General features: G+C 71.4%; 50 protein-coding genes and 2 tRNA genes (1 of these 52 cut by a window edge). 22 read left to right on the top strand and 30 right to left on the bottom strand.

Annotated features, from left to right (window positions below; all coding sequences use genetic code 11):
- On the bottom strand, positions 1-1,855 hold the 5' portion of the coding sequence (locus tag ITJ55_RS11570) for an Rne/Rng family ribonuclease (RefSeq protein ID WP_194595452.1). It extends 1,049 nt beyond the left edge of the window; the window shows 1,855 of its 2,904 coding nt (coding positions 1-1,855); its start codon is at positions 1,853-1,855; its stop codon lies beyond the left edge, outside the window.
- Between the two features lie 144 nt (positions 1,856-1,999).
- Between ITJ55_RS11570 and ITJ55_RS11565 the strand changes: the two genes are divergently transcribed.
- The 3 genes from ITJ55_RS11565 (at position 2,000) to ITJ55_RS11555 (ending at position 3,968) form a co-directional block, all read left to right on the top strand.
- A complete protein-coding gene (locus ITJ55_RS11565) occupies positions 2,000-2,182 on the top strand; it encodes a hypothetical protein (protein ID WP_194595451.1) in 183 nt (60 codons plus the stop codon).
- A 105-nt stretch (positions 2,183-2,287) separates the two neighbouring features.
- Positions 2,288-2,917 (top strand): vitamin K epoxide reductase family protein, encoded by a 630-nt coding sequence (locus ITJ55_RS11560; protein WP_370544136.1) that lies wholly within the window; start codon positions 2,288-2,290, stop codon positions 2,915-2,917.
- Between the two features lie 127 nt (positions 2,918-3,044).
- On the top strand, positions 3,045-3,968 hold the full coding sequence (locus tag ITJ55_RS11555; protein ID WP_194595450.1) for a thioredoxin domain-containing protein: 924 nt from the start codon (positions 3,045-3,047) through the stop codon (positions 3,966-3,968).
- Between the two features lie 79 nt (positions 3,969-4,047).
- Here ITJ55_RS11555 and ndk read toward each other — a convergent pair whose 3' ends face one another.
- The 4 genes from ndk to ileS form a co-directional block, all read right to left on the bottom strand.
- On the bottom strand, positions 4,048-4,464 hold the full coding sequence (gene ndk, locus ITJ55_RS11550; RefSeq protein WP_194595449.1) for a nucleoside-diphosphate kinase: 417 nt from the start codon (positions 4,462-4,464) through the stop codon (positions 4,048-4,050).
- 70 nt (positions 4,465-4,534) lie between these two features.
- Complete coding sequence (locus tag ITJ55_RS11545; protein ID WP_194595448.1) at positions 4,535-4,942, bottom strand: DUF4233 domain-containing protein; 408 nt, start codon at positions 4,940-4,942, stop codon at positions 4,535-4,537.
- Entirely contained in the window at positions 4,939-6,333 is a 1,395-nt protein-coding gene (locus tag ITJ55_RS11540; protein WP_194595447.1) for a folylpolyglutamate synthase/dihydrofolate synthase family protein, read from the bottom strand. Before ITJ55_RS11540 ends, ITJ55_RS11545 begins: the two co-directional genes overlap by 4 nt.
- Positions 6,330-9,623, bottom strand: coding sequence for an isoleucine--tRNA ligase (ileS, locus tag ITJ55_RS11535; RefSeq protein ID WP_194595446.1), 3,294 nt, complete (start codon positions 9,621-9,623; stop codon positions 6,330-6,332). The genes ITJ55_RS11540 and ileS overlap by 4 nt, the downstream gene beginning before the upstream one ends.
- A gap of 324 nt (positions 9,624-9,947) precedes the next feature.
- Between ileS and ITJ55_RS11530 the strand changes: the two genes are divergently transcribed.
- Positions 9,948-10,928 carry a cation diffusion facilitator family transporter gene (locus tag ITJ55_RS11530; protein ID WP_194595445.1) on the top strand — a complete coding sequence of 327 codons (981 nt, stop codon included), beginning with the start codon at positions 9,948-9,950 and terminating at the stop codon, positions 10,926-10,928.
- A gap of 15 nt (positions 10,929-10,943) precedes the next feature.
- Here the strand turns inward: ITJ55_RS11530 and ITJ55_RS11525 are convergent, their stop codons facing one another.
- Complete coding sequence (locus ITJ55_RS11525) at positions 10,944-12,614, bottom strand: LPXTG cell wall anchor domain-containing protein (protein ID WP_194595444.1); 1,671 nt, start codon at positions 12,612-12,614, stop codon at positions 10,944-10,946.
- 348 nt (positions 12,615-12,962) lie between these two features.
- Positions 12,963-14,633 carry a hypothetical protein gene (locus ITJ55_RS11520; protein ID WP_194595443.1) on the bottom strand — a complete coding sequence of 557 codons (1,671 nt, stop codon included), beginning with the start codon at positions 14,631-14,633 and terminating at the stop codon, positions 12,963-12,965.
- Between the two features lie 283 nt (positions 14,634-14,916).
- On the opposite strand from ITJ55_RS11520, the gene ITJ55_RS11515 reads away from it, so the two are divergent.
- Positions 14,917-15,426, top strand: a complete 510-nt coding sequence (locus ITJ55_RS11515; RefSeq protein WP_370544135.1) for a GtrA family protein — start codon at positions 14,917-14,919, stop codon at positions 15,424-15,426.
- Here the strand turns inward: ITJ55_RS11515 and ITJ55_RS11510 are convergent.
- Complete coding sequence (locus tag ITJ55_RS11510) at positions 15,423-16,046, bottom strand: TetR/AcrR family transcriptional regulator (protein ID WP_194595442.1); 624 nt, start codon at positions 16,044-16,046, stop codon at positions 15,423-15,425. The genes ITJ55_RS11515 and ITJ55_RS11510 overlap by 4 nt on opposite strands.
- A gap of 134 nt (positions 16,047-16,180) precedes the next feature.
- Here ITJ55_RS11510 and ITJ55_RS11505 point away from each other — a divergent pair, with 134 nt between their 5' ends.
- The 4 genes from ITJ55_RS11505 to ITJ55_RS11490 are packed head-to-tail and all read left to right on the top strand — an operon-like array spanning position 16,181 to position 21,390.
- On the top strand, positions 16,181-17,818 hold the full coding sequence (locus ITJ55_RS11505; RefSeq protein ID WP_194595441.1) for an ABC transporter substrate-binding protein: 1,638 nt from the start codon (positions 16,181-16,183) through the stop codon (positions 17,816-17,818).
- Positions 17,819-17,858: 40 nt separating this feature from the next.
- Positions 17,859-18,773: an ABC transporter permease gene (locus ITJ55_RS11500; protein ID WP_228498451.1), complete on the top strand. Its 915-nt coding sequence runs from the start codon at positions 17,859-17,861 to the stop codon at positions 18,771-18,773.
- Positions 18,770-19,663, top strand: a complete 894-nt coding sequence (locus ITJ55_RS11495; RefSeq protein WP_370544134.1) for an ABC transporter permease — start codon at positions 18,770-18,772, stop codon at positions 19,661-19,663. The genes ITJ55_RS11500 and ITJ55_RS11495 overlap by 4 nt, the downstream gene beginning before the upstream one ends.
- Positions 19,660-21,390, top strand: a complete 1,731-nt coding sequence (locus ITJ55_RS11490) for an ABC transporter ATP-binding protein (RefSeq protein WP_194595439.1) — start codon at positions 19,660-19,662, stop codon at positions 21,388-21,390. The genes ITJ55_RS11495 and ITJ55_RS11490 overlap by 4 nt, the downstream gene beginning before the upstream one ends.
- A 21-nt stretch (positions 21,391-21,411) precedes the next feature.
- Here ITJ55_RS11490 and proP read toward each other — a convergent pair whose 3' ends face one another.
- Entirely contained in the window at positions 21,412-22,947 is a 1,536-nt protein-coding gene (gene proP, locus ITJ55_RS11485; RefSeq protein ID WP_056262534.1) for a glycine betaine/L-proline transporter ProP, read from the bottom strand.
- A 256-nt stretch (positions 22,948-23,203) separates the two neighbouring features.
- Between proP and valS the strand changes: the two genes are divergently transcribed.
- Both valS and ITJ55_RS11475 read left to right on the top strand, forming a co-directional pair.
- On the top strand, positions 23,204-25,816 hold the full coding sequence (gene valS, locus ITJ55_RS11480; protein ID WP_194595438.1) for a valine--tRNA ligase: 2,613 nt from the start codon (positions 23,204-23,206) through the stop codon (positions 25,814-25,816).
- Positions 25,816-26,073 carry a hypothetical protein gene (locus ITJ55_RS11475; RefSeq protein WP_194595437.1) on the top strand — a complete coding sequence of 86 codons (258 nt, stop codon included), beginning with the start codon at positions 25,816-25,818 and terminating at the stop codon, positions 26,071-26,073. The genes valS and ITJ55_RS11475 overlap by 1 nt, the downstream gene beginning before the upstream one ends.
- A gap of 317 nt (positions 26,074-26,390) precedes the next feature.
- On the opposite strand, the gene ITJ55_RS11470 is transcribed toward ITJ55_RS11475, so the two are convergent.
- The gene (locus tag ITJ55_RS11470; RefSeq protein ID WP_194595436.1) at positions 26,391-26,798 is read right to left on the bottom strand and encodes a hypothetical protein; all 408 of its coding nucleotides are present in this window, start codon (positions 26,796-26,798) and stop codon (positions 26,391-26,393) included.
- Positions 26,799-27,021: 223 nt separating this feature from the next.
- Positions 27,022-27,840: a methyltransferase domain-containing protein gene (locus ITJ55_RS11465; RefSeq protein WP_194595435.1), complete on the bottom strand. Its 819-nt coding sequence runs from the start codon at positions 27,838-27,840 to the stop codon at positions 27,022-27,024.
- A 34-nt stretch (positions 27,841-27,874) separates the two neighbouring features.
- Here ITJ55_RS11465 and ITJ55_RS11460 point away from each other — a divergent pair, with 34 nt between their 5' ends.
- Positions 27,875-29,902 carry a M3 family metallopeptidase gene (locus tag ITJ55_RS11460; protein ID WP_194595434.1) on the top strand — a complete coding sequence of 676 codons (2,028 nt, stop codon included), beginning with the start codon at positions 27,875-27,877 and terminating at the stop codon, positions 29,900-29,902.
- 245 nt (positions 29,903-30,147) lie between these two features.
- Here the strand turns inward: ITJ55_RS11460 and clpX are convergent, their stop codons facing one another.
- The 5 genes from clpX to ITJ55_RS11435 all read right to left on the bottom strand — a co-directional run bounded on the left by clpX (position 30,148) and on the right by ITJ55_RS11435 (position 34,605).
- Entirely contained in the window at positions 30,148-31,428 is a 1,281-nt protein-coding gene (clpX, locus tag ITJ55_RS11455) for an ATP-dependent Clp protease ATP-binding subunit ClpX (RefSeq protein WP_194595433.1), read from the bottom strand.
- Between the two features lie 206 nt (positions 31,429-31,634).
- Positions 31,635-32,300 carry an ATP-dependent Clp protease proteolytic subunit gene (locus ITJ55_RS11450; protein ID WP_056262509.1) on the bottom strand — a complete coding sequence of 222 codons (666 nt, stop codon included), beginning with the start codon at positions 32,298-32,300 and terminating at the stop codon, positions 31,635-31,637.
- A gap of 40 nt (positions 32,301-32,340) precedes the next feature.
- Positions 32,341-32,928, bottom strand: coding sequence for an ATP-dependent Clp protease proteolytic subunit (locus ITJ55_RS11445; RefSeq protein ID WP_043597035.1), 588 nt, complete (start codon positions 32,926-32,928; stop codon positions 32,341-32,343).
- Positions 32,929-33,144: 216 nt separating this feature from the next.
- Positions 33,145-34,470 carry a trigger factor gene (gene tig, locus ITJ55_RS11440; RefSeq protein WP_194595432.1) on the bottom strand — a complete coding sequence of 442 codons (1,326 nt, stop codon included), beginning with the start codon at positions 34,468-34,470 and terminating at the stop codon, positions 33,145-33,147.
- Positions 34,471-34,532: 62 nt separating this feature from the next.
- Positions 34,533-34,605 (bottom strand) — tRNA-Pro (locus ITJ55_RS11435).
- A 152-nt stretch (positions 34,606-34,757) separates the two neighbouring features.
- Between ITJ55_RS11435 and ITJ55_RS11430 the strand changes: the two genes are divergently transcribed.
- Positions 34,758-34,828: transfer RNA gene (locus ITJ55_RS11430), tRNA-Gly, on the top strand.
- A gap of 181 nt (positions 34,829-35,009) precedes the next feature.
- Complete coding sequence (locus ITJ55_RS11425) at positions 35,010-35,795, top strand: SGNH/GDSL hydrolase family protein (protein ID WP_194595431.1); 786 nt, start codon at positions 35,010-35,012, stop codon at positions 35,793-35,795.
- Between the two features lie 90 nt (positions 35,796-35,885).
- Here the strand turns inward: ITJ55_RS11425 and ITJ55_RS11420 are convergent, their stop codons facing one another.
- The gene (locus tag ITJ55_RS11420) at positions 35,886-36,554 is read right to left on the bottom strand and encodes a response regulator transcription factor (protein WP_056262493.1); all 669 of its coding nucleotides are present in this window, start codon (positions 36,552-36,554) and stop codon (positions 35,886-35,888) included.
- A 28-nt stretch (positions 36,555-36,582) separates the two neighbouring features.
- Complete coding sequence (locus ITJ55_RS11415) at positions 36,583-38,109, bottom strand: sensor histidine kinase (protein ID WP_194595430.1); 1,527 nt, start codon at positions 38,107-38,109, stop codon at positions 36,583-36,585.
- A 195-nt stretch (positions 38,110-38,304) separates the two neighbouring features.
- Between ITJ55_RS11415 and ITJ55_RS11410 the strand changes: the two genes are divergently transcribed.
- Entirely contained in the window at positions 38,305-38,793 is a 489-nt protein-coding gene (locus tag ITJ55_RS11410; RefSeq protein ID WP_056262489.1) for a Dps family protein, read from the top strand.
- A 123-nt stretch (positions 38,794-38,916) separates the two neighbouring features.
- Here the strand turns inward: ITJ55_RS11410 and ITJ55_RS11405 are convergent, their stop codons facing one another.
- The 5 genes from ITJ55_RS11405 to ITJ55_RS11385 form a co-directional block, all read right to left on the bottom strand.
- Complete coding sequence (locus ITJ55_RS11405) at positions 38,917-40,425, bottom strand: amidohydrolase (RefSeq protein WP_194595429.1); 1,509 nt, start codon at positions 40,423-40,425, stop codon at positions 38,917-38,919.
- Entirely contained in the window at positions 40,422-41,045 is a 624-nt protein-coding gene (locus tag ITJ55_RS11400) for an FMN-binding negative transcriptional regulator (RefSeq protein ID WP_194595428.1), read from the bottom strand. The genes ITJ55_RS11405 and ITJ55_RS11400 overlap by 4 nt, the downstream gene beginning before the upstream one ends.
- A 4-nt stretch (positions 41,046-41,049) precedes the next feature.
- Complete coding sequence (locus tag ITJ55_RS11395; protein ID WP_194595427.1) at positions 41,050-42,024, bottom strand: DNA-formamidopyrimidine glycosylase family protein; 975 nt, start codon at positions 42,022-42,024, stop codon at positions 41,050-41,052.
- 131 nt (positions 42,025-42,155) lie between these two features.
- Complete coding sequence (locus tag ITJ55_RS11390; protein ID WP_043597130.1) at positions 42,156-42,641, bottom strand: ribose-5-phosphate isomerase; 486 nt, start codon at positions 42,639-42,641, stop codon at positions 42,156-42,158.
- Positions 42,642-42,678: 37 nt separating this feature from the next.
- Positions 42,679-43,317, bottom strand: coding sequence for a DsbA family protein (locus ITJ55_RS11385; RefSeq protein WP_194595426.1), 639 nt, complete (start codon positions 43,315-43,317; stop codon positions 42,679-42,681).
- 94 nt (positions 43,318-43,411) lie between these two features.
- Between ITJ55_RS11385 and pepN the strand changes: the two genes are divergently transcribed.
- The 3 genes from pepN (at position 43,412) to ITJ55_RS11370 (ending at position 47,606) form a co-directional block, all read left to right on the top strand.
- Positions 43,412-45,952, top strand: coding sequence for an aminopeptidase N (gene pepN, locus ITJ55_RS11380; RefSeq protein WP_194595425.1), 2,541 nt, complete (start codon positions 43,412-43,414; stop codon positions 45,950-45,952).
- Between the two features lie 128 nt (positions 45,953-46,080).
- Positions 46,081-47,082 (top strand): mechanosensitive ion channel family protein, encoded by a 1,002-nt coding sequence (locus ITJ55_RS11375; RefSeq protein WP_228498128.1) that lies wholly within the window; start codon positions 46,081-46,083, stop codon positions 47,080-47,082.
- The gene (locus ITJ55_RS11370; RefSeq protein WP_194595424.1) at positions 47,079-47,606 is read left to right on the top strand and encodes a globin; all 528 of its coding nucleotides are present in this window, start codon (positions 47,079-47,081) and stop codon (positions 47,604-47,606) included. The genes ITJ55_RS11375 and ITJ55_RS11370 overlap by 4 nt, the downstream gene beginning before the upstream one ends.
- An 86-nt stretch (positions 47,607-47,692) precedes the next feature.
- On the opposite strand, the gene ITJ55_RS11365 is transcribed toward ITJ55_RS11370, so the two are convergent.
- Complete coding sequence (locus tag ITJ55_RS11365) at positions 47,693-48,364, bottom strand: hypothetical protein (RefSeq protein WP_194595423.1); 672 nt, start codon at positions 48,362-48,364, stop codon at positions 47,693-47,695.
- A 21-nt stretch (positions 48,365-48,385) separates the two neighbouring features.
- Between ITJ55_RS11365 and ITJ55_RS11360 the strand changes: the two genes are divergently transcribed.
- Positions 48,386-49,255, top strand: coding sequence for an acyl-CoA thioesterase II (locus ITJ55_RS11360; RefSeq protein ID WP_194595422.1), 870 nt, complete (start codon positions 48,386-48,388; stop codon positions 49,253-49,255).
- Positions 49,256-49,279: 24 nt separating this feature from the next.
- Here ITJ55_RS11360 and ITJ55_RS11355 read toward each other — a convergent pair whose 3' ends face one another.
- The 6 genes from ITJ55_RS11355 to msrA all read right to left on the bottom strand — a co-directional run bounded on the left by ITJ55_RS11355 (position 49,280) and on the right by msrA (position 53,627).
- Positions 49,280-49,753, bottom strand: a complete 474-nt coding sequence (locus ITJ55_RS11355) for a thioesterase family protein (protein WP_194595421.1) — start codon at positions 49,751-49,753, stop codon at positions 49,280-49,282.
- 16 nt (positions 49,754-49,769) lie between these two features.
- Positions 49,770-51,455, bottom strand: a complete 1,686-nt coding sequence (gene ettA / locus ITJ55_RS11350) for an energy-dependent translational throttle protein EttA (protein ID WP_056262463.1) — start codon at positions 51,453-51,455, stop codon at positions 49,770-49,772.
- 37 nt (positions 51,456-51,492) lie between these two features.
- Complete coding sequence (locus tag ITJ55_RS11345) at positions 51,493-51,924, bottom strand: hypothetical protein (protein WP_370544133.1); 432 nt, start codon at positions 51,922-51,924, stop codon at positions 51,493-51,495.
- 154 nt (positions 51,925-52,078) lie between these two features.
- Positions 52,079-52,705 carry a single-stranded DNA-binding protein gene (gene ssb, locus ITJ55_RS11340; protein ID WP_194595419.1) on the bottom strand — a complete coding sequence of 209 codons (627 nt, stop codon included), beginning with the start codon at positions 52,703-52,705 and terminating at the stop codon, positions 52,079-52,081.
- A 123-nt stretch (positions 52,706-52,828) separates the two neighbouring features.
- Positions 52,829-53,044, bottom strand: a complete 216-nt coding sequence (locus ITJ55_RS11335) for a methyltransferase (RefSeq protein WP_194595418.1) — start codon at positions 53,042-53,044, stop codon at positions 52,829-52,831.
- Between the two features lie 55 nt (positions 53,045-53,099).
- The gene (msrA, locus tag ITJ55_RS11330) at positions 53,100-53,627 is read right to left on the bottom strand and encodes a peptide-methionine (S)-S-oxide reductase MsrA (RefSeq protein ID WP_194595417.1); all 528 of its coding nucleotides are present in this window, start codon (positions 53,625-53,627) and stop codon (positions 53,100-53,102) included.
- A 48-nt stretch (positions 53,628-53,675) separates the two neighbouring features.
- Here msrA and ITJ55_RS11325 point away from each other — a divergent pair, with 48 nt between their 5' ends.
- The 3 genes from ITJ55_RS11325 (at position 53,676) to ITJ55_RS11315 (ending at position 56,132) form a co-directional block, all read left to right on the top strand.
- Positions 53,676-54,695 carry an aldo/keto reductase gene (locus tag ITJ55_RS11325; protein ID WP_194595416.1) on the top strand — a complete coding sequence of 340 codons (1,020 nt, stop codon included), beginning with the start codon at positions 53,676-53,678 and terminating at the stop codon, positions 54,693-54,695.
- A gap of 154 nt (positions 54,696-54,849) precedes the next feature.
- Positions 54,850-55,161, top strand: a complete 312-nt coding sequence (locus ITJ55_RS11320; protein WP_228498126.1) for a hypothetical protein — start codon at positions 54,850-54,852, stop codon at positions 55,159-55,161.
- A gap of 77 nt (positions 55,162-55,238) precedes the next feature.
- A complete protein-coding gene (locus ITJ55_RS11315; RefSeq protein WP_194595415.1) occupies positions 55,239-56,132 on the top strand; it encodes a hypothetical protein in 894 nt (297 codons plus the stop codon).
- Positions 56,133-56,304 lie beyond the last annotated feature (172 nt).

Raw genomic sequence — 56,304 nt, 5'->3', positions numbered from 1 at the left:
GGCTGAGGCACTCGACCAGGCGGCGCAGGACGAGGTCGCGGTTCGACTCGAGCACCATGTCGATGAAGTCGACGACGATGATGCCGCCGATGTCGCGCAGGCGCAGCTGACGGACGATCTCTTCGGCCGCCTCGAGGTTGTTCTTGGTGACGGTCTCTTCGAGGTTGCCGCCCGAACCGACGAACTTGCCGGTGTTGACGTCGACGACCGTCATGGCCTCGGTGCGGTCGATGACGAGCGAGCCACCCGAGGGCAACCAGACCTTGCGGTCGAGCGCCTTCTCGATCTGCTCGTTCAGGCGGTACTCGTCGAACGCGTCCTTGTCGCCCTCGTAGCGCTTGACGCGGTCCATGAGGTCGGGGGCGACGGCCGACAGGTACGACTGCAGCGTCTCGAACGCCTCGTCGCCGTCGATGACCATCTCGTGGAAGTCCTCGTTGAAGACGTCGCGGACGATCTTGATCAACAGGTCGGGCTCGGAGTGCAGCTGGTTGGGGGCGTTGCCCGCGGCGACCTTCTTCTCGATGTCGGCCCACTGGTTGGTCAGGCGCTTGACGTCGAGGGTGAGCTGCTCTTCGGTCGCGCCCTCGGCCGCGGTGCGCACGATGACGCCGGTGTTCTCGGGCAGGGCCTCTTTGAGGATCTTCTTCAGGCGCGCACGCTCGGTGTCGGGCAGCTTGCGGCTGATGCCGTTCATCGACCCGTTGGGGACGTAGACGAGGTACCGGCCCGGCAGCGAGATCTGGCTGGTCAGGCGGGCGCCCTTGTGACCGACCGGGTCTTTCGTGACCTGGACGAGCACGCGGTCGCCGGGCTTCAGGGCCAGCTCGATGCGGCGCGGCTGGTTGCCGTTCGACAGGGAGTCCCAGTCGACCTCGCCCGAGTAGAGGACGGCGTTGCGGCCGCGTCCGATGTCGACGAAGGCGGCCTCCATGCTGGGCAGCACGTTCTGCACGCGACCGAGGTACACGTTGCCGATGAGCGAGACGTTCTGGGCCTTGGCGACGTAGTGCTCGGCGAGGGTGCCGTCTTCCATGACGCCGATCTCGATGCGGTCGCCCGACGAGCGGACGATCATCTTGCGGTCGACGCTCTCGCGGCGGGCGAGGAACTCGGCCTCGGTGATGACCGTGCGGCGGCGGCCGGCGTCACGGCCGTCGCGGCGGCGCTGCTTCTTGGCCTCGAGGCGCGTGGAGCCCTTGATGCGCTGCGGCTCGGTGATGAGCTCGGCCTGACGCGGCACACGGTCACGGTCGCGGCCCCGGGGCTCGGAGTCGCGCTCTTCGCGGTCCTGCGAGCGGCCGCGCTGACGACGTCGCGAGGCGGGCTGCTGCTCGCGGTCGTCGCGGTCGTCGCGCTCGTCGCGCTCGTCGTCGTCGCCCTCGCGGTCGTCGTCCCACGAGTCGTCGCGGTCGTACCGGTCGTCGCGGTCGTCCTGTCGGCGGCGACCGGGTCGAGCCGGGAGGACGGCGATCTCGGGGGCGTGGAAGATCAACGACGTCGTCGTCAGGTTCGCCGGGATCGGCGACGACGACTCGTCGGTGGCCGACCCGTCGGTCGGGGCCGGTGCGGCCGCCGCGGCGACGAACGCCTCGGCGACGGCGTCGGTGGCGCCCTGGTCGGTGGTCGGGGCCTGGGCCGCGACCTGCTCGTCGGTGGTCACGGTCTCGTGGGTCACGGGTGATGCCTCCTGGGCGTCGTCTGTCGTCCGGACGGGTGAAGGGAGTTCTCGTCGCTGCGCGTCGGGGGTCGTCGCCGGGGCGGCGTCGACCGCCGCCTGGCGAGCCCTGAGGCCTGCGAACAATCCCCTTCTCTTCTTCGGACGTCCGTCGTTGTCTGTGTTGTCGTTCACCACTTGCGGTGCGCTCCTCGCCCCGCCGAGGCCATGCCGTCGGCAGGAATTCTCGTGTCGTGGCCTGGCGGTGACGTCGCACCTGCCCCTGACCACCGCGCCCTCTCACGGCGCGCCTTGTCGGACACGTCACGTTCGGTCACCCGGGTGTCGACCGACCTGCGGTCGTCGCCCTCGATGTCGTTCGTCGACGTGCTGTTCTTCGTGTCGCCTTGCTGGTTCGGAACTGGCCATCCGACGATGAGCGCCTGCGCTCTGGCCCGGTTTCCGCTCGACCTGGTCGACACCACGATCTCTCGTGTGACGACGGCGGCCGGCACTGCCCGGTAAGCCTGGATCTCGGGGCCTGGGCCCCACGACTGGGTCGATTATCGCACGCCCGGGGCCACGCGGGGTCAAGCCGAGGTCGAGACGGCCCGTGCGATACTGCTGACCGTGACCCTCGAGACGCCTCGGGCCCTGACCCTGCCCACCGGCCGCACCCCGTTCGTCGCGGCCGTGCTGCTGATCGTCGCCGGTCTCGGCGGCCTGCTCGGGGCCTTCGCCCTGACGGTCGACAAGTTCCGGCTGCTCGAGAACCCGGGCGCGGCGCTCGGCTGCGACGTCAACCCGTTCGTGGGCTGCTCGCCGGTGATCAACAGCTGGCAGGCGTCGCTCTTCGGGTTCCCGAACCCCATCCTCGGCCTGGTCGGCTTCGCCGCCCCCGTCGCCGTGGGCCTGGGGCTGCTCGCCGGCGCCCGCTTCGCGCGCTGGTTCTGGTGGGCGTTCAACGCCGGACTGCTGCTCGCCTGGGTCTTCGTCACGTGGCTGTTCACCCAGACGGTGTTCGTCATCGGCGCCCTCTGCCCGTGGTGCATGCTCGTCTGGCTTTTCACCATCCCGCTCTTCTGGGTCTTCACGGTGTGGGCGGCCGCCCGGGGCGTGACCGTCGGCGAGGGCGGGCTGCAGCGGGCGGCGGCGAAGTTCCTGCCCTACTCGTGGGTGCTGCCGGTGCTCAACTACATCGTCGTCGCCACGACCATCGTGGTGGTGTTCCCGCTGCTGCTGCCGACGCTGTTCGGCTGAGCCGCGCCTCCCCTCGTCCCCGGCCGCACCCGACGTCGGACGCACGTCGCACCCAGGCCGTTCTCAGCAGAATCAAGGACGACCTCGACACCCTGGTCGGACGACCCCCGGACTACGACGAGGACTGATGACTCCACCCAGCGACTCCCCCGCCACCAAGAGAGAACGCCGCGAGGCGGCCCGAGAGAAGGCCCGCATCACCCGCGAGGCCGAGGCGCGGCGTCGGCGGCGAAACAAGTGGCTCGTCCAGGGCGGCCTCGTCGTCGGCGTCGTGGCGGTGCTCGCGATCGTGGGGCTCGTCATCTCGCAGTCGATCAAGCCGGCCGGCCCCGGGCCCGCCAACATGGCGAGCGACGGCCTGGTGCTCGAGGGGTCGAACGGGGCGGTCACGGCCGTGCCGAGCGGCGCCCTCGCGGCTGACGCGACCCCGACGCCCGCCCCCAGCGCCTCGGGCGACGTCCCGTCGATCGTGGTGTACCTCGACTACATGTGCCCGTACTGCGGCCAGTTCGACACGACGAACGCCGCCCAGCTCGAAGAGGCCGTCTCGAGCGGTGCCGCCACGCTGGCGATCCACCCCATCGGGTTCCTCGACAACGCCTCGCAGGGCAGCCGCTACTCGACCCGCGCCGCCAACGCCTTCGCCTGCGTCGCCGACTACGAGCCCGACAAGGCCCTCGACGTCAACACCGCCCTGTTCGCCCAGCAGCCCGAAGAGAACACGCGCGGCCTGACGAACGACGAACTCGTCACCCTGGTGCAGGGCGCCGGGGCGACCGACGACCAGATCGCCTCGTGCATCACGGGCGGCGACTTCGAGGACTGGGTCGCCTCGGCCACCCAGCGGGCCCTCAACGACCCCATCCCGAACTCGTCGCTGGCCAAGCTGTCGAGCACGCCGCTCGTCCTCGTGAACGGTCAGCAGTACCAGGGTTCGCTCACCGACGCGAGCGCCTTCGCCCAGTTCGTCGCCGAGGTCCAGGGCGGCCAGTCGACCGGTGACACCAGCACCGGCGAGACCGAGGGGTCGACGGCGACGCCGACCCCGTGACCGCGCGACCGGCGCGGACGACCGAGCCCGCGCCTCCTGATCGACTCAGGAGGCGCGGGCTCGGTCGGTCACGGCCGGTTCAGAACCAGAGGGCCAGCTCGCGCGTGGCGCTCTCGGGGCTGTCGCTGCCGTGGACGAGGTTCTGCTGCACCTTGAGGCCCCAGTCGCGGCCGAGGTCGCCACGGATCGTGCCGGGGGCGGCGGTCGTCGGGTCGGTCGTGCCGGCCAGCGAGCGGAAGCCCGCGATCACGGAGTCGCCGGCGATGCGCAGCGCGACGGTCGGGCCGCTCTGCATGAACTCGACGAGCGGCTCGTAGAAGGGCTTGCCGACGTGTTCTTCGTAGTGCTTCGCGAGCAGGTCGCGGTCGGCCTGCACGAGGCGGACGTCGACGAGCGAGTACCCCTTGGCCTCGATGCGGCGCAGGATCTCGCCGGTCAGGCCGCGGGCGACGCCGTCGGGCTTGACGAGGACGAGGGTTTCTTCGAGATCGGACATTGCTCCTCTTTCGGTGGGTGGCTGATGGCTCGCGGGCGGGTGCCCGGCGGGCTGGTGGTGCGGGGCGCGGTCAGGCCGCGTCGCCGGGCGTCTCGCGCAGCCGGGCCGCGTTCATGCGGTCGAGCTGCGTGCCCTTGACGAGGCAGTAGGTCCAGATGGCGACGAACAGGGCGGCCACGACGAACATGACCGGGTCGAGGAACCCGCACGCGACGAGACCGAGCTGCACGAGCCAGCCCAGGGCGACGCCCCAGCGCCAGCGCAGGGTCTGCGAGATCAGCAGCGTCAGCACGATGGCGCCGAGGCCGCAGCCCCAGGCCACGCCGGCGGGCAGCAGCTGCCGCCCGAACACGACGAGCGTGACGAAGAACAGGGTCATCGCCTCGAGCACCAGCACGATCGACAGCAGGCTCTCGACCGCACCCCGGCGGCGGCGCGGGGGCCGACCGGCCGCACCGGCGGGCGGCGCGGTGGTCACGACAGCCCCTCGGGCTGCTGCGACAACGCGATGACGTCGCCGACCAGCGTGATGGACCCCGTCACGACGATGCCGCCGGGCTCGTCTCCCTCGACCTCGTCGGCCAGGTCACGGGCGGTGCGGAGGGCGGCCACGAGGTCCGTCTCGACCACGACGCGGTCGGCCCCGACGACGCCCACCGCGATGGCGGCGAGCTCGTCGGCGTCGATCGACCGGTCGGACTGCGAACTGGTCACGACGAACTGGGTGACGGTCGGCGCCAGGGCACGGACGATGCCCGCGGCGTCCTTGTCGGCGAGCACGCCGAGCACCGCGATGACGCCCCCGAACTGGAAGTAGTCGTCGAGCGCCTTGGCGAGGGCACGGGCGCCGTGCGGGTTGTGCGCGGCGTCGACGAGGACGGTCGGCTCGTTCGCCACGATCTGCAGGCGTCCGGGCGAGGTCGCGCTCGCGAGGCCCTCGGCGAGCACCTCGTGGTCGAGCGGCTGCGAACCGCCGCCGAGGAAGGACTCGACCGCGGCGACGGCGACGGCCGCGTTCTGGGCCTGGTGGTCACCGAACTGCGGCAGCAGCAGGTCGTCGTAACGGCCCGCGAGCCCGCGGATCGTCACGACCTGTCCGCCGACGGCGACGGTCGTCGACTCGACGCCGAAGGCCGTGCCCTCGACGCTCAGCGACCCCTCGCTCAGCTCGACGGCGCGCTCGATCTCGGCCAGCGCCTCCGGCGTCTGCGAGGCCGAGACCACGGCCGCCGTCGGCTTGACGATGCCGGCCTTGGTCCGGGCGATCTCGGCCACGGTGGACCCGAGCCGGTTCTGGTGGTCGAGCGCGATCGGGGTGAAGACCGCGACCTGGCCGTCTGCGACGTTGGTGCTGTCCCACTCGCCGCCCATGCCGACCTCGAGCACGACGACGTCGGCGGGGGCGTCGGCGAAGCACGCGAACGCCAGCACCGTCAGGGCCTCGAAGAAGGTCAGCGCCGGTTCGCCCGACGCCTCGAGGTCGGTGTCGACCATCGTCAGGTAGGGCTGGATGTCGTCCCAGTTGGCGACCAGGCGCTCGTCGCTGATCGGTTCGCCGTCGACGACGATCCGCTCGTTCAGGCGCACCAGGTGCGGGCTCGTCATGAGCCCCGTTCGCAGACCGTGCGCCCGCAGGATGCTCTCGATCATGCGGCTCGTCGAGGTCTTGCCGTTCGTGCCCGTGAGGTGGATCACGGGGTACGCCCGCTGGGGGTCGCCGAGCAGCTCGACGGCCCGTCGGGTGGGCTCCAGTCGTGGCTGCGGCGCCTGCTCGCCGATGCGGGCGAGCAGCTCGTCGTAGACGCGACGGGCACCGTCGGCGAACTCGCCGCCGCCGTCGGCGGCCTGGTCGTCTCTCTTCGGGGTCATGCGCGTCGCACCTCCACGACGACGGCCGAGCCGGGGCCCGATCCGACGACGGTCTTCTCGGGCCGCTCGCCCACGCCCTCGCGGACGTCGACGGTCAGTTCGGTGGTCAGGGTCTCGCGAGAGATCAGCTCGCGGTGGGCCTCGACGGCCTCGGCCGCCGCGGCGTCGGTCGTCAGCGTCGTCGCGATGCGGTCGGACACGTCAAGGTCGGCGACCTTGCGGGCCTGCTGGACGGCCCGGACGACGTCTCGCGCCAGCCCCTCGGCCTCGAGCTCGGGCGTCGTCGACGTGTCGAGCAGCACGAAGCCTCCGTCACCCACGAACGACAGGGCACTCGACGAGTCGGCGACGGCGAGTTCGAGGCTGAACTCGCCCGGCAGCAGCTCGACGCCGCCGACGACGACGTTCTCGCCCGCGGGCTGCCAGTCGCCCTTCTTGGCCGCGGGGATGACCTGCTGCACCTGCTTGCCGATGCGCGGGCCGGCGGCGCGCGCGTTGACGGTGAGCTTGCGGGTGACCCCGTACTCGCCGAGGCTCTCTTCGGTGAGGCGGGTCACGACGACCTGCTTGACGTTGAGCTCGTCGCGCACGATGTCGGCGAACGCCTCGAGCCCGGCCGGGTCGGGCGTGACCACCGTGAGCTTCGCCAGGGGCAGACGCACGCGCAGGCCCTGGGCCTTGCGCAACGCGAGCCCGCTCGACGCGACGGCCCGCACGGCGTCCATCGCGTCGACGAGGGCGTCGTCGGCGGGGAACGCCGAGGCGTCGGGCCAGTCGGTGAGGTGGACCGAGCGCCCCCCGGTGAGACCCTTGTAGACCTCGTCCGCGACGAGCGGGGCGAGCGGAGCGGCGACCCGGGTGAGGGTCTCGAGCACCGTGAACAACGTGTCGAAGGCGTCGGGGTCGTCCCCCGACCAGAAGCGGTCACGCGACCGACGGACGTACCAGTTGGTCAGCACGTCGGCGAAGTCGCGCAGCGTCGCCGTCGCGAGGGGCGTGTCGAGGGCGTCCAGCGCCGCCTGCACGTCGGTGACCAGGAGGCGCGTCTTCGCGAGCAGGTAGCGGTCGAGGACGTCGCTCGAGTCGGTGCGCCACTGCGCGTCGTACCCCGCGGCGGCGTGGCGACCCGCGCCTCCTGAGGCGGCGTTGGCGTAGAGCGAGAAGAAGTACCAGGTGCTCCAGAGGGGCAACAGGAACTGCCGGACGCCCTCGCGGATGCCCTCTTCGGTGACGACGAGGTTGCCCCCGCGGATCACCGAGCTCGACATGAGGAACCAGCGCATGGCGTCGGCGCCGTCGCGGTCGAAGACCTCGCTGACGTCGGGGTAGTTGCGCAGGCTCTTCGACATCTTCTGGCCGTCGGAGCCGAGCACGATGCCGTGGCTGACGACGTTCGAGAAGGCCGGACGGTCGAACAGCGCGGTCGACAGGGTGTGCAGCGTGTAGAACCAGCCGCGGGTCTGACCGATGTACTCGACGATGAAGTCGGCGGGGCTGTGCTCGTCGAACCACTGCTGGTTCTCGAACGGGTAGTGCACCTGCGCGAACGGCATCGACCCGCTGTCGAACCAGACGTCGAGGACGTCCTCGATGCGGCGCATGGTGCTCCGCCCCGTCGGGTCGTCGGGGTTCGGCCGCGTCAGCTCGTCGATGAAGGGGCGGTGCAGGTCGGGCTGGCCCTCGGCGTTCGTCGGCAGGCGGCCGAAGTCGGCCTCCATCTCGGCGAGCGACCCGTAGACGTCGACGCGCGGGTAGGTGGGGTCGTCGCTCTTCCACACCGGGATCGGCGAACCCCAGAAGCGGTTGCGCGAGATCGACCAGTCGCGGGCGCCGGCCAGCCACTTGCCGAACTGGCCGTCTTTCACGTTGTCGGGCACCCAGTTGACCTGCTGGTTGAGGTCGACCATGCGGTCGCGGAACTCGGTGACGCGCACGAACCAGCTCGACACCGCCTTGTAGATCAACGGGTTGCGGCAGCGCCAGCAGTGCGGGTAGCTGTGCTCGTAGCTGGCGAGGCGCACCAGGCGGCCGTCGGCTCGCAGGCGCTGCACGAGGGTCTTGTTGGCGTCGAACACCTGCACACCGGCGACGCCCAGCTCGTCGAACATCGGCAGGAAGCGCCCGCCGTCGTCGACCGAGACGATCACGGGGATGCCGGCGGCCGCGCAGACCAGCTGGTCGTCCTCACCGTAGGCCGGGGCCTGGTGGACGATGCCGGTGCCCTCGCCCGTGGCCACGTAGTCGGCGACGAGCACGCGCCAGGCGTTCTCGGTGCCCCAGGCCTCGGTGTCGGCGTAGACGTCCCAGATGCGGTCGTACTCGACGCCCTCGAGCTCGGCCCCGGTGAACGTCGCGGTCACCGCGGCCTCGGCGGCCTCGGGCGAGTCGTAGCCGAGGTCGCGGGCGTAGGCGGCGAGCGTGTCGGCCGCGAGCAGGAACACGCTGCCGGTCAGCAGCTCTTGGTCGCCGGTGCGCTCGCCGGGCAGCAGGGCGTGCGGCACGGCGACGTACTCGATGCCCGGGCCCACGGCGAGCGCCAGGTTGGTGGGCAGGGTCCAGGGGGTGGTGGTCCAGGCGAGTGCCTCGACGCCCGTCAGGCCGAGGGCCTCGGCCTTCGCGCCGACCAGCGGGAACGCCACGGTGACGGTCTGGTCCTGACGCGTCTTGTAGACGTCGTCGTCCATGCGCAGCTCGTGGGTCGACAGGGGGGTCTGGTCGTGCCAGCAGTAGGGCAGCACCCGGAAGCCCTCGTAGGCGAGGCCCTTGTCGTGCAGCTGCTTGAAGGCCCAGACGACGCTCTCCATGTAGTCGACGTCGAGGGTCTTGTAGTCGTTCTCGAAGTCGACCCAGCGGGCCTGGCGGGTGACGTACCGCTGCCACTCGTCGGTGTACTGCAGCACCGACCGACGCGCGGCGGCGTTGAACACGTCGATGCCCATGTCGACGATCTCGTGCTTCTCGGTCAGGCCGAGCTGGCGCATGGCCTCGAGTTCGGCGGGCAGCCCGTGGGTGTCCCAGCCGAAGCGTCGGTGCACCTGCTTGCCGCGCATCGTCTGGTACCGGGGGAAGACGTCCTTCGCGTAGCCGGTCAGCAGGTGGCCGTAGTGCGGCAGTCCGTTGGCGAACGGCGGGCCGTCGTAGAAGACCCACTCGGGGCACCCCTCGCGGGCACGGATCGACTCGGCGAAGGTGTCGTCGTGCTTCCAGAAGGCGAGCACGCCGGTCTCGATGTCGGGGAATCGCGGCGAGGCGGGGACGCCGGTGGCGTCGGAACCCTTGGGGTAGGTCATCGGTTCTCCAGGTCGTGCGGTGGGTCGCCCCCGCTGCACTCGCCGAGGGACCTTCTGACCACGAGGACGCCGTCCGGGTGCGTGACCCGGGGGCGCGGTACCACCCCGCTTGCCACCGCCCCGCCCTCTCGGACGGTGACCGTGACCGCTCTGCTCCGGCTGTGACGGGCCTGCCCCGCCCGGTTCTACCGACGACCACCGGGCCGTGGCCCGCCGGTCGCTTTCTTCCGGGTGCTCCCCGGTGATGGCCGGATCGATGCGTGGTCGATCCTACCGTCAGAGCCGAGGAGGCGCGAGGCCGTCCCGAGGAGCAGGATCGAGGCCATGTCCTCCACCCCGTCCGCATCGCCGGCCAAGCCCGAGAGCACGGTCACCGTGATCGTGGCGTTCCTCGCCAACCTGCTGATCGCCGTCGCGAAGACGGTCGCCGCCTTCCTGACGGGGTCGGCCTCGATGGTCGCCGAGTCGGCGCACTCGTGGGCCGACACGGGCAACGAGATCTTCCTCTTCATCGCCGACAAGCGCGGGGTCAAGCGCCGCGACGACGCCCACCCGCTGGGCTACGGCAAAGAGACCTACGTCTGGTCGATGTTCGCGGCCTTCGGCCTCTTCACCGTGGGCGCCGTCGTCTCGATCCAGCACGGCATCTCGCAGCTCACCGCGGAGGAAGAGGCCGAGAACTACCTGATCAACTACGTCGTGCTCGCGATCGCGTTCGTCCTCGAGGGCACGTCCTTCCTGCAGGCCTTCCGTCAGGCCAGGGGCTCGGCCCGCGAGCGGCGCACACCGACCCTGCGCTTCGTCCTGCGCAGCTCGAACTCGACCCTGCGAGCCGTCTTCGCCGAGGACGCGGCCGCCCTGGTCGGACTGCTCATCGCGTTCCTCGGCATCTTCCTGCACCAGATCACCGGGTCGGCGGTGTTCGACGCGATCGGGTCGATCGCCGTCGGCGTGCTGCTCGGCGTCGTGGCCCTCGTGCTGGTCGACCGCAACCGCAGGTTCCTCGTCGGCGAGAGCCCGTCGGACGAACTCGAGTCGACGGTCCTCGCGCGCCTCCTCGCCCGCCCCGAGATCGCTCGCGTGACGTACCTGCACACCGAGTTCGTGGGTCCCGGCCGGCTCTACCTGGTCGCCGCGGTCGACATGACCGGCAACGATCGCGAGGAGCACGTCGCCGTGGCGCTCCGTCGGGTCGAGCGAGAGCTCGAGGACCACGACGCCGTCGAAGAAGCCGTGCTCACCCTCGCCACGCCGGACGAGCCGAGCCTGACGCCCGCGAAGGCGTCCGACCCGGCTCGTCGCTGACGGCCGCGCTGCGGATCAGCCCCGGGAGGCGCGGCGCCGCGTGACGAGGACGGTCGCCGCCCCTAGTCCCACGAGCACCAGCCCGGCGAGACCCGCCCAGGGCGTGGTCTCGGACGTCCCGGTGTAGGCCAGGGCCGTGGCGTTCGTCGCGGCTCGGACCGGCAGCCCCGAACCCGGCACCGTCACGACGGGCGTCGCGCCGGGGCCGCCCGCGCCGGCAGGCACCGCGGTCGGCGCACCGACCGAGTAGCCCACCGTGTCCGCGCCGGCCGAGAACACCGGCACGGTGAAGGCCGGGTCGTACTGGACCGCGGTGAAGACGTAGTCCCCCGGCAGCTGGGAGCCGAAGATCGCCCACGTCCCGTCCTGACCGACCACGATCGGGAAGTCGTACGGCGGGAGGGGGGTGTCCCCGACCGTCGCGAGGAACTGGTCCACCTCGGCCCGCGTGCCGGAGAAGGGCACCAGGACGGCCCCGGGCTCCCCGGTGCCCTCGAAGACCGTGTCGACGTACCCGGGCGTCACGTCGGACGCCTGCTCGAACCGGTGGCCCTCACGGGGCGACAGGACGACGGGCGCAGCGAGGCGGTCGCGGACCTCGACGACGAACGTCCCGCTCACGACGTTCGGCGACGTAAGCACCGTGACCGCGTCGACCACGAGGTCCTGGATCGCACCGAGCTCCCAGGTCCCGACGGGCACCCGGACGGTGGCGGACCACCGGCCGGCACCGTCGACCGGGACCGATCCGTCGTAGTCGAGGTCGGTCCCGTCCGCGGCGACGGCCGCCAGTCGCACGCTGGCGCCCGGCTCGCCGCCCCCGGTCACGGTGACGGCGGCCCCTGCTCCCCCGACGGACGCGAACCGGTCACCGGTCACCGGTCCGTCGAGCGTGGGTGCCGGGAGCGTCACGGCGACGGCCCAGAACTCGACCGGCGTCGACGCGGGCGATTCCTCGCTCGCGCGCTCACCGGCGGGGTCGACGAGGTGCTGCGTCGTCACGACGGACCAGTCGCCGCTCGCCAACCGCGTGGTCGACGTCCAGCGACCCGTCGCATCGGTTGCCACCGTGATCGGCCCGGCCGAGGCACCGTCCACCTCGAGGCGTTCGAAGGTGATCGTGACGACGGCGCTCGGGGCGGCGGTCCCCGCGACCGTCACGGGGAGCGTGGACCCCTGGGCTCCCTCGGCCGTCGAGACCGAGACGAAGGCGTCGGGTGCCGGAGACTCCACGACGGGGGCGGCCGGTGCGACGACCGCTGCCGGGTCGTCGGCCTCCGCGTCGTCCTCCTCGCCCGGTGCGGGTGCCTCGACCGCCGGTGCCGGCGCGTCCTCCGACGGTGCGGGCACCTCCTCGGCGGGTGTGGCCTCGACGGGCGCCGCGTCCTCCGACCCGGTCGCGGAGGGTTCCGGCTCGGCCCCAGCCGCGTCGCCGTCGGCGTCGGAGGTCGGCGGAGCGAGGTCGGGTCCTCCTCCGTCGACCTCGACGACGTCGGTCCCCGCGCCGAGCGCCGGGGATGCGTCCCCGGCGGTCCCCGACGGAGAGACGCCCTGCGGAGCAGAGCCGTCCCCGTCGGACGCGGGGGCCGGTCCGGCGAACGCGGACTGCCCGGTCAGGGCGATGCCCCCCAGGGCGATGACGATGGCCGTCGACAGCGCGGTGGCGGTCGACACGGTCTTCTTCATGAGTGTTGTCCTCTTCAGTGAGTCAGGGTGGGCCGGTCACCCTGACCCACCCCGGGGCGACCGGCCGTCGTCCCGGCGACCGGTCCGACGCCTCCGACGCTAGCGACTGATGGCGACGAATCCTCACGCCGTGACCGGTCCGTGACCGAAGGTCATCCGGAGGGGTGACACCCCCTCGTCCTCCGGGCGGCGCGACCCTGCCGGCGCTCCTCCTCGAGGCACGTCATGACGCGCCCTCCGGCGTTATCCCGGGCCGTGGCACCGACGCCGCCACCGACGACGAACCGGGCCCGTCACCCCTCGAGGTGTCGGGCCCGGCTCGTGTCGGACGCGGGTCGGTGCCCGGGGTCAGCCCCGGGAGGCGCGGCGCCGCGAGACGACGACTGCCGCCGCCCCGAGACCCACCAGCAGCATGCCGGCCAGCCCCGCGAGCGGTGCCGACTCCGACGACCCCGTGTAGGCCAGCGACGTCGGGGCCGTGCCCTGCACGGTCGTCGACGCGGCGGTCACCACCGGAGCACCCAGCGTGAAGGTCACCGGGACGCTGGCGTCCGAGATCAGCTCGACACCCAGCCGGTCGTCGAGCTGGAAGGCGGCGAACGACCAGGTGCCGGGCCGCAATGAGGCGGTCGTGCTCCAACCGCCGTCCGGTCGGACGACGACCGGGTCCACGCCGGCCGAGGGGCGCTCCACCTCGGTGACCGGGATGTCTCCGCGGAGGGCCGCGGCGTACCGTTCTATGGCGCTCGTCCCGTCGTCGAAGAAGCCGTAGAGCGCGATGGACGCCCCCGGCGTGCCGGTGCCCGTGATGTCGAACTCGAAGTAGCCCTCGGCACCGGGCCGCTGGTCCGGTCGTCCCGTGATCGTCGCCCCGGCGCCCGGCGAGGTGACCACCGGTGCGTCCACGATGCCCGCCTCACTCGGCAGGACGGTGATGAGGGGCGAGAGGTTGGCTGCCGAGGACGCCGACGTGATGCCGGGGTGCGTGGGATACGCCTCGAGGTCGACCTGCTTCGCCGCGATGCGCCAGACGCCCACGGGAACCGACAGCTCGGTCGCGAAGCCACCGTCGCGGAACTCGTCCGCGACGACGGGTGCGAGGGCCCTCGTGCCGTCCTCGCTGACGAGGGTCAGCTCGGCCCGGTACAGCGTGCCGGTCGAACCGGTCGTGAACACGGTCGCCCGCTCTTCTCCATCGACCTCCGTGTCGGCGAAGTAGACCTCGTCGCCGGCCTGGTCGACCACGGCCCACTGCGGCAACACCTGTGCGATCGCCTCGAAGCGCGTCACGGACGACTCGGCCGAGGGGTCGCTGTCGGCGACTCCGTTGGCGTCGAGTGAGCGCTGCGTGGCCGTGGCCGCCCACCGACCGCCCTCGAAGCCGACGGTGACCGTCCAGGTGCCGTCCGACCCGACCACGGTGGTCACGTCCGCCTCGGTGGAGACGTCGGCCGCGGCGTCGTCGCGGACGAACGACAGGGTCACTTCGGCACCCGGCTGCCCGGTGCCCGCGAGGGCGACGGGCACGTCGCCCTCGGTCGCTCCGTCCGCGGCCGTCACCTCGAGCGACTGCCCGTCGGTCGGCGACGAGATGGCCGGGGCGGCCGGCGCCGCCACGCGCGCTGCCGCCGGCACGGCCTCGGCCGTCGGGCCGGTGGTGGCCGTCGCGGGCACCTCGGGCGACGGGTCCGCCTCGACCTCGACCGCGCCACCGGTCACGTCTCCGGCGTCGTCCGCCGTTCCGGCGTCGTCCGCCGTTCCCTCGTCAGCGTCGGCGTCGGCCGACGGAGTCGTCCCGGCCGCAGGCGCCTCATCGGCGCTCGACGCGTCACCGGTCGTCGCGTCGGATTCCGTCGCCTCACCGCCCGTCGGCTCGTCGAGCCCGGCCGGAGACGCTCCGGACTCCTGTCCGAGCGGCGCCGGGGCCGCGAGCGCGGTCTGTCCGCTCAGGGCGACGCCCCCCAGGGCGATGGCGATGGCCGTCGACAACGCGGCGGCGCTCGACACGGTCTTCTTCATGAGTGGCTTCCTCTTCGTGAGTCAGAGAGGACCGGCCGCCCCGACCCACCCCGGACGCCCGATCGTCGACCCGGTGATCCGAACCGACGAGTTCGACGCTATCGACTCGTGCCGAGCTTTTCTCACGCCGTGTCCACTTCGTTGCGCGAGGTCATCCGCTGTGATGAGCGCGCCTCCTCCGACCGGCGACCCGGTCGCGCCCGCTGCTCGTCCTGCGGGTGAACCATGACGCGCTCCTCGTCGTTCGCAGGCGTTTCATGGCCCCCTCGGATACCGTGAGGAGGTGCATGCAGTCATCAAGCTCGTGAGAGAGCATCCCTCCGCGGCGAGGTTCCTCGTCGTCGGGGGAATCGGCTTCGTGATCACCATGGTGATCAACTACGGGCTCAAGCTGTTCGTCATCCCCCAGCACCCGGTCACCGCCCTCGCCCTGGGCATCGTCGTCGCGACGATCGTCTCGTACTGGATGAACAAGAAGTGGTCCTTCGACGACCGCGGCGAGCGGCACACCGCCCACGAGATGCTGCTCTTCGTCGCCGTCAGCGTCATCGGCGTCGCGATCAACTCGGCACCCCTGTACCTGTCGCGCTACGGCTTCGGTCTCGAGGTGCCGAACGTCACGCGGACCACGCAAGAGATCGCCGACTTCGTCAGCGGTCCGATCATCGGCACCCTGCTCGCCATGGTGTTCCGGTACTGGGCCATGAACAAGTGGGTCTTCCCGAAGCGGGCCGAGATCGTCGACGTCCTCTCGCCGACGTCGCCGTCCACGTCACCCACCCCGACCGTCTAGGCCGGGCGCGCCTCCAGCCCGTCGGCGACGGGCCCGACGGCCGCGGCCACGACGGGACCCAGGTCGCCCCGCGTCACCCCGGCCCTGGCCCACGTCGCGACGGCTGCCGACGCCGCGGCGACGAGGGTCGAGCCGACGACCTGGGCAGAGAGGTCCGACCGGTCACGTCCCGTGCGCTCGGCGACGTACGACGCGACGACGGCCTGCTGCCGGACGAAGCGGACCGCCGCGGACGCGACGAGGTCGTCCCCGAGGGCCATGGCCTCGGACTGGGTCAGCGCCCAGGGCACCCGCTCGGGGTCGTGCGCCTCGGCGAGCGCCACGAGCGCCGCCTCGACGGCGCGCACCGGCGAGAGCGACGAGGAGGCGCGCAGCAGCTCGTCGAGGCCGGCCAGGCTCTGGTCGAGGTCCAGCCAGAAGAGGTCGGACTTCGCCTCGAAGTAGTTGAAGAAGGTCCCGCGGCTGACGCCGGCCCGCCGCGCGATGTCGTCGACGGTCGTGCGGCCGTAGCCGTTCTCGAGGAAGAGCTCGGCGGCCGCGTCGGCCAGCATCTCGGCGGACGACCGTCGCGGTCGTCCGACGGGACGCCTGGGGCGGGTCGGACCTGGGCCATCGGACATGGAGACCATCATGCCGCTAGACTCGACGGCGCACTTGTTGCACCCGGTCCAGCAATGCCGACTTCCCGGTCGGCCCGGCCGACCGCTCCCGACCTCCCCCTCCCCACGCACCGCCCCCTCACGCCCGGAGCCCCATGCGCAGTCGCCTGCCCGCCTTGATCGCCGCCACCGCCGTCGCGAGCCTCGTGCTCGCCGGGTGCACCAGCGGCGGCGATCCCGTCGCCTCGTCCACCCCGGTCTCGGGCGGCACGCTCACCTACGCGTCGGGCGACGCCGAGCCCACCTGCCTCGACCCGCACGTCGGCGGCAACTACCCCCAGGCGCTCGTGTCGACCCAGTACCTCGAATCACTCGTCTCGAAGGACGCGAACGGCGACGTCGTGCCGTGGCTCGCCGACTCGTGGCAAGAGGGCGACGACGGCCTCAGCTGGACCTTCACGCTGAAGCAGGGCGTCACCTTCACCGACGGCACCCCGTTCGACGCCGCCGCGGTGGCCGCCAACGTGGCCCACCTGCAAGACCCCACGACCCTGTCGTCGACGGGGTACCTCGCCCTCGGCAAGGTCACGGGCGTCGAGGCGGTCGACGACCGGACGGCCCGTTTCGACTTGAGCGCGCCCGACAGCGCCCTGCTCGAGTCGCTGTCGCAGCCGTGGCTCGCCATGGAATCCCCCGAAGCCCTGACCCGGACGCAAGAGGTCAACTGCGAGTCGCCGGTCGGCACGGGGCCGTTCATGGTCGACTCGTGGACGAAGCAGCAGCAGGTCGTGCTCACCCGCAACGACGACTACACCTCCCCCCCGGCCGACGCAGGGCACCAGGGCCCGGCCTACCTCGACGAGATCGTCTGGCGCTTCATCCCCGACTCGGCCTCGCGCTACGCCGCCCTCCAGGCCGGCCAAGTCGACGCGATTGACAACGCGCAGCCCGACACCCTCGTCGCCGCGGCGAAGGACGACTCCCTCGACGAGATCGACGCCCCGCGTCCCGGCGCCTCCAACCGCATCGAGCTGAACGCCGGCAAGGCACCGTTCGACGACCCGGCCGTCCGCGAGGCGTTCATCCGCGGCGTCGACGTCGACTCCGGCATCGACTCGCTCTTCTTCGGCACGGCCGACCGGTCGTACAGCCCGCTGTCGAGCGTCGAGCCCCTGGCGTTCTCGGACGAGTCGCTCTTCGACGTCGACGCCGGCGCCGCGAACGACCTGCTCGACCAGGCCGGGTGGACGACGCGCGACTCGGACGGCTACCGCACCAAGGACGGCGTGCGCCTCGCCGCGACGTTCCCGGTGAGCACGAACCAGTCGATCCCCGCCGAGCAGTCCCTGTTCGAGCAGGTGCAGGCCGGGGCGAAGGACCTCGGCTTCGACGTCACCCTCGAACCCCTCGACCTGTCGAGCTGGTACGGGGCCCTCGCCGCGAACGAGTACGACCTGGTCAGCGCGCCGTACACGAAGGTCGGGCCCGACGTCCTCCGCATCCTCTACGACAGCGCCGGCATCACCCCGGCTCCGAGCGGCTACTTCGCCAACCTGTCGCAGACCGACGACCCGACCCTCGACGACCTGCTGACCCGCGCCTCCGAGACGAGCGACGCCGACGAACGGGCCGACCTCTACCAGCAGGCACAGCAGACGATCCTCGAGGGGTGGCACGTGCTGCCGCTCTACGACCAGCAGAACCACTACCTCGTGCGCTCGGCCGTCCAGGGGGTCCGCGCCCTGCCGACGGTCCAGGCCCCGACGATGTACGACGCCTACCGGGCGAGCTGACCGGGTGCGTCCGGGGCGCTGGCGACGGGCCGGGCGGTGGCTGGTGGGCCGCCTGCTGGGTGCCGTCTTCGTGCTCTGGGCGGTCGCGACGCTGATCTTCTTCGCCATCCGCCTCGTGCCGGGCGACCCCGCCGAGGCGATCCTCGGCGGGCCCGGGTCGCAGGCGTCGGCCGAGGCGCTCGACACGGTGCGCCGTCAGTACGGCCTCGACCAGCCGCTGCTCGTGCAGTACCTCGCCCAGCTCGGCAGGCTCGCGACGGGCGACCTCGGCACCTCGTACTCGCTGCGCACCGACGTCGGCCGGCTGCTGCTCGAGCAGCTGCCCGGCACGATCGGCCTCGCGCTGCTGTCGCTCGTCGTGGCCTGGCTGCTGGCGATCGGCACGGCCTGGTGGGCGACCCTCGGCGGCCGGGTCGCCGCGACGGTGTCGTCCGGGCTCGAGGTCGTCGCCTCGGCGGTGCCGCACTTCTGGCTGGCCAGCCTGTTGATCCTCGTCTTCAGCACCGAGCTCGGCCTGCTGCCCCCGGTGAGCACGGGCACGCCCGCCGGGCTCGTGCTGCCGGTCGTCACGCTGGCGATCCCCGTCGCCGGGTTCCTCGGGCAGGTCACCCGCGACTCGCTGCTGGACGCGGCCGCGACGCCGTTCACGGTCTCGGCGCGGGCGCGGGGCGAGAGCCCGTCGGGGCTGTTCGCCCGACATCTGCTGCGCCACGCGGCCCTGCCCGGGCTCGCCCTGTCGGGCTGGGCGTTCGGCTCGCTGCTGAGCGGCGCCGTCGTCGTCGAGTCGGTGTTCGCCCGCCCGGGGCTCGGCCGCACCCTGCTCGGGGCCGTCACGCTGCGCGACATCCCCCTCGTCACCGGCGTCGCCCTGGTCTCGGCCCTGGCCTACGTCGTGGTCGTCGCGCTCGGCGACCTGGCCGAGCGGGCCGTCGACCCGAGGGGGCGTGCGACGTGACCGCGCTGCCCGACCTGCCCCGGGGTGGCGAGGCGACCCGCGCCTCCTCGTCCCGCGCCCGGCGACGCCCGCCGCTCGGCGCGGCCGAGACGGTCGCCGCGGCCGTCCTGCTGCTCGTCGTGGCGATGGCCGTCGCGCCCGGCCTGCTGGCCCCCGGCGACCCGCTGGCCGTGTCGCCGGTCGACGCCTTCGCCGCCCCGTCGCTCGCGCACCCCTTCGGCACCGACGAGTCCGGGCGGGGCGTGTGGACCCGCGTCGTGCACGGGGCCGGCGCGTCGCTCACCATCGGACTGGTCGCCACGGTGATCGGCACCGGTCTCGGCGTCGCGCTCGGGGTGCTGGCCGGTCTCGGAGGTCGCGGCCGGGCGGGGCGGGCGACCGACGCGGGCGTCAGCCGGGTGCTCGAGGTGCTCTTCGCCCTGCCCGGCCTGCTGCTCGCACTCGTCGTGATCGCGTTCACCGGGCCCGGGGCCGTGCCCGCGACGATCGCCGTCGGTCTCGCGACGGCGCCCGGGTACGCCCGCATCGTCCGCAGCCAGGTGGCGGCCGTCCGCCGGTCGCCGATGGTCGAGGCCGCGACCGTGCTCGGCCGCCGACCCGCCGTCGTGCTGGTGCGTCACGTGCTGCCGAACGCGCTGGCGCCGGTGGTCGTGCTCGCCACGCTGGGCCTCGGGCAAGCCGTCGTCTGGGCGTCGTCGCTGAGCTACCTGGGGCTCGGGTCGCCTCCGCCGGCGCCCGAGTGGGGAGCCATGCTGTCGGCCGGGCGCACCTACCTCGCGGTCGCCTGGTGGATGACCGTCTTCCCCGGCCTCGCCGTCGTCGTGACGGCCGCGGCGGCGACCGTGCTGGGTCGCGGTCTCGCCCGACGCGGGCAGGGGGGACGACCGTGAACGCGACCGCCTCGGGGCCCGGGGCCCCGCGCGGCGACGACCGCCGCGCCTCCTCGGACGACCTCGTCGTCGACCATCTGCACGTCGCGTTCGACGGGGTCACGGCCGTCGACGACGTGTCGTTCTCGCTGCGCCCCGGCGAGTGCGTGGCGCTCGTCGGCGAGTCCGGCTCGGGCAAGAGCGTGACCGCCCGGGCCCTGCTGGGGTTGACCGGCGGCACGGTCACGGCCGAGGCACTCCGACTCGGCGGCGACGACCTGCTGACGCTGACCGAGCGTCGGTGGCGACGGCTGCGCGGCCCGCGCGTCGGGCTCGTGCTGCAGGACGCCCTGGTCTCGCTCGACCCGCTGCGTCCGGTCGGGCGCGAGATCGACGACGCCCTGCGGTTGCACACCCGCCTGTCGCCGGCCGAGCGCCGGGCCCGCGTGCTCGAGGTGCTCACCGAGGTGGGCATGCCCGACCCGGAGGCACGACGGGCGCTCCGGTCGGGCGAGCTGTCGGGCGGCCTCCGCCAGCGGGCCCTCATCGCGGCGGCGCTCGCCCTGCGACCCGGGCTGATCGTGGCCGACGAGCCCACGACCGCGCTCGACTCCGAGGTGCAGCGCGTCGTCGTCGACCGACTCGCCGCCCTGCGCGACGGCGGGACGGCCGTCCTCGCGATCAGTCACGACCTCGGCGTCGTCCGTCGCCTGGCCGACCGCGTCGTCGTCATGCGCGACGGGCGGGTGGTCGAACAGGGCCCCACGGCCGCCGTGCTCGACGCCCCGCGGGCCGACTACACGCGCATGCTCGTGGCGGCGCTGCCCGGGGGTGCGCCGCGAGGCCGGCGCCTGTCCGTCTCCACGGCCCCCGAGTGCCCGCCGGCAGGAGGCGCGCTCGGGTCCGCGACGCCGGTCGCGTCCGTCGCACCCCCGGCAGGAGGCGCGAACGGTTCGATCGCGCCCGTCGCCTCGGCGGCTCCCCCGGCCGAGGCCGTCCTCGTCGCGAGCGGTCTGCGACGGGTCTTCCCGGCTCGCCGGGGCCCCGACCGGGTCGCCGTCGACGACGTCTCGCTCTCGCTGCAGGCGGGCGAGACCCTCGGCCTCGTCGGCGCCTCGGGCTCGGGCAAGACCACGACGGCCCGCCTGTTGCTCGGCCTCGACGATCCCGACGCCGGGACGGTCGAGCTGCTCGGAGCCCCCTGGGCCCCGGCCCGCGAGCGCGACCGACGTCCTCGCCGGGGCGATCTCGGTGCGATCTACCAAGACCCTTCGAGTTCGTTCGATCCGCGCTTCACCGTGGGCAGGCTGCTCGCCGACGCCCTGACGGCCGGTCGTCAGACGCGCCTCCGGCCGGTCGAGGCCGAGGTCGTCGCCCTGCTGGGCCGGGTCGGGCTCGCGGCCGACACCGCCACGCGCCGACCCGACACGTTGTCGGGCGGCCAACGGCAGCGGGTCGCGATCGCCCGGGCGCTCGCCCCCCGGCCCCGCGTGATCGTCTGCGACGAACCCGTCTCGGCGCTCGACGTCTCGGTGCAGGCCCAGGTGCTCGACCTGCTCGACGAGCTGCAACGCCAGGACACGCTCGCCTACGTGTTCATCTCGCACGACCTGGACGTCGTCGAGCACATGTCCGACCGGGTGGCCGTCATGCACGAGGGCCGGATCGTCGAGCAGGGTCGCACGGCCGACGTCTTCGGCCGCCCACGGCACGCACACACCCGGGCACTGCTCGCCGCGCGCCCCTGAACGACCCGGAGCGCGAGCCGCTCAGCCGCGGCGGGCGGCGTCGGCCTCGGCGGCCTTCGGGTCGACGACGTCGATCAGCCCCGACTGGGCCCACTCGAGCCCCCAGTCCGACGTCGAGACCTCGCTCGACTCGTCGGCGTAGGCCTCGACCAGCTCGCGCGCCTCGTCGTCCGTGGCGACCGACGGGCCCGAGCCGAGCAGCGGCTCGTTCGCGGTCTCCTTCGTGAACCACACGGCGACCAGGCCGATCACGGCCGCGGCCATGAGGTAGAACGCCGGGATGTCGTGGGCCCACGAGAAGCCCCGTCCCTCGGCCCAGACGACGAGCGCCTCGGTCGCGAGCGGCGTGGTGCCGCCGAACAGCGAGACCGACACGTTGAACGCGATGGCCAGTGCGCCGTAGCGGATGATCGTCGGGAACAACGCGGGCAGCGTCGAGGGCATGGTCGAGGTGAACGTGACGAGGACGAGGCCGAGCACGAGCAGGCCGACGAAGACGAGCGGCGTGCTCTCGGACTGCACGAGCTTCAGCGCCGGCCACGACAGCACCAAGAAGCCGATGCAGCCGGCGAACAGCACCGGGCGACGGCCGAACCGGTCGCTCAGGCGTCCGCTGAAGGTGATGACGATCATCATCAGCACCATCACGACGATGACGAGCAGCAGGCCCGAGGTCGCACTGCGCCCGAGCGTGTTGGTCAGGTAGGTCGGCATGTACGACAGCAGCATGTAGTCGGTCACGTTGAAGACCAGCACGAGGCCGATGCACACGATCAGCGCGCGCCAGTTCTCGGCGAACAGCTTCACGAACGGCACCTTGACGTGCTCGCGGCCGGCCGCTTCTTCTTGCTGCTTCTGGAACGCGGGGGTCTCCTCGAGCTTCAGCCGCAGGTACAGGCCGATCAGGCCGAGCGGCCCGGCGATCAAGAACGGGATGCGCCAGCCCCAGGCGAGCAGCGCCTCCTCGCTCATGCCGAGCTGCAGGCCGGTCACCAGCGAGGCGCCGAGCACGTAACCGGCGAGCGTGCCGAACTCGAGCCACGAGCCCATGAAGCCGCGACGCTTGTCGGGCGAGTACTCGGCGATGAACGTGGCCGCGCCGCCGTACTCGCCGCCCGTCGAGAAGCCCTGCAGCAGGCGGGCGAGCAACAGCAGCACGGGCGCCCAGAGGCCGATCGTCGCGTACGACGGGATCAGGCCGATCGCCAGGGTGCCGGCGGCCATGAGGATCATGGTCAGCGCGAGCACCTTCTGCCGGCCGATGCGGTCGCCGAGCGGGCCGAAGAAGGCACCGCCGATCGGGCGGACGATGAACGCGGCGGTGAACGTGCCGAAGGTGAACAGGATGTTCAGCGCGTCGTTGCCCGGCGGGAAGAACACCTGGGCGATGGTCGTCGTGATGTAGGCGTAGACGCCGAAGTCGAACCACTCCATGGCGTTGCCGAGGGCGGCGGCGCTGACCGCGCGCTTGAGCAGGCCCTCCTCGACGACGGTGACGTCGTCGGTCGTGAGCTTCCGTCGGGCGGGCTTCGTGCTGTCGTGCTTCTTGGCTGACATCAGGTGAGGCCTCCAGGTCGTCGGGTGGTGGACGTCGACCCCAGCGTCGGCAAAAACCCGTCGAGCCTACCAGGGCTGCCATGTCAGTACCAGTTCAGCGACTGCATCGGTGCAGCGACCGCACCCTCCGGAGGCGCGGCGGCGGTTCCCGAGAGGGCGTCGCGAGGGTGCGTACACTGGTCGCAGTCCCACAACCAGGCACCTCCCCACCGACACGGTGCCGTCCACAGAACCGGAGAAGACCATGCCGTCAGCGATGCCCGAGAAGCCCGCCCTCGAAGGACTCGAGGCCCGTTGGGGTCAGGTCTGGGAGGGCGACGGCACCTACCGCTTCGACCGCACCGGCGCCAGCCGCGCCTCCGTGTTCTCGGTCGACACCCCGCCGCCGACGGCCTCGGGCAGCCTGCACATCGGCCACGTGTTCAGCTACACGCACACCGACGTCAAGGCCCGGTTCGAGCGCATGCGCGGCAAGCGCGTGTTCTACCCGATGGGCTGGGACGACAACGGCCTGCCCACCGAGCGTCGCGTCCAGAACTTCTACGGCGTGCGCTGCGACCCGTCGCTGCCCTACGACGCCGACTTCACGCCGCCCTTCGAGGGCGGCGACAACAAGTCGTCGAAGGCCGCCGACCAGGTGCCGATCTCGCGCCGCAACTTCATCGAGCTCTGCGAGCGCCTGACCGTCGAGGACGAGAAGCAGTTCGAGGACGTCTGGCGGAAGCTCGGCCTCTCGGTCGACTGGACGCAGAGCTACCGCACCATCGACGACGGGTCGCAGGCCATCGCCCAGAAGGCGTTCCTCCGCAACCTGGCGCGCGGTGAGGCCTACCAGGCCGACGCCCCCACTCTCTGGGACGTCACCTTCCGCACGGCCGTCGCCCAGGCCGAGCTCGAAGACAAAGAGATGCCCGGCGCGTACCACAAGCTCGCCTTCCACCGCACCGACGGCCAGGGCGACGTGCTGATCGACACCACGCGACCCGAGCTGCTGCCGGCCTGCGTGGCGCTCGTGGCGCACCCCGACGACGAGCGCTACCAGGCCCTGTTCGGCACGACCGTGCGCTCTCCCCTCTTCGACGTCGAGGTGCCCGTCGTGGCGCACCATCTCGCCCAGCCCAACAAGGGCTCGGGCATCGCGATGGTCTGCACCTTCGGCGACACCAACGACGTGGTCTGGTGGCGCGAACTGCAGCTGCCGAACCGTGCCGTGATCGGCTTCGACGGCCGCTTCGTCAGCGAGGCGCCCGAGGCGATCACGTCCGAGGCGGGTCGCGCCTCGTACGCGCAGCTGGCCGGCAAGACGGTGTTCAGCGCCAAGCAGTCGGTCGTCGAGCAGCTCACCGCCTCGGGCGAGCTGGTGGGCGAGATCCGCAAGATCTCGCACCCCGTCAAGTTCTTCGAGAAGGGCGACAAGCCGCTCGAGATCGTGTCGACCCGTCAGTGGTACGTCGTCAACGGCGCGCGCGACGAGAAGCTGCAGGCATCGTTGCTCGAGCGGGGCACCCAGGTGGCCTTCCACCCCGACTTCATGCGCGTGCGCTACGACAACTGGGTCAACGGGCTGAACGGCGACTGGCTGATCTCGCGCCAGCGCTTCTTCGGCGTGCCGATCCCGGTCTGGTACCCCCTCGACGGCGACGGCAACCCGGTCTTCGACCAGGTGATCGTGCCGACCGAGGCCGAGCTGCCGATCGACCCGGCGTCCGACACGGCGCCCGGCTACGACGAGTCGCAGCGCGGCGTGCCCGGCGGGTTCCAGGGCGAGGTCGACGTGATGGACACCTGGGCGACCTCGTCGCTCACGCCGCAGCTGGCGGGCGGGTGGGAGCGCGACCCCGAGCTCTTCGACCTCGTGTTCCCCTACGACGTCCGCCCCCAGGGGCAGGACATCATCCGCACCTGGCTGTTCTCGACCATGCTGCGGTCGCAGCTCGAGTCGGGCACCGTGCCGTGGAAGAACGCGTCGATCTCGGGCTTCATCGTCGACCCCGACCGCAAGAAGATGTCGAAGTCCAAGGGCAACGTCGTCACCCCGGCCGCCATGCTCGACGAGCACGGCTCGGACTCGGTGCGCTACTGGGCGGCCTCGAGCCGACTGGGTACCGACGCCGCCTTCGACCCGCAGAACCCGAAGCAGATCAAGATCGGCCGCCGTCTGGCGATCAAGGTGCTGAACGCGGCCAAGTTCGTGTACTCGTTCGAGCTGCCCTCGGGCGAGTTCGAGATCACCCAGCCGCTCGACCGCGACCTGCTCGCGTCGTTCGCCGCCGTGATCGAGACCGCGACCGAGGCCCTCGAGGGTTACGACCACGCCCGCGCGCTCGAGACGACCGAGAAGTTCTTCTGGGCCTTCTGCGACGACTACCTCGAACTCGTGAAGGAGCGCGCCTACGGGGCGACGACCCCGGCCGAGCAGGCCTCGGCCGTGCTCGCCCTGCGGACTGTCCTCGAGGGCCTGCTGCGCCTGCTCGCGCCGTACCTGCCCTTCGCGACCGAAGAGGTCTGGTCGTGGACCCACGACGACTCGGTGCACCGGGCAGCCTGGCCGACGGTCGACGAGCTCGGCCTCGCCGACGGTGAGCGCCCCTCGGGCCTCGTCGGGCTCGTGGGCCAGGCCCTGATCTTCGTGCGCCGGGCCAAGTCCGACGCGAAGGCCTCGCAGAAGACCCCGGTGGCCTCGGCCGTCATCTCGGGCCCGGCCGCGCAGCTCGAGCTCGTCAGGCTCGCGGCGGGTGACCTGGCCGCGGTCGGCAAGATCGCCGACCTGTCGTTCGCCGAGGGCGACGAGCTCGCGGTCGGCGACATCGTGTTCGCCGAGCAGCCGGCCGACGCCGCTGCCGCCCCTGCTCCGACGGCGGGTGCCTGATGCAGCTCGGCACGCGGTGGAGCGTGGGAGGCGCGGCTCCGGCCGAGCTGCCCGCTCCCGTCCTCGGGGCCGTCGCCCAGGTCGAGCGTGAGCTCGCCGACCAGGGCGTCGACGCGACGTCGTGGCGCTGGACGCTGACCTGGCTCGAGCACCGGCCCGTCGTCGAGCTCGACGACGGCACGGTCATCCGCGTCGACGCCGTCACCGGCGAGGCCCACGTCCACGAACCCGTCGACGCCGAGGGCGACGACGACTAGGGCCGACCACCTCTCGACGCCACGACGTGCCGTCCGCCTCGCCAGGCGGGCGGCACGTCGTGCATCCGCTCGACCCGTCGTCTGCGCCTCGGCGTCCGCCGACTACACCTCTGAGCGATCGACAGCGGCTGGGCGTGCCGAGCATTCTTGGGCGCCGGGCCTTCGACAGGCGGTGGCAACCATGCACAGCATGGCAGCACACTGAGCCACCGCCCAGCCCCAGGCCGAGTCACCGACCAGGGAATCTGAAAGAGCGTCGAAGGCATGAAGAACGCACACGAGAACAAGGAAGAAGATCAGCCATGGTCGGGTCATGGTCAACTCATCGAGTAGAACTGGTTCTCGAAGCTGGTCATGAAGATCGCACCCCCGACGGCACCGCACGCAGCCACAGCGGCTGCCCGAACCTTCCACTTGACCTGCTGGTAAGCAGCGTTTCGAACACCAGCGTGGTAAACGCGTTCGCCTGCTTCCCGACCCATCGCGCTGTAGCTGCCCCCTATGGCGATCACGGCGCCGATGATCGCCAGAATCGGCACAGCTTGTTGCTCCGAATCCTTCTCGCCGGGTGACGGGACAGAGGCAGCGCTGGTAGCAGCGATCGGTGTACCTGCATCGGGGGCGTGCAGTTCGACGGCCCTGGCCGTTCCAGCACTGCACAGAACACTGGACGTCGCGATGGTCATTGTCACCGCTGCGCTCGCAACACGTGTCGTTCTACTCATGGAAGGTCTCCTCTCCGAGAGCGACCGTCGCTCTCGTGGATTCAACCGTAGCCATCATGCGGGGTTTAAATATTACGCGTCAATTACGGTGTGCCGTAGACGACAGCCGAATGAACCTCAAGACACCGAACCGGCCGATGGGCTCGAGGTTTGCGCTTCCCCACCATCTCCTGTCGTCTGCGCCTCGGCGTCCGCCGACCCGCGGCGGACAGGTCGACGACGATCAGGCGCGGGCGAGCACTTCGCCGTGGGGCATGATCAGCCAGCCGTCGGGGGCGTCGCGCCAGGTGCGCCAGGCGTCGGCGATCGCATGCAGCTCGTCGTGGGTCGCGACGCCCTTCTCGATCGCGTCGGCGTGGAACGCCGACTCGGTCACCCGGGTCGCCCAGCTGTCTCCCCACCAGGTGCGGTCCTCGTCCGAGGCGAAGCACCACACGGAGGCGCTGCTCGCCACGTCGACGAAGCCCGCGTCGAGCGCCCACCCCTTGACGCGCCTCCCGGCGTCGGGCTCTCCTCCGTTGCCACGGTGCACCGCCTGGTAGACGTGCATCCACCGGTCGAGCCCCGGGTTCTCGGGGGCCCAGACGCAGCCGCGGTAGTCGACGTCGCGGACGGCGACGACTCCCCCGGGCCGGGTCACCCGGCGCATCTCGCGGAGGGCCGCCACCGGGTCGCCGACGTGCTGCAGCACCTGGTGTGCGTGCACGACGTCGAAGGCGTCGTCGTCGAAGGGCAACGCGAAGAGGTCGGCCGTCTCGAAGCGGACGTTGTGCAGGCCCGACGCGACCGCGAGCGACGTCGCCTGCTCGACGATGCCGGCGGCGGCGTCGATGCCGATCACCCGCCCCGGCGCCACGCGGCCGGCGATGTCGACGGTGATGGTGCCGGGGCCCGAGCCGACGTCGAGCACGCTCGTGCCGGGCACGAGGTGCGGCTCGAGGTACGCGGCCGAGTTCTCGACCGTCCGCCACGAGTGACTGCGCAGCACGCTCTCGTGGTGGCCGTGGGTGTACCGGGCGGGTGTCTCGGGGCGGTCGCTCATGTCGCGACCCTAGCGCGCCTCCTAGGGTGGGCTGATGACGAACCCGTTCCTCTCCCCCAGCACGCTGCCGTACTCGTTGCCGCCGTTCGCGAGCATCACCGACGACGACTACGGCCCCGCCTTCGAGGCCGGGTTCGCCGAGCAGCTGGCCGAGGTCGAACGGATCGCCACCGACCCGGCCGAGCCGACGTTCGAGAACACCGTCGCCGCCCTCGAGCGCAGCGGTGCCACGCTGACCCGGGTCGAGCACGTGTTCTTCAACAAGACCTCGTCCGACTCGACCGAGGCGACCGACGCCCTCGAGCTCGACCTCGCCCCGAGGCTGGCGGCCCACGCCGACGCCATCCGCCTCGACCCGCGCCTGTTCGCCCGGCTGCGCGCCGTCCACGACCGCCGTGACGACCTCGACCTGACCGCCGAGCAGCGCTACCTCGTCGAACGACTGGTCGACGAGGCGACCCGCTCGGGCGCCGCCCTCGGCGACGACGACAAAGGCCGCCTCCGCGAGCTGAACGGCAGGCTCTCGACCCTGACCACCCGCTTCGAGAAGAACCTGCTGGCCGACACGAACGACCTCGCCGTCGTGGTCGACGACGTCGCCGAGCTCGACGGCCTCGACGCCGGCGCGATCGACGCCACCGCCGAGGCCGCGCGCGAGCGAGGACTCGACGGCCGGTACGTCGTCACCCTCGTGCTGTTCAGCGGCCACCCCTACCTGGCGAGCCTGACGAACGAGGCGTTGCGCGAGCGCATCATGCAGGCCTCGCTCTCGCGCGGTCGCCGCGGTGGCGACCACGACAACCGCGACCTCGTGCTCGAGATCGCCCGCCTGCGGGCCGAGCGCGCCGAACTGCTCGGCTTCGCCTCGCACGCCGCCTACGTCACCGCGGGCGAGACCGCGGGCACCCCCGAGGCGGTGGCCGACCTGCTCGGCCGACTCGCGCCTCCGGCGGCCCGCAACGCCCGCGCCGAGCAGGCCGCGCTCGAGCGCGTCGCCGGCCGCCCGGTCCGCGCCTCGGACTGGGCCTTCTACGCCGAGCGCGTCCGCGCCGACGAGCACGACGTCGACACGGCGGCGATGAGGCCCTACTTCGAGGCGGAGCGCGTGCTGCGCGACGGCGTCTTCTTCGCGGCGGGCGCGCTCTACGGCCTGCGCTTCGCCGAGCGCCCCGACCTCGTGGCCTACCACCCCGAGGCCCGCGTCTTCGAGGTCACCGACGCGGACGGCGGCGAGGTGGGGCTGTACGTGCTCGACCTGTACACCCGCGACAGCAAGCGCGGCGGGGCCTGGATGAACCCGCTCGTCTCACAGTCGTCGCTGACCGGCCTGCCGACCGTCGTGGTCAACAACCTGAACGTGCCGAAGCCGCCGGCCGGTCGACCGACCCTGCTGACGCTCGACGAGGTCACCACGTTCTTCCACGAGTTCGGGCACGCCCTGCACGGGCTCGTCGCCCGGGTGACCTACCCGACGTTCTCGGGCACCAACGTCTTCCGCGACTTCGTGGAGTTCCCGAGCCAGGTGAACGAGATGTGGATGCTCTGGCCCGAGGTGCTGGCGAACTACGCCGTCCACCACGAGACCGGCGAGCGACTGCCGCAGCACCTCGTCGACGCCCTCCTCGCCTCGCAGGGCTTCAACCAGGGCTTCGAGACGAGCGAGTACCTCGCCGCGGCCCTGCTCGACCAGGCCTGGCACGCCCTGTCGTCGGCCGAGGCGGCAGCCGTCACCGACGTCGAGGCGTTCGAGCAGGAGGCGCTGGCCGCGGTGGGCCTCGACCTCGCGGCCGTCCCCACCCGCTACTCGAGCACGTACTTCGCCCACACCTTCGCCGGTGGCTACGACGCCGGCTACTACTCGTACATCTGGAGCGAGGTGCTCGACGCCGACACCGTCGAGTGGTTCGAGCAGAACGGCGGGCTCGGGCGCGAGAACGGCGACCGCTTCCGGTCGCGCCTGCTCGGCGTCGGCGGCTCGAAGGACCCCCTCGAGGCCTACCGCGACTTCCGCGGTCGCGACGCACGCGTCGAGCCCCTGCTCGCGCGTCGCGGGCTCGCCTGACGGCGGGCTGGCTGCGAGCTGCTGCTCGGGCTCGGGCTCGGGCTCGGCGCGCACAGCACCGCACCCCGTTTCGTGCGCGGCACCCGGACTAGTCGGGGTGCCGCGCACGAAACGCGGTGCGGTGGCGCCCGGCCCGCCGCTGCAGACATCCAGGCCCCGCACACCAGGGCCCGACCTCGGGACGGCCAACGCCCCCACTCGCGGAGCGGGGGCGTTCGTCGTGCCGTGCGGCCTGCCAGCCGGTGTCAGGCGGACTTCTCGGTGCGGTGCTCGACGAGGCGCGGGACGATGGTCGGTGCGGCGTTCTCGAGGACGGAGGCGCGGGTGACGACCACTCGCCCGACCGTGTCGTCGGAGGGCACGTCGAACATGATCGGCCCCAGGACCTCTTCGAGGATGGCGCGGAGACCGCGGGCACCGGTCTGGCGCAGGACCGCCAGGTCGGCGATCGCCTCGAGGGCACCCCGGTCGAACTCGAGCTCGACCCCGTCGATCTCGAACATGCGCTGGTACTGCCGCACGAGGGCGTTCTTCGGCTCGGTGAGGATCTGCATGAGCGCGGGCTGGTCGAGCTGCGTGACCGTGGTCACGACGGGCAGACGCCCGATGAACTCGGGGATGAGCCCGAACTTGTGCAGGTCTTCGGGCAGGACCTCGCTGAACAGCGCCGCCTCGTCTTCTTTGCTGTGCAGCGGGGCCCCGAAGCCGATGCCGCGCTTGCCCGCGCGGTTCGAGATGATGTCTTCGAGCCCGGCGAACGCACCGGCCACGATGAACAGCACGTTGGTCGTGTCGACCTGGATGAACTCTTGGTGGGGGTGCTTGCGACCGCCCTGCGGGGGCACCGAGGCGACCGTGCCCTCGAGGATCTTGAGCAGCGCCTGCTGGACGCCCTCGCCCGAGACGTCGCGGGTGATCGAGGGGTTCTCGGCCTTGCGTGCGATCTTGTCGATCTCGTCGATGTAGATGATGCCGGTCTCGGCCCGCTTGACGTCGTAGTCGGCGGCCTGGATGAGCTTCAGCAGGATGTTCTCGACGTCTTCGCCGACGTAGCCGGCCTCGGTGAGGGCCGTGGCGTCGGCCACGGCGAACGGCACGTTGAGTCGCTTGGCCAGGGTCTGGGCGAGGTAGGTCTTGCCGCAGCCCGTGGGGCCGATCAGCAGGATGTTCGACTTCGAGATCTCGACCTCGTCGGCCAGCGACTCGGCGGCCGTGAGGGTCGACGCGGCACGGATGCGCTTGTAGTGGTTGTAGACGGCCACCGACAGGGCGCGCTTCGCCGCGTCTTGACCGATCACGTACTCTTCGAGGAACGAGTAGATCTCGCGCGGCTTGGGCAGGTCGAACTCGCTCGTGGGCTCGTCACCCGCCTCGGCGAGGCGCTCTTCGATGATCTCGTTGCAGAGCTCGACGCACTCGTCGCAGATGTAGACGCCGGGGCCGGCGATCAACTGCTGGACCTGCTTCTGGCTCTTGCCGCAGAACGAGCATTTGAGCAGATCGGCACTCTCACCTATGCGCGCCATGCTCGGCCTCCCTGATTGGCTGAGGTCATCGACCGGGACCGGTCGTCGTGTTCACCGAGCCTAACCCGATCCGCCGACACCCACGGACCGACCCGGGTGGTTCGCGCACATCCACCCGCACCGTCGCCGGGCGACGGCAGCGACGACGGGCGCGGCACGACGAAGACCCCGGACGGATGCCCGGGGCCTTCGAGGTCACGCGGTGGTCAGCGCGTGAGTGCGGCCGGCTGGTTCTTGCGCGAACCGAGGACCTGGTCGACCAGGCCGTACTCGAGGGCCTCTTGCGCACCGAGGATGTTGTCACGCTCGATGTCGCGGTTGACCTGCTCGGGCGTCTTGTTCGAGTGCTTCGACAGCGTCTCTTCGAGCCAGGTGCGCATGCGGAGCACCTCGGCGGCCTGGATCTCGATGTCGGACGCCTGGCCGCCGCTGCTGCCACCGGTCGCGGGCTGGTGGATCAGCACGCGGGCGTTGGGCAGGGCGAGGCGCTTGCCCGGCTGCCCGGCGGCGAGCAGCACGGCCGCGGCGGACGCCGCCTGGCCGAGGCAGACCGTCTGGATCTCGGGGCGGATGTACTGCATCGTGTCGTAGATGGCCGTCATGGCCGTGAACGAGCCACCGGGCGAGTTGATGTAGAGCGTGATGTCGCGGTCGGGGTCCATGCTCTCGAGCACGAGCAGCTGGGCCATGATGTCGTCCGCCGAGGCGTCGTCGACCTGCACGCCGAGGAAGACGATGCGGTCTTCGAACAGCTTGGCGTAAGGGTCTTGACGCTTGTAGCCGTAGGCCGTGCGCTCTTCGAAGCTGGGCAGGATGTACCGGGAGTCGGGGGTCTGCACTCGACCCGCGCCACCCATCATCGGGAGTTCCATGAGTTCTTCTCTTTCTCGTTCTGACGAAGGGGCGGAAGGCCTAGGCCTGGTCGGTGCCGGCACCGCCGACGACGTCGGTCGCCGACCCGCGGATGTGGTCGACGAAGCCGTACTCGAGCGCCTCTTCTGCGGTGAACCAGCGGTCGCGGTCGCCGTCCTCGTTGATCTGCTCGACGGTCTTGCCCGTCTGCGCCGCGGTGATCTCGGCCAGTCGACGCTTCATCGACAGGATGAGCTGCGCCTGCGTCTGGATGTCGGACGACGTGCCACCGAAGCCACCGTGCGGCTGGTGGAGCAGCACGCGAGCGTTGGGCGTGATGTAGCGCTTGCCCTTGGTGCCGGCGGTCAGCAGCAGCTGACCCATCGAGGCGGCCATGCCGATGCCGACGGTGACGATGTCGTTCGGCACGAACTCCATCGCGTCGTAGATGGCCATGCCGGCCGTGATCGACCCGCCGGGCGAGTTGATGTAGAGGTAGATGTCTTTCTCGCTGTCTTCCGCAGCGAGCAGCAGCAGTTTCGCGGCGATCTCGTTGGCGTTCTCGTCGCGGACCTCAGAGCCGAGCCAGATGATCCGGTCTTTGAGCAGTCGGTCAAAAACACTGTTGGGCAGTGTCACGTCGGCCATGGTGGAGCTCCCATTCGTTGTCGCTTGTCGTCGAATCTATCGGAGCCGACGCGCGGGTTCCGGGCTGTTCGCCCACGGCAGATACCGCGCCTCCCGTGCCCGGACGGGGCTCGCCCGACAGCCAGGGAGGCGCGGCGCAACAGACGACGGAGGGCCGGGTGCGCACTCGCACCCGGCCCTCTCGACGTGACGGGTCAGCCGACCCGACCCCGTCGACTACGCGTGGTCGTGACCCTCGTGGTCGTCGTCGTCGCCACCGACGCCCGCGGTCGCGGTGAAGGCGGAGAGGTCGACCGAGTCGCCCTTGCCGTCGACGACCTTCGCCTTGCTGAGCACGACCGCGAGGGCCTTGCTGCGGGCGACCTCACCGACCATGGCGGGGATCTGGCCGTTCTGGTCGAGGACCTTGATGAACTCGCCGGGCTCCATGCCGTACTGGGCGGCACCCTGGATGAGGTACTGCGTCAGTTCGTCCTGCTCGACCTTGACGGCCTCTTTCTCGGCGATCGCGTCGAGGAGGATCTGGTTGCGGAAGGCCTTCTCGCTGCTCTCCGTCACCTCGGCCCGGTGCTCGTCGTCCTCGAGGCGGTTCTCCTGCTCGAGGTGACGGTGCACCTCGTCCTCGACGAGCTTCTCGGGGACGGGGATCTCGACGGCCTCGAGCAGCTTCTCGACGACCTGGTCGCGCGCCTGGGCACCCTGACCGAAGGTCTTGGACTTGGCGAGCTGCTCTTTCAGGTCGCCCTTGAGCTCGTCGATCGTGTCGAACTGGCTGGCGATCTGGGCGAAGTCGTCGTCGGCCTCGGGCAGCTCACGCTCTTTCACCGCGGTGACGTCAACGGCGATCTGGGCGGTCTCACCCTCGCGGTCGCCGCCGAGCAGCTTCGACTCGAACGTGGTGCTCTCACCGGCGGTCAGCGACTCGAGCGCCTCGTCGATGCCCTCGATCAGCTCGCCCGAGCCGAGCTCGTACGAGATGCCCTTGGCCGTGTCGACGACGTCGTCGCCGATCGTGGCGGTGAGGTCGATCTGCGCGAAGTCGCCCGAGGTGGCGGGGCGGTCGACGGTGACCAGGGTGCCGAAGCGGGTGCGGAGGTTGGTGAGCTCTTCGGCGATCTCGTCGTCGGTGATCTCGACCGTGTCGACCGTCAGCTCGAGGCCGTCGTAGTCGGGCAGGTCGAAGTCGGGACGCACGTCGACCTCGACGGCGATCTTGAGGTCGCCCGAGAAGTCCTTGACGTTCGGCCACTCGACGACGTCGGCCTCGGGACGGCCGAGGACGCGGATCTCGGTCTCGGTCACGGCCTCGCGGTAGAACTTGTCGAGGCTCTCGCTGACGGCGTGGTTCAACACCTCTTCACGACCGACGCGCTGGTCGATGATGGGCGGCGGCACCTTGCCCTTGCGGAACCCGGGGATGTTGACCGACTCGGCGATGTGACCGTAGGCGTGCGTGACGCTGGGCTTGAGCTCGTCGGGGGTCACGACGATGTTGAGCTTGACGCGCGTGGGGCTGAGCTTCTCAACCGTGGTCTGGACCAATGTGGGGCTTCTCCTGTGTTGGTGGCGCTGATCTCACATCCGAGACAGCAGGTAGACGATCGTCGGGGCGACAGGACTCGAACCTGCGATCTTCCGCCCCCAAAACGGACGCGCTAGCCACTACGCTACGCCCCGTGATTCAGCCTGGAACCGGCCGACACACGTGAGCCCCGTTGAGGTCGGGTGCGTGAAGGCCGCGTCGAGTCTAGCCGACGCCGACGGCCCGTGACTGAGCGGAGTCGTCGGATGCCTTATGCTGGTCTCACCCGCGCGGCTCGGCCGCTCACGGGGATGTAGCTCAATGGTAGAGCCTCAGTCTTCCAAACTGATCACGCGGGTTCGATTCCCGTCATCCCCTCGTACTGGTTCGACGCCTCCGGCGTCCGGCGCAGGGGCGCCGTGAATGAATCTCCTCCGCCAGTTGCACGCGGGTCCGGCGCCGGGGTTGCGCAGGTCACTCGGCGGGTGGGCGGGTGGTTCGTCGAGAACTCGTGCTGAGGGATGATTTCTCTCGACGCGGCGTGGCCCAAGATGACGGTATGAAACGCGCGACGTTCGCACGGGTCGCGCTGACGGGCGCGGTCGTGACCACCCTCGCGGCCGGGTGCGCCGCCCCCACGCTCCACGCGACCAGCGCCTCCGGGTCCGGGTCCGCCTCCGGGTCGACCGTGGCCCAGGCGGCCGCGGCACCCGGCCAGGCCGTGCCGTCCGGCTCGGGCGGCGTGCGCGTCGCCGTCGTCGGCGACTCGCTCACCGCCGGGGGCGGCCGCCTGCTGAGCGACGGGCTGACCGCCGACACCTGGATGACCTACGCCCAGGGCGACGGCGTCGACTACGTCGGGGGCTACGCCAAGGGCGGGTCCACCGTGCAAGAGCAGGCCGCCGCGGTCCGCCCCGTCGCCGACGTCGACGTCCTCGTGCTGATGTCGGGCACGAACGACGTGCGGCTCGGGCTGAGCTTCGCCGAGTCCGCCGCGTCGTACGACGCCATCGTCGACACGATCCGGCCGAAGCACGTCGTCGTCGCGGCCATCCCTCCGTACGATCGCGACCCGGCCGCCGCCGCCCGGTACGAGGCCGAACTCGAGCGCCACGTGGTCGACGAGGGGTGGACCTTCACCGACCCGTGGGGCTTCGCCCGGGCCGGCGAGCTCTACGCGCCCGGCACGAGCCTCGACGGCATCCACCCGACGACGGCCGGCTACGAGACCATCGGCCACGAACTCCGCGACGTCGTCCTCGACGTGGCCGGCAGCCGGGCCGGCGCGCCGCAGGCCGACTCCCCCGCCGATTCGGACGCCGACGGCTCGCACGCCGGCAGTTGACGCCGAGGAGGCGCGAGCCGGGCCACCGGACGGCCCCCGTGATCGACGCGGTGCCGCCGGCACGGAGGCGAGGGGCCCCCTTCGACGGGCTCAGCGCTGCAGGAACGCCAGGACGGCCAACACCCGGCGGTGGTCGCTGCCGCTGTCCTCGAGCAACAGCTTCTGGAAGATCGAGGTCACGTTCTTCTCGACCGCCCCGGTGCCGATCACCAGTTCGGCCGCGATCGCGGCGTTCGTCCGGCCCTCGGCCATGAGCGTCAGCACCTCGCGCTCGCGCGGCGTCAGGGCCGCGAGGGGATCGCTGCGCCGACCGAGCAGCTGCGACACGACCTGCGGGTCGAGCACCGTGCCACCGTCGGACACCCGCCCGAGGGCGTCTCGGAACTCGTCGAACGAGGCGATGCGGTCTTTCAAGAGGTAGCCGACCCCACCCGAACCGGCCTCGAGCAGGTCACGCGCGTAGGCCACCTCGACGTACTGCGACAGCAGCAGGATGCCGAGGTCGGGCCGACGACGACGGGCCTCGATCGCGGCCCGGACGCCCTCGTCGGTGTGGGTCGGGGGCATGCGGACGTCGAGGACGGCGATGTCGGGACGCACCTCGTCGAGGTCGGCCAGCAGCGAGTCGGCGTCGCCGTAGGCCCCGACGACCTCGACGCCGATCTCGTCGAGCAGGCGGACGAGCCCCTCCCTCAGCAGCACCGAGTCGTCGGCGACGACGACGCGGAGGGGCTGACGGGAGGGGCTCTCGAGACTCACCCGACCAGACTAGGGGCGGGCTCGCCTCCTACGGGCGGGCGGGCGGACCCGAGGGCGGGTCGAGCGGCCCGGCCGGGGGCCCGGTGGGCGGGTCGAGCGGGCCGTCGGGCACCGGCTCGGTGGCGGCCGTCGTCGAGAACGGCGGCAACGGCTCGGTCGGCAGGGGCAGCGTGGCGTTGCCGGGCAGGTCGACCGCCATCGGGATGCTCACCGTGACGATGGTGGGTCCGCCCTGGGGGCTGCTGATGTCGAGGAACCCGCCGAGCCCCACGAGGCGCTCCTGGACGCCGGCGAGACCGTGACCGTCGCGCAGCCCCGCCCCGCCCCGCCCGTCGTCGGTGACGACGAGCTCGAGCAGGGTGCCGATGCCGTCCGGCGCCTGACGGGTGCGCAGCACGAGGTCGGCACTCGACGCCTGGGCGTGCTTGCCGGTGTTCGTCACCAGCTCGGACGCGATGAAGTAGGCGTTGCGTTCGATGTCGCTCGGCACGACGACGTGCGCGGGCACCCGGTTGAGCAAGGTCGTCGGCACGACGGAGCGGTCGACGAGCGACTCGAGGGCCGCGACGAGGCCGCGGTCCAACAGCAGAGGAGGCGCGAAACCGCGGGACAGGGCGCGCAGCTCCTCGAGGGCTTCGCGCGACTGGACCCGCGCCTCCTCGATGAGGGACCTGCTCTTCTCGGGGTCGGTGTCGACGGCGCGGGAGGCCGCGGCGAGGTCCATCTGGAGGCGCACCAGGCGCTGCTGAGGCCCGTCGTGGATGTCGCGCTCGAGCCGGCGCAACGCCGTGCCCTCGGCCGACAGGGCGGCCGTGCGCGAGATCTCACGGTCGGCGAGCTCGACCTCGAGCTGCTCGCTGCGGAACCCGCCGAGCATGGCGGCGGCGATCGCCTGGTGCATGACGACGGCGGCGTGTACGACGTACGGGTAGAGCAGGACGACGCCGGCGAAGAGCGCCAGGGCGATGAGCGTCAGGGCCACTCCGGCCCCGTTGCCGACGAACGAGACCCAGTCGCCGGGCTGGATCGACGGCACGACGCCGAAGACGAGCGATGCACCGACGACGAACACCAGCGGGCCGGCCAGCAGCGAGACCAGGACGAAGGTGCTGAACCCCGCCACGATCGGGAAGACCACGACGCCGTAGAGCAGGTAGAGCCAGTAGTGCGGGTTGGCGAACACCGAGACGGCGCGCACGAAGCGGTTCGTCGACCGCCCCCAGGCGGTGTTCGGCGTCCAGTCGACCGGTCGGATCGGCCGGTCGCTGGCCCACCGCAGACGCAGCACCTCGAAGGTGCCGAACCAGCGGGCGACCCACAGGGCGCCGAACACGACGACGGCGAGGAACACGAGGGTCCCGAGCGAGTCGCTCGACCCGTTGACCGCGTGCAGGAACAGCGAGGCCGCCGCCGAGACGATGACGACGAGGACGGCCGAGAGGGCGACGTACCCGAGCTCGCGCGGCAGCTCGCGCCAGCGTCGTCGGTAGCCGCCGGGAGGACTCGGCGGGGAGAGGTAGGGGTTCGCGGCGCTGATGGGGGTCTCCTGGATCATGCTTCGAGCCTGGTCGACCCGACGCGTCGACCCCATGGTGCCAGCGCCCGGAACGTCGGTGGGGTTATCCCCCCACCGGGCCCGCCGAGGCGAGGGATGAGGCGAGCCTGCCCTTGGTGAGCCGAGCCTCAGCTTGCTTGCGGAATCTTGTCAGACGTCTAGCGTTGCCTCCATCGTCTAGGAAAGGACCACGTCATGACCGACATCACCCGCACCGTCCCCCAGGGTTCCGTCGACCCCGACGTCGCCGCCGGCGTCGCCCAGTTCCTCAGCCAGATCGTCACCGACATGACGGCGCTGTCGGTCAACGGCAAGCAGGCCCACTGGCACGTGCGCGGCATCGCGTTCGTCGCCGTCCACGAACTCATCGACGTGGTCGTCGACCACGCCCGCGAATGGGCCGACCTCGCCGCCGAGCGCGTCGTCGCCCTCGGCCTGCCGGTCGACGGCCGCATCGAGTCCGTCGCCGCGAAGACCGTCATCCCCCCGACCTCGCCCGGCTTCAACCAGATCGACGTCACCATCGCCGAGCTGGTCGCCCAGATCGACGCCTCGCTCGTCGCCGTCCGCGAGGCGATCGACGAGCTCGGCGAGCTCGACGCCTCGAGCCAGGACGTCGCGATCGAGATCTCGCGCGGCCTCGAGAAGGACCGCTGGTTCCTCGCCGCGCACGTCGCCGGCTGAGCCGGCCCGCCAGCTGAGCACCCTCGCCAGACGGACGAAGGCCGCCACCCCGCACGGGGTGGCGGCCTTCGCCGTGCGGGCTCGTCGCGTCAGAGGTCGCGGTGAGTCAGAGGTCGCGGTGCGTCAGAGGTCGCGGTGAGTCCAGCGACCACCGAGCAGGGTGCCCGAGACGGGCATGCCCCTCAACCGGACGTCGGACGCGGCGAGGGGGTCGACCTCGGTGATCACGAGGTCGGCGACCGAGCCCACCTCGACCCTCTCGCGACCGTCCGTCGACGCGGCGAGTGCCGCCGAGGCGACGACGCGCTGTTCGGGGTGCCACGGCTCGCGTCCGTCGCGCGAGCGCGAGATCGCCGCGGCCATCGAGACCCAGGGGTCGAGCGGCGCCACCGGCGCGTCCGAGCCGAGCTGGAGGCGGACGCCGGCCGCGACCAGGCTCTCGAAGGCGTAGGCACGCTCGGTGCGCCCCGCCCAGTAGCGGTCGGCCACGTCGCGGTCGTCCATGGCGTGCTCGGGCTGCACGCTGGCCACGATTCCGAGGCGCGCGAACCGGTCGACGTCGCGCGCGTCAAGCAACTGCGCGTGCTCGATGCTGCCGCCGCAGCCCACCTGCTCGAGCGCGTCCAGCGCCTGGGCGTTCGCCGCGTCGCCGATCGCGTGCACGGCCGGCACGAACCCGGCCGAGGAGGCGCGGCGCAGCCACGAGACGAGCTCGTCGGTCTCGTAGATCCGCAGGCCCCGGGCCGCGGGGTCGCCCTCGAGCCCGGGGTACGGGTCGTGGCACCACGCGGTGCGGGTGCCGAGGGAACCGTCGGTGATGATCTTGAACGGTCCCACGGTGACGAGGCCGTCGGTACCCGGGATCTCGTCGCCGGTGCGCAGCCCGCGGGCGACGACGGCGTCGAGGTCGCGCGGGTAGACCCCGGCACGGATGCGCAGCCCGCGCGTCCCACCGGCCACCCGTCGCGCCCAGTGGTCGAGGCCCAGCGTCATCTCGAGGTCGACGACGCCGACGACCCCTCGGGCGGCGGCCGCGTCGACGGCCTCGCCGACCCACGAGTCGAGCAGGTCGTCGGGCACCACGCTCACCGCGGCGCTGACGTCGAAGGCCGGCTGCTCGCGCAGCAGGCCCGTCGGGTGGTCCGCGTACCCGTGACGGGCGAGGGCGGCCGAGTCGAGCCAGACGGAGTGCAGGTCGTTGCTGACCAGGACGACCGGCACGTCGCCCGCCACGGAGTCGAGCAGCGCACGGCGCGGGGCGTCGGGCCAGAGGGCGTCCTGGAAGCCGTAGCCGACCAGGGTGCCACCGGCCTCGACCGGCTGGGAGCGCAGCCGCTCCCCCACGATCGAGGCCGCCTCGGCGGCGGAACGGGCCGCCGACAGGTCGAGCCGACGACGGACGAGCGCCCACTGGTCCAGGTGCACGTGGGAGTCCCACAGGCCCGGGGCGAGCCAACGGCCGTCGAGGTCGAGCACCTCGGCACCCTCGCAGGGGAGGCCGGACGCGAGCGCGACGACGCGGCCGCCGTCGAGCAGGACGTCCACGGGGGCGGGCCCGCCGCCGACCAGGCGGACGTCCCTCAGCAGCGTGCGTCGCGCCTCCTCGGCTCCGTCGACCGCACCGGCCGTCATCGGTCGCGCACCCGGCGCATCTCGGCCGCGAGCGCCGGCTGCGCGTAGTGCTCACCGTGCTCGAGCTCGTCGACGATGCGGTCGACGACCTCGGGCGCCTTGTTCTGGCTGAGCTTGGCCCGGGCGTCGAAGCGGGTGACGCGCAGGCGGATGCCGACCGTGCCCTTCGCGACGCGTCGCGAGCCCTCGTCGTCGAGGGCGAGGGTCGAGGGGTTCGGCATGATGCGTTCGAAGTGGTCGACGAGTTCGCCCAGCACGCGGAAGTTCTCGTCGTCGGAGAGGATCTCGGGGGTGCCCCAGAGGTGCGCCGTGACGTGGTTCCAGGTGGGGATGATCTGCTCGGCCGGGTACCAGCCGGGCGAGACGTAGCCGTGCGGGCCCTGGACGATCACCATGACCTCGTGCTCGCCGAGCTCGTGCGACCGCTCGTCGGGGCGGCCGACGTGGCTGACGAGCACGATCGCGTCGGGGTCGGCGGCGTCCTGCTCGAGCACCACCGGGTAGTGCGAGGCGACGAGCCCGGACGCCGTGTTCGAGACGATCGTGGCCCACGGGTTCTCACGGACGAGCCGTTTGACCTCGTCGACGTCGGACAGGACGAACGTGGGGGTGTGCCGCATGCGCTCAAGTCTGGTCGGTCGGGCACCAGTAGAGCTTGCGACCCGCGGCCATCTCCATCACGATGTTCGTCCCGCAGACCCGGCAGGGCAGACCCTCGCGGTGGTACACCCAGTGGCGGTCTGCCCGGCTGCGCAGCGCCTTCGCGCGCTGGGCCTTGGTGAGGCCGTCCATCGTCATCATCTGGCCGAGTTCGACACCGCTCTTGAGCAGCTTCGTCCAGTCCTTGTAGAGGTCGCGCAGAACGTCCTCGGGCACCTGGTTGCCGGGCGTGTGCGGGTCGAGCCGGGCCCGGAACAGCAGCTCGGCACGGTAGATGTTGCCGATGCCGCTGACCACGCTCTGGTCCATCAACAGCAGCCCGATCGGGGTGCGCTTCTTGCCCGCGATCGACACGAAGCGGTCGGCTCCCTTCTTCGGCGAGTCGACGAGGGGGTCGGGGCCGAGCTTCGAGATGGCGAGGTCGACGCCGGCCGCGTCGAGGACCTCGCACTTCGTCGGCCCGCGCAGGTCGCCGACGGCGGTGTCGGTCAGCAACCGGACGCGCACCTGGCCGACGGGCTCGGGCGGGAACGACTCGACGTCGTCCTCGGTCTTCTCCTGTTCGGCCATGCGGACGCGGCTCGTGCGGGGGGCGCCGATGCTCGACATCGAGTGCTCGCCGTCGGCGTCGGGGGCGGCCTCGGCCTTGCGGGTGGCTGAGCGGCGCGTCCGCGACTCGGCCATCGAGTGGCCCGTCGCGATGGCGCCCGCGAAGTCCCACGCGCCGTAGAGGCCGAGGTGCACGTGCAACCACAACCCGTTGTCGAACTCGAGGAACATCTGCTTGCCCACGGCCTTGGCGTCGACCATGGTCGCGCCGTCGAGCTTCTCGGCCCCGGCCGCGAAGCGGCCCTGGGGTGAGGTGACCTCGGCCCGATGGCCGACGAAGCTCTGCTCGAACTGGTTGGCGATGCGGTGGACGGAATGGCCCTCGGGCACGGCGGCACCTTTCTCGGTGGGACGGTGTGACGGTCTCGCGCGCCGGGGGCGGAGACGACGGAGCGGCGAGCCCCCGGTCGGGGTCCCGCCGCTCTCGACGTTACGTCGTCAGTCGACCGGGTGCCCGGTCGTCAGTCGACCGGGTGCCCGGCGATGGCGCCCGTGGTCTCGTACTCGCCGACCTGTGCGATGCGGCGGACGTGGCGCTCGTCGTGGCTGAAGGGCTCGGCGACGAACGCGTCGATGAAGGCCAGCGCCTCGGCCTCGGTGTGCTGACGCGCACCGATGGCGATCACGTTGGCGTCGTTGTGCTGACGGGCGAGCTTCGCGGTCGAGTCGTTCCAGACCAGGGCGGCCCGGACGCCCTCGACCTTGTTGGCGGCGATCTGCTCGCCGTTGCCCGAACCGCCGAACACGACGCCCAGCGCCTCGTGGCCGGCGCGCTGGTCACGCACGGTGGCCCGGGCGGCCGCGATGCAGAACGACGGGTAGTCGTCGAGCGGCTCGTAGCTCGTCGGACCGTGGTCGGTCACGTCGTGGCCCGCGTCGGTGAGGTGCTGGATGACGGTCGTGCTGAAGTCGAGGCCGGCGTGATCGGTCGCCACGTGGATGCGCATGGACTCGATCTTAAGCCAGGTCGACCCCGTGCCCCGGTCAGTCGAAGATCGGCCCGACCGTGCGCGTGCGCTTGATCTCGAAGAAGCCGGGGTACGAGGCCACGGCGACGACTCCGTCCCACAGGCGCAGCGCCTCCTCGCCCTTCGGTGCGGGCGAGATGACGGGGCCGAAGAAGGCGACGCCGTCGACGGCGATGACCGGCGTGCCGACGTCCTGGCCGACGCGGCCGATGCCGTCGAAGTGGCTCGCCCGCATCTGCTCGTCGTACTCGTCGGTGTCGGCGTGGCGGGCGAAGTCGGCGGGCAGGCCGACCTCGGCGACCGCGCCGGCGATCACGACGTCGCCGTCCTTCTCGCCCTCGTGGTGGATGCGGGTGCCGAGGGCGTCGTAGAGCGGCTTCACGATCTGCTGGCCGTGCAGTTCACCGGCCGCCGTGACGAGTCGCGTGTACCGCAGCATGCGGGCGAAATTGGCCTTGTACTCGTCGCTGACGTCGTTCCCCTCGTTCAGCACCGCCAGGCTCATGACGTGGAACGTGACGTCGAGGTCGCGGTGCCTCGCGACCTCGTCCACCCACCGGCTGGTCATCCAGGCCCAGGGGCACGAAGGGTCGAACCAGAAGTCGACGACGGTGTGGGAGGCGGGGGTCGGGGCGGGCGCGGTGGTGTCGGTCATGCGCACAGTCAACACCCCGGCGTCGTACAGCCGGTCTAGGCTCTCAGCGGACCACGAGTCCCCCACTCACCCCCCCCAGACGGATGGAGCCAGCGTGCCCGGAGAGAACCTCACCCGCGTCGAAGCGCAGGAGCGCAAGAGCATCGTCGACGTGCAGTCGTACGAGATCGCCCTCGACCTGACCCGCGGCGACGAGGTGTTCGGCAGCTCGACCACCGTGCGCTTCACCGCCACCCCCGGCGCCTCGACCTTCATCGACGCGCTCACCCGCATGGTGCACTCGGTGACGCTGAACGGCACCGCGCTCGACGTCGACGCGGTGTCGGACGGCGTGCGCATCCAGCTCGCCGACCTCGCCGCCGAGAACGTGCTCGAGGTCGTCGCCGACGCCGAGTACACCAACACGGGCGAGGGCCTGCACCGCTTCGTCGACCCGGTCGACGGCGAGGTCTACCTCTACTCGCAGTTCGAGGTGCCCGACAGCCGACGTGTCTTCGCGGTCTTCGAGCAGCCCGACCTCAAGGCGACGTTCCAGTTCACCGTCACCGCGCCCGCCCGCTGGCAGGTCGTCAGCAACCAGACCACCCCCGAGCCCGTCGTCGACGGCGAGGTCGGCACGTGGACGTTCTCGCCCACGCCGGTGCTGTCGAGCTACGTCACGGCGATCGTGGCGGGCCCGTACGACGTCGTGCGCAGCGACCTCACCAGCTCCGACGGCCGCACGATCCCGCTGGGCATCTTCACGCGCCGCTCGCTGACCGAGTACCTCGACGCGGACTACATCTTCGAGAAGACCCGCCAGGGCTTCGCCTACTACGAGGACAAGTTCGACTACGCGTACCCGTTCGAGAAGTACGACCAGCTCTTCGTGCCCGAGTTCAACGCCGGAGCGATGGAGAACGCGGGTGCCGTTACCTTCGTCGAGACCTACGTCTTCCGCAGCAAGGTCACCGACGCCATCAAGGAGCGTCGGGTCGTCACGATCCTGCACGAGCTGGCCCACATGTGGTTCGGCGACCTCGTCACGATGAAGTGGTGGAACGACCTCTGGCTGAACGAGTCGTTCGCCGAGTGGGCGTCGACCATCTCGACGGCCGAGGCCACCGAGTGGACCGAGGCGTGGACGACCTTCCAGGCGATGGAGAAGAGCTGGGCCTACCGCCAGGACCAGCTGCCCTCGACCCACCCGGTCGTCGCCACGATCACCGACCTCGAAGACGTGCAAGTGAACTTCGACGGCATCACCTACGCCAAGGGCGGGTCGGTGCTGAAGCAGCTCGTCGCCTGGGTCGGCATCGACGCGTTCTACGCCGGCGTCGCCGCGTACTTCAAGAAGCACCACCACTCGAACACCGAGCTGAGCGACCTGCTCGTCGAGCTCGAGGCGACCTCGGGCCGAGAGCTGACCAGCTGGTCGCAGGCCTGGCTCGAGACCGCGGGCGTCAACACGCTGCGCCCCGAGCTCGAGGTGGACGACGACGGCACGATCACCTCGTTCGCCGTGCTGCAAGAGGCCCCGGCCGACCACCCGACCATCCGCCCGCACCGTCTCGCCGTCGGCCTCTACGCCCTGCAGGGCGACTCGCTGGTGCGCACCGAGCGCGTCGAGATCGACGTCGACGGCACCCGCACCGAGGTCCCCGAACTGGTCGGCCTGAACCGCGGCGACCTCGTGCTGATCAACGACGACGACCTCGCCTACGCGAAGATCCGCCTCGACGCCGTCTCGCTCGCCACGGCGATCGCCCACCTGTCGAAGATCTCGAACCCGCTCGCCCGCGCGCTGGTGTGGGGCTCGGTCTGGGACGCCACGCGCGACGCCGAGACCTCCCCGTCCGATTACGTCCGCCTCGTCCTCGACAACATCGCCACCGAGACCGAGTCGACGACCATCCGCACCACGCTCTCGCAGCTGCTGCAGACGGCCCGCAGCTACGTGGCCCCCGCACGCCGCGCCTCCACGATCACCGAGGTCGGCGACGGCCTCTGGGCCCTGGCGCAGGGCGCCGAGGCCGGGTCGGATGCCCAGTTCCAGTTCGTGACGTTCTTCGCGGCGATCGCCTCGACCGACGACCACCGGGAGGCGCTGGCCGGCCTCCTCGACGGATCGCGCGTCCTCGAGGGCCTCACCGTCGACACCGACCTGCGGTGGCAGCTGCTCGAGGGCCTCGTGCTCGTCGGCGGCGCCGGCGAGGCCGAGATCGACGCGGCGCTGGCCGACGACAACACCGCCAACGGCGCCCAGGCGGCCGCCCGGGCCCGGGCGACCGTCCCCACCACCGAGGGCAAGCTCGCCGCCTTCGAATCGGTCGTCGACAGCGCCGAGCAGCCGAACGCCATCGTGCGGGCGACGACGCTCGGGTTCCAGCACACGAACGACCCGGCGATCCTGCAGCCGCTCGTCGAGCGCTACTTCTCGTCGCTGACCGGCATCTGGGAGTCGCGCAGCTACCACATCGCCGACACGCTCGTCTCGGTGCTGTACCCGGCCGGCCTCGCCGACCAGGCCCTCGTCGACGCGTCGTACGCGTGGCTCGAGGCGAACCCCGAGACCCCGGCGCTCCGCCGCATCGTCCGCGAGAGCGTCGCGGGCGTCGAGCGGGCGCTGCGGGTGCAGGCGGTCGACCAGCAGTAGTCGCGGCACGGGTCGTCCGTCGACCCGACGAACCGCACCGACGGCGGGCCCTGTCACAGGGCCCGCCGTCCGCGCGTCCAGGCACCTCACGGCTGCGCCGACCGAGGCGTGCTTCACTTGGTGCCCATATGGACCTCCTCCTCGCCGCCACCACCGACCCTGCCGCTCCCGTCGCGTTCGACTGGGAGGCCTTCTGGAACATGTGGGGCGTGCCCATCCGCATCGCCGCCATCCTGCTGATCGCGGTGCTCCTGCGCGTCGCGCTGCACTTCACCATCCGGCGGGTGGTCGACCAGGTCGTCAACGGCATCAAGCGCAAGCAGAACGTCGACGACACCCAGGCGCTCATGGCGTCCCCGTTGCAGGCGGTGCGCGTCGTCCAACGCACCCGGACGCTCGGCAGCGTGCTCAACAACGTGGTCACGGTCGTCGTGGCCGCCATCGCCCTCGTGCTCATCCTCGGCGAGCTCGACTTCAACGTCGTCGCCATCGTGAGTGCCGCCGGCGTGGTCGGCGCGGGCCTCGCGTTCGGTGCCCAGAACATCGTCAAAGACATGCTCAACGGCATCTTCATGGTGGCCGAGGACCAGCTCGGCGTGGGTGACGTCGTCGACGTCGGCCCGGCCGCCGGAGTCGTCGAGGCGGTCGGCATCCGGGTCACCCAGATCCGCGACGTCAACGGCGTGCTGTGGTTCGTGCGCAACGGCGAGATCTTGCGGGTGGGCAACATGTCCCAGGGCTGGACGCGCGTCGTCATCGACCTCGCCGTGCCCTACTCGGCCGACGTCGACCAGGTGCAGGACGCCATGCTGAACACGGCGAACGAGCTCGCGGCGATCCCGAAGTGGAAGCGCGCCATCATCGACCAGCCCGAGGTGTGGGGCATCCAGTCGATCGCCGACGAGCACGTGATCATCCGCATCGTCGCCAAGACCCGATCCTCCGACCGCGACAACGTCGACCGCGAACTGCGGTCGCGTCTCAAGAAGACCCTCGACGGCATGGACATCGTCCTGCCGTCGCTGACGAGCGTCGTCCTGACCGGCTTCGACAGCGCCTCCTCGGTGCAGGGCGCCCGGGCACCGCGCACCGTGCCGACGCCTCACATCCCCCGGGGGAAGCGCAAATGAGCGACCTCCCGCTGACGCCGCGGCCGTCCGGCGCGTCCGGCGCGGCCGGCGCGTCCGAGGGTCGACCCCTGACTCCGCCGACGCCTCCGGCCCTGCCCACGGCCGTGCCGGTCACCGTGCGCCGCGGGCTCGGCGACGACTCGGCCCAGGGCAACTTCTGGCAGCAGATCGGTGGCCGCCCGACCTTCGAGAAGCTGGTGCGCCGGTTCTACGAGGGCGTCCGCACCGACGACGTGCTCTGGCCGATGTATCCCGAAGAAGACCTCGAAGGCGCGATCCAGCGGCTGACCGGGTTCCTCGAGCAGTACTGGGGAGGGCCGACGACCTACAGCGAGGAGCGCGGGCACCCTCGCCTGCGCATGAGGCACATGCCGTTCCGCGTGACCCCCGAGGCCCGCGACCACTGGCTGCAGCACATGCGCGTGGCCGTCGACGAGCTCGAGCTCGCACCCCTCGACGACGCGATGCTCTGGGGCTACCTCGACCGCGCCGCCCAGGCCATGGTCAACACGTTCGACCGCTGAGCTGCCGGGCCGCGGGGCCGCTGGCCTGCCGGGCCGTGGACCGCGAACCACCGGCCTGCGGGCGCCGGCCGTCGGGTCGCCGCGCCTCAGAGCAGAGACGACCGACGCTTGACGAGGACGTGACCCTTGGGGGTCGTCAGGCGTGTCCAGGTGCCGGTCTCGAAGACGGCGACCTCGTCCTCTCCGTCGAGGAACCCGAGGCTGAGCGCCCCGAAGCCTGCCCCGGCCGGGACTCCCTCGGCGCCCTCGACCGGCGCCGACCACACGTCGGCCCGGACCCGGTGCACGATCTGCTCGCCCGTGCCGGCGGGGATCGCCTCGGCGACCCGGGCGATGCCGGCCTCGGCGGTCGAGCGCAGGCGCGCGGCCTCGATCGCGTCGAGCCGCGCCCAGCCCCCGCGGGGCGGTGAGATGGCGGCCCAGGTCACGGTGTTGACCGTGGCGGGCACGGACACCGTCACCGCCGCGGTGGGGTCGACGACGTCGTTCTGGAGGCGCACGAGGCGCTCTTTCAGGGACCGCACCGGCACGACCGCGTCGAACTCGGGACGGTCGTCGAGCTGGAAGGTCCGGAGGCCGAGCACCGTGGGGCTCGAGTCGAGCAGGCCCAGGGGGTAGAACACCGCCACGTAGACGGCGAGCACGCCCGAGCCGGCGATGAGCCGCACCGAACCGTCCTCGACCCGGCCGGCCCGCCCGAGATAGGTCGCGAGATCGCTGAGGGACAGGGAGTCGGGGAGGGTGAATGCGTCGTTCATCGGCCCCCTAAACTACATCGGGTGACCGACGATCCGCTGCAGAGCCTGCTGTCCACCCTCGACCTGGCCCCTGCCGGCATCGTCGGCGGGCAGGACGTCTTCACCGGCGGCTCGCAGCCCGAGCCGCTCGGCCGGGTCTTCGGCGGGCAGGTCGCCGCCCAGGCCCTCGTCGCGGCCCAGCGCACGGTCGGCGGCGGACGCGACGTCCACTCGCTCCACTCGTACTTCTTGCGGCCCGGCGACCTCACGATCCCCATCACCTTCACGGTCGACCGCATCCACGACGGTCGGTCGTTCGCGACCCGTCGCACCCAGGCCTCGCAGGACGGAGTGCCGATCTTCTCGATGATCGCGTCGTTCCAGACTCCCGACGAGGGGCTCGACCACCAGGTCGACATGCCCGAGGGCCTGCCCGGGCCCGACGACGTGCCGAGCGACGCCGAGCTACTGTCCGCCGTCGACAACCCGGTCGCCCAGTCGTGGGCCCGACGCCCCTTCGACATGCGCCACGTGCCCTCGCCGGTCTACTTCAGCGTCGAGGGCGACCACGTGGCCCACCAGGCCGTGTGGCTGCGGGCCACGGGCCCCATGCCCGACGACGCCGACCTGCACCGCGCCGCCCTGCTCTACGCCAGCGACTACACCCTGCTCGAGCCGATCTACCGGCGGCACGGGGTCGCCTTCGTCACCCCGGGGCTCAAGGCCGCGAGCCTGGACCACGCCATGTGGTGGCACCGACCGGCCCGGGTCGACGAGTGGCTGCTCTACGTGCAAGAGAGCCCCAACGCCGTCGGCGGCCGCGGGTTGTCGCTCGGTCGCATCTACGACCGCGCGGGCACGCTCGTGGCGAGCGTCGCGCAAGAGGGCATGGTGCGGGTGCCCCGCAGCTGACGGGCCGTCAGGAGCGTCGGAAGGTCAGCGGCGGCGGAAGGCCAACGGCTCCTCGACGTACGGCGACCACGCGTCGCGCTCGACGTCGGAGATGCGCCGCGGCTGGTTCGTCGCGGAGTCGACCAGCACGATGGTGGTCGCGGCCTTCGTGAAGAGCTGCCGCGGCTCGACCCCCTCGGGGGACCACACCTCGTAACAGACCTCGAGGCTCGCCCCGCCCAGGCGGCCCACCCAGATCTGCACGTCGAGGGGTGCCCGCAGGTACGGGATCGGGACGAGGTACTCGAGCTCCTGGCGCGCGATGAGGGTCATGGTCGCGGCGTCCGGACTGCCGTCGAGGACGGCGGCCGACGACCGCTCGTCGATCGCACCGTCGGCCGACCAGAACGCGTCGATGCGCGCCTCCTCGAGGAGGCGCAGCATCGACGCGTTGTTCACGTGCCGGTACCCGTCGAGATCGCTCCAGCGCACTCGGGTCGGCACGTGCAGGCGGGTCATGACGGCGGGGTGCCGGTCAGTCGCGCGTGAGCTTGCGGTACGTGGCCGAGCTCGGCTTCGCGGCGTCGGCGCCGAGGCGCTCGACCTTGTTCTCTTCGTACGCCTCGAAGTTTCCCTCGAACCAGTACCAGTTGGGGGTGCCGTCGTCGTTCAGCCCCTCCCACGAGAGGATGTGCGTCGCGATGCGGTCGAGGAACCACCGGTCGTGGGTGATGACCACGGCGCAGCCAGGGAACTCGAGCAGGGCGTTCTCGAGGCTGCCCAGGGTCTCGACGTCGAGGTCGTTGGTGGGCTCGTCGAGCAGCAACAGGTTGCCGCCCTGCTTGAGGGTCAGCGCGAGGTTGAGACGGTTGCGCTCACCACCGGACAGCACGCCGGCCTTCTTCTGCTGGTCGGGGCCCTTGAAGCCGAACTGCGACACGTAGGCGCGCGACGGGATCTCGGTCTTGCCCACCTGGATGTAGTCGTGCCCCTCGGACACGACCTCCCACAGGTTCTTGTTGGGGTCGATGCCGCCACGGCTCTGGTCGACGTACGAGATGTCGACCGTCTCGCCGACCTTGAGCTCGCCGCCGTCGAGCGGCTCGAGGCCGACGACGGTCTTGAACAGCGTCGTCTTGCCGACGCCGTTCGGGCCGATGACGCCGACGATGCCGTTGCGGGGCAGCGTGAACGACAGGTCGTCGATGAGCACCCGCTCGCCGAACGACTTGTGCAGCTTCTTGGCGTCGATGACCTGCGACCCGAGGCGAGGGCCCACGGGGATCACGATCTCTTCGAAGTCGAGGGTGCGCGTGCGCTCGGCCTCGTTCGCCATCTCTTCGTAGCGCGCCAGGCGGGCCTTCGACTTGGCCTGGCGGCCCTTGGCGTTGCTGCGGACCCACTCGAGCTCGGAGGCGAGGCGCTTGGCCAGCTTGGCGTCTTTCTTGCCCTGCACCTGCAGGCGCTCGCCCTTCTTCTCGAGGTAGGTCGAGTAGTTGCCCTCGTAGGGGTAGAGGCGACCGCGGTCGACCTCGGCGATCCACTCGGCCACGTGGTCGAGGAAGTACCGGTCGTGGGTCACGGCGAGCACGGCGCCGGGGTACTTGCTGAGGTGCTGCTCGAGCCAGAGCACGCTCTCGGCGTCGAGGTGGTTGGTGGGCTCGTCGAGCAGCAGCAGGTCGGGCTTCTGCAGCAGCAGCTTGCAGAGCGCGACGCGGCGCTTCTCACCACCCGAGAGGTTGGCCACCTCGGCGTCGCCGGGCGGCGTCCGCAGCGCCGACATGGCCTGCTCGAGCTGGGAGTCCAAGTCCCACGCGTCGGCGGCGTCGATGTCTTCTTGCAGGGTGCCCATCTCGGCGAGCAGCGCGTCGAAGTCGGCGTCGGGCTCGGCCATGGCGGCCGAGACCTCGTTGAAGCGGTCGAGCTTCTGCTTGATCGGGCCCACGCCCTCTTGGACGTTCTCGAGGACCGTCTTGGTCTCGTCGAGCTCGGGCTCTTGCATGAGGATGCCGACCGAGTAGCCGGGGCTGAGCTTCGCCTCGCCGTTGCTGGGGGTGTCGAGCCCCGCCATGATCTTGAGGATCGTCGACTTGCCGGCGCCGTTCGGCCCCACGACGCCGATCTTCGCCCCCGGGATGAACGACATGGTGACGTCGTCGAGGATCAGCTTGTCGCCGACCGCCTTGCGGGCGCGCACCATCGAGTAAATGTATTCGGCCATGGGAGCGAGTCTATCGGGCGGCGCCGAGCGCCCGACGTCACCAGTCGATGGCTCGCGTCGACCCGACGAGGCAGGCGCCCGTGCCGAGGACCGGCGCCGTCTGACTCGAGTAGCCCGCGTCGGAGACCTGCCCGATCAGGCAGTCCTCACCCCAGAGCACCGAGAACTGGACGCTGTCGGCGTCGCGGCCGATCGAGGTCGTGTCGGCCGTGACCTGCATCGTCGACTTGTCGAAGCCCGCGGCCACGAGCGCGTCGACCAGGGCACGACCACCCGGGCGCGCGTTCGCCGCGACGGTGGCCCGGGCGACCTCGTCGAAGTGTGCGGCCGCGTCGGTCGTCGACGACTCGGACGAGAACGGCGGAGCGTCCGTCGACGCCGCACTCGGCGGCGTCGACGGCTCGGGGTCGGGCGACGACGTGCAGCCGACCAGGGGGACCGACAGGGCCAGCAGGATCGCGGCGAGCACGGGGCCTCGCGGGGGTCTCGAACCGGTCACGGGTGCCCTTCGTCGCCGGCGCCGCCGCGGGTCGACGAGCCTCGTCGAGTCTACGGTGCACCGGCCCGAGGCCCGCAGGGCGAGGTCGCCCCGCCCCGCTCGACCCCGGGACGGTGCCGCAGGGTCAGAACGGTGCCAGGACCTCGTCGGCTCCCACCGTCGGCGGGGCGCCCCAGTCGGATGCGTCGACCGCACCAGCCGGCGTCCCGGAGCCGTCGGAGCCCGCCGACGCGCCCCCCACCGGCGGGCCCGCCTCGGCCCTCGCGGCACCGGTCACCGTGCCTTCGGGCTCCTCACCGGTGGGGACCGACTCGGGCGACGACCCGTCGGTCGCGTCCGACCGGACGGCCTCGCCGCCGTCGGACGCCGCCGCCCGGTCGCCCACCGACGTCGAGGCGACGCGACGTTCGAACGACGACGTGCCCCAGGTGAGGTCGTGGCCGATCGCGTCGGCGTCGACCTCGACCGTCATGCCGCTGCGGTCACCGGCCTCCCACGAGCGGATGCGGAGCCGACCGGTCACGACGACCCGTTGCCCCTTGCGGAGGCTGCCCAGGACGTTCTCGGCGAGCTGGCGGAAGGCCGTGACCGTGTACCAGTTGGTCTCGCCGTCGAGCCACTCGCCCTTGACCCGGTCGTACCGACGTTGGGTCGAGGCCAGGCGGAAGCTCGTGATGGAGAGGCCGGACTGCGTGACGAGGGCCCGGGGGTCGGTGGCGATGACGCCTGTGAGGGTGATGGTGTCTGTCATGTCGGGAGTCTCGCGAACGCAGGCTGACCCGCGGGCGGCACCCGCGCCTCCTTGTGGACGAGGAGGCGCGAGGCCGACCCGGGGACGACCCGACGTCGGCGGCGTCGGCCGACGACGATCGGGTCAGTGCTCGTGGAACTCCGGGTACTCGGAGCCCGGCCCGAGAGCCGCGAACAGGGCGCTCTTGGCCACGGCCAGGGTCGGGTAGGTGCCACCCTCTGCCGACTTCGCGGGCAGACGGACCTCGAAGCCGTCGTCGGTCCTCAAGATGGAGCCGACCGCCCCTGCCGGCCCCACGGCCACCCAGGTCTGTCGGTGCAACGTGTTCTGGTCACTCATCGTCGAGCGCCCCTTTCGTCCTTCTCGGTCGGTCGCGCCGGACGGCGCGGCCCGTCTACGAGGCGAGCACGTACTTCGCGTACGACTTGCGGATCTTGTTGACCTTCGGAAGCGCGACGGCCAGGCAGTAGCCCTGGCCGGGGTTCTTGGCGAAGAAGTCCTGGTGGTACTGCTCGGCGTCGTACCAGGTCGACAGCGGCTCGACGGTCGTGACCACGCCGCCGTCCCAGGCCTCGGAGGCGCGCTCGCGGGCGGCCTCGAAGAGCGCGGCCTGGTCGTCGTCGGCCGCGAACATCGCCGATCGGTACTGGGTGCCGACGTCGGCACCCTGCCGGTTCAGCTGACGCGGATCGTGCAGGGTGAAGAACACGTCGAGGATGACGTCGGCCGGGATCTTCTCCGGGTCGAAGGTCACCGCGACCGCTTCGGCGTGCCCCGTGCGGCCGGTGCAGACGTCGTCGTAGTCGGGGTCGACGGTCTGCCCGCCCGTGTAGCCGGACACCACCTCGACCACGCCGTCGAGCGTGCGGTAGACCGCGTCGAGACACCAGAAGCAGCCACCGGCCAGAACGAACGTCGTCATGCCCGTGAACCTACTCCTGCGGCCGAGGGCCAGCCCTAGGCTGACCGCATGAGATCACCCTTCACCCCCTACGTCGCCGACGACGCACGGTACTCGCGACTCGACTACGTCCGCACGGGTCGCAGCGGGCTCAAGCTGCCCCGCATCTCGCTCGGCCTCTGGAACAACTTCGGCTCGGATCGCGGCCTCGAGACCCAGCGCGACATCGTGCTGCGTGCCTTCGACCGCGGCGTCACCCACTTCGACCTCGCGAACAACTACGGCCCCCCGTACGGTTCGGCCGAAGAGCAGTTCGGGCGCATCGCCGCGGCGAACCTCCGGCCTTACCGCGACGAGATCGTCGTGTCGTCCAAGGCGGGTTACGACATGACGCCGGGGCCCTACGGCGACGGCGGGTCGCGCAAATACCTGCTGAACTCGCTCGAGGCCAGCCTCGGGCGCCTGGGCATGGACCACGTCGACGTCTTCTACTCGCACCGCCCCGACCCCGAGACCCCGATCGACGAGACCATGGGCGCGCTCGCGACGGCGGTGCGACAGGGCAAGGCCCTCTACGCGGGCATCTCGAACTACGACCCGGCGCAGACCGAGGCCGCGATCGCCGCCCTGGCGGCCGAGGGCGTGCCGTTGCTGATCCACCAGCCGCGCTACAACATGTTCGACCGACGGCCCGAGCGAGGGCTCTTCGACACCCTGCTCGCCCACGGCGTCGGGTCGATCGTGTTCTCGCCGCTGGCCGGCGGCCTGCTGACGAACCGCTACCTCTCGGGCAAGGCGCCGGCCGGTTCGCGCGCCGCCGAGGGCCGCTGGTTCTCGGAGGACGCGTTCGACGAGACCTACCTCTCGCGCGTCCGCGGCCTGGACGAGATCGCCCGGGCGCGGGGCCAGTCGCTCGCGCAGCTCTCGCTCACCTGGGTGCTGCGTCAGCCCGCGGTGACCAGCGCCCTGATCGGGGCGTCGTCGGTGGCCCAGCTGGACGACAGCCTCGACGCCCTCGACGGGGCCGAGCTCACCGAGGACGAGCTCGCCGCCATCGAACCGCTCGCGGTCGACGGCACGGGTCGCTGACCCGAGGAGGCGCGGTGCCGGTCGTTGACCCGAGGAGGCGCGGTGCCGGTCGGGCACCGCGCCCTCCGAGGTCGTCCGGCGCCGTTGTCGGTGGTCGCCCCTAGCGTCGGGGGTGTTCTCGACAGCATCGGCCGGATGACCTCAGGAGCACCTCATGACCACCAGCGCCACCGACCTCGCCTCCCCCACCCCGCACGTGCACGCCCCGCACGTGCACGCCCACGCGGGTGCGACGCTGCCTGCCCTCCGATCGACGCGCGGCGGCCTCCGACTCGTGCAGGTGCACGACGACCTCGCCCGGGTCACGCGCGCCGGTGGCGAGGTCGTCGGGTACGTCGAGCGCTTCGACGACCCGCAAGGTGACCGGTACCGCGCCAAGCGGTTCCTGCCGCGCCAGCGTCGGTTCGTCGAGATCGGCGAGTTCTGGAGCCGTGACGACGCCACCGACTGCTTCCGCTTCGCCTGAGCGCGACCGTCGAGGGGCCGGGCGCGCTCGCATGTCGCACCGCGGCAACCTTCGACCTCAGCTGTAGTGTTCGCGCCATGAACTGGTGGAACACCTTCGTCGACTGGCTTTCGTCCGACAACGGTCAGCGCGTCGTCACCGATGCGGCGGTCCCGTTCGTCGCCATCGTCGTCGCCGGCGTCGTCGCCGCACTCATCGGCCGTGGGGCGACCCGCCGCGTCCTCTCGGCGCACGACGACGACACCCGGGCGGCGGCCATCGCGGGGGTCGTCTCGGCAGCGCGCAAGGGTGCCGTGTACAGCTCCCTCGGCACCGAAGAACGCACGTACGTCGACCACCTCGGTCACGAGGCCGACGTTCGCCTGCGCCTGCTGCCGTCCACGGGGAGCACGCTCGCCGCGGACTGGGCGGCGCACGAACTCGCCGAGATCAAGCGTCATTCCGCGTCCTTCAGCTTCCAGGCCGAACGGTCGCTGGGTGAGATGACCGACCGCCTCGTCGACTGGCAACGCCGCCCCGGTCGCGCGAAGAAGCTCTTCCGCGACGACCTCGCTCAATGGAAGTACGAAGAAGCCGACGTCGACCGTGAGGCCGCCGAGCGCCAGAAGGCCTGGGAGGCCGAGCACCGTGCCGCGGCGGCCGCCGACCTCCGACGCGGCAGCGGCTCCGATGGCGGGCCCGACGTCGCGACCCCGCTCCGACCGTCCGTCCTCGGCGACGCCCCCGCCCCGGGTGGCGATGCCCGGCGGGGGCCCCTGACGTCGCCTCTGGCCGGCCCGCCGCCCGTCTCGGCTCCCGAGGCACCGGCCGCGTCGGCGTCGGCGTCGGCGTCCGGGTCGGCGTCGGCGTCGGCGTCGGCGTCGGACGATGACGACACACGTGACGACCCGATGGACGACGAGCGCTACGAGCAGCCGGTCAGCGCGAGCCAGGTCCGCCGCCGCATCGCGCCCGACCGCGCCGACGGCTGACCGTCGCCACTACATGGTGCCCCCGGCAGACTGCGCCATCGACACCGCGAACCTGCGACCAAGAGATGAGAAGCACCGCGAGAGCTGGTGCCTTGTGGTGCCCCCGGCAGACTGCGCCATCGACACCGCGAACCTGCGACCAAGAGATGAGAAGCACCGCGAGAGCTGGTGC

This window comes from Frigoribacterium sp. VKM Ac-1396, assembly GCF_015350895.1.
GTDB lineage: Bacteria > Actinomycetota > Actinomycetes > Actinomycetales > Microbacteriaceae > Frigoribacterium.
The sequence above is the reverse complement of the archived record's forward strand: the minus strand, read 5'-3'. Positions and strand labels throughout refer to the sequence as shown.

Excerpts from the sequence above, each read along its gene's own strand:
- ITJ55_RS11555 (WP_194595450.1), top strand. The coding sequence starts at position 3,045 with ATGACTCCACCCAGCGACTCCCCCGCCACCAAGAGAGAACGCCGCGAG.
- ndk (WP_194595449.1), bottom strand. The coding sequence starts at position 4,464 with ATGTCCGATCTCGAAGAAACCCTCGTCCTCGTCAAGCCCGACGGCGTC.
- ITJ55_RS11540 (WP_194595447.1), bottom strand. The coding sequence starts at position 6,333 with ATGACCCCGAAGAGAGACGACCAGGCCGCCGACGGCGGCGGCGAGTTC.
- ileS (WP_194595446.1), bottom strand. The coding sequence starts at position 9,623 with ATGACCTACCCCAAGGGTTCCGACGCCACCGGCGTCCCCGCCTCGCCG.
- ITJ55_RS11530 (WP_194595445.1), top strand. The coding sequence starts at position 9,948 with ATGTCCTCCACCCCGTCCGCATCGCCGGCCAAGCCCGAGAGCACGGTC.
- ITJ55_RS11525 (WP_194595444.1), bottom strand. The coding sequence starts at position 12,614 with ATGAAGAAGACCGTGTCGACCGCCACCGCGCTGTCGACGGCCATCGTC.
- ITJ55_RS11520 (WP_194595443.1), bottom strand. The coding sequence starts at position 14,633 with ATGAAGAAGACCGTGTCGAGCGCCGCCGCGTTGTCGACGGCCATCGCC.
- ITJ55_RS11510 (WP_194595442.1), bottom strand. The coding sequence starts at position 16,046 with ATGTCCGATGGCCCAGGTCCGACCCGCCCCAGGCGTCCCGTCGGACGA.
- ITJ55_RS11505 (WP_194595441.1), top strand. The coding sequence starts at position 16,181 with ATGCGCAGTCGCCTGCCCGCCTTGATCGCCGCCACCGCCGTCGCGAGC.
- proP (WP_056262534.1), bottom strand. The coding sequence starts at position 22,947 with ATGTCAGCCAAGAAGCACGACAGCACGAAGCCCGCCCGACGGAAGCTC.
- valS (WP_194595438.1), top strand. The coding sequence starts at position 23,204 with ATGCCCGAGAAGCCCGCCCTCGAAGGACTCGAGGCCCGTTGGGGTCAG.
- ITJ55_RS11475 (WP_194595437.1), top strand. The coding sequence starts at position 25,816 with ATGCAGCTCGGCACGCGGTGGAGCGTGGGAGGCGCGGCTCCGGCCGAG.
- ITJ55_RS11470 (WP_194595436.1), bottom strand. The coding sequence starts at position 26,798 with ATGAGTAGAACGACACGTGTTGCGAGCGCAGCGGTGACAATGACCATC.
- ITJ55_RS11465 (WP_194595435.1), bottom strand. The coding sequence starts at position 27,840 with ATGAGCGACCGCCCCGAGACACCCGCCCGGTACACCCACGGCCACCAC.
- ITJ55_RS11460 (WP_194595434.1), top strand. The coding sequence starts at position 27,875 with ATGACGAACCCGTTCCTCTCCCCCAGCACGCTGCCGTACTCGTTGCCG.
- clpX (WP_194595433.1), bottom strand. The coding sequence starts at position 31,428 with ATGGCGCGCATAGGTGAGAGTGCCGATCTGCTCAAATGCTCGTTCTGC.
- ITJ55_RS11450 (WP_056262509.1), bottom strand. The coding sequence starts at position 32,300 with ATGGAACTCCCGATGATGGGTGGCGCGGGTCGAGTGCAGACCCCCGAC.
- ITJ55_RS11445 (WP_043597035.1), bottom strand. The coding sequence starts at position 32,928 with ATGGCCGACGTGACACTGCCCAACAGTGTTTTTGACCGACTGCTCAAA.
- ITJ55_RS11425 (WP_194595431.1), top strand. The coding sequence starts at position 35,010 with ATGAAACGCGCGACGTTCGCACGGGTCGCGCTGACGGGCGCGGTCGTG.
- ITJ55_RS11415 (WP_194595430.1), bottom strand. The coding sequence starts at position 38,109 with ATGATCCAGGAGACCCCCATCAGCGCCGCGAACCCCTACCTCTCCCCG.
- ITJ55_RS11410 (WP_056262489.1), top strand. The coding sequence starts at position 38,305 with ATGACCGACATCACCCGCACCGTCCCCCAGGGTTCCGTCGACCCCGAC.
- ITJ55_RS11405 (WP_194595429.1), bottom strand. The coding sequence starts at position 40,425 with ATGACGGCCGGTGCGGTCGACGGAGCCGAGGAGGCGCGACGCACGCTG.
- ITJ55_RS11400 (WP_194595428.1), bottom strand. The coding sequence starts at position 41,045 with ATGCGGCACACCCCCACGTTCGTCCTGTCCGACGTCGACGAGGTCAAA.
- ITJ55_RS11390 (WP_043597130.1), bottom strand. The coding sequence starts at position 42,641 with ATGCGCATCCACGTGGCGACCGATCACGCCGGCCTCGACTTCAGCACG.
- ITJ55_RS11385 (WP_194595426.1), bottom strand. The coding sequence starts at position 43,317 with ATGACCGACACCACCGCGCCCGCCCCGACCCCCGCCTCCCACACCGTC.
- ITJ55_RS11375 (WP_228498128.1), top strand. The coding sequence starts at position 46,081 with ATGGACCTCCTCCTCGCCGCCACCACCGACCCTGCCGCTCCCGTCGCG.
- ITJ55_RS11370 (WP_194595424.1), top strand. The coding sequence starts at position 47,079 with ATGAGCGACCTCCCGCTGACGCCGCGGCCGTCCGGCGCGTCCGGCGCG.
- ITJ55_RS11365 (WP_194595423.1), bottom strand. The coding sequence starts at position 48,364 with ATGAACGACGCATTCACCCTCCCCGACTCCCTGTCCCTCAGCGATCTC.
- ITJ55_RS11355 (WP_194595421.1), bottom strand. The coding sequence starts at position 49,753 with ATGACCCGCCTGCACGTGCCGACCCGAGTGCGCTGGAGCGATCTCGAC.
- ettA (WP_056262463.1), bottom strand. The coding sequence starts at position 51,455 with ATGGCCGAATACATTTACTCGATGGTGCGCGCCCGCAAGGCGGTCGGC.
- ssb (WP_194595419.1), bottom strand. The coding sequence starts at position 52,705 with ATGACAGACACCATCACCCTCACAGGCGTCATCGCCACCGACCCCCGG.
- ITJ55_RS11335 (WP_194595418.1), bottom strand. The coding sequence starts at position 53,044 with ATGAGTGACCAGAACACGTTGCACCGACAGACCTGGGTGGCCGTGGGG.
- msrA (WP_194595417.1), bottom strand. The coding sequence starts at position 53,627 with ATGACGACGTTCGTTCTGGCCGGTGGCTGCTTCTGGTGTCTCGACGCG.
- ITJ55_RS11325 (WP_194595416.1), top strand. The coding sequence starts at position 53,676 with ATGAGATCACCCTTCACCCCCTACGTCGCCGACGACGCACGGTACTCG.
- ITJ55_RS11320 (WP_228498126.1), top strand. The coding sequence starts at position 54,850 with ATGACCACCAGCGCCACCGACCTCGCCTCCCCCACCCCGCACGTGCAC.
- ITJ55_RS11315 (WP_194595415.1), top strand. The coding sequence starts at position 55,239 with ATGAACTGGTGGAACACCTTCGTCGACTGGCTTTCGTCCGACAACGGT.